Origin of the sequence: Rhodococcus sp. T9N (assembly GCF_024436645.1) — a bacterium.
Taxonomy (GTDB): domain Bacteria; phylum Actinomycetota; class Actinomycetes; order Mycobacteriales; family Mycobacteriaceae; genus Rhodococcus_F; species Rhodococcus_F qingshengii.
In genome coordinates this window covers 57672-114308 of the sequence record NZ_JAMSKS010000002.1, presented here as the reverse complement: position 1 = coordinate 114308, position 56637 = coordinate 57672, and the positions used below count along the sequence as shown (strand labels likewise).

The 56637-nt window shown below is 63.0% G+C and carries 53 protein-coding genes and 1 riboswitch (2 of these 54 running past the window's edge); of the genes, 28 read left to right on the top strand and 25 right to left on the bottom strand.

What is annotated here, in order from left to right:
- Both purS and purQ read left to right on the top strand, forming a co-directional pair.
- Positions 1-202: the 3' portion of a phosphoribosylformylglycinamidine synthase subunit PurS gene (gene purS, locus M1L53_RS04355; protein WP_003945817.1), read on the top strand. It extends 38 nt beyond the left edge of the window; 202 of the gene's 240 nt are visible here — the last part of the coding sequence; its start codon lies off the left edge, out of view; its stop codon occupies positions 200-202.
- Positions 199-876, top strand: coding sequence for a phosphoribosylformylglycinamidine synthase subunit PurQ (gene purQ / locus M1L53_RS04350; RefSeq protein ID WP_003945887.1), 678 nt, complete (start codon positions 199-201; stop codon positions 874-876). Before purS ends, purQ begins: the two co-directional genes overlap by 4 nt.
- A 79-nt stretch (positions 877-955) precedes the next feature.
- Here purQ and M1L53_RS04345 read toward each other — a convergent pair whose 3' ends face one another.
- A complete protein-coding gene (locus M1L53_RS04345; RefSeq protein ID WP_054188011.1) occupies positions 956-2176 on the bottom strand; it encodes a pyridoxal phosphate-dependent aminotransferase in 1221 nt (406 codons plus the stop codon).
- A 138-nt stretch (positions 2177-2314) separates the two neighbouring features.
- On the opposite strand from M1L53_RS04345, the gene M1L53_RS04340 reads away from it, so the two are divergent.
- Together M1L53_RS04340 and M1L53_RS04335 are read left to right on the top strand one after the other, a co-directional pair.
- The gene (locus M1L53_RS04340) at positions 2315-3721 is read left to right on the top strand and encodes a PLP-dependent aminotransferase family protein (RefSeq protein ID WP_054188010.1); all 1407 of its coding nucleotides are present in this window, start codon (positions 2315-2317) and stop codon (positions 3719-3721) included.
- A gap of 57 nt (positions 3722-3778) precedes the next feature.
- On the top strand, positions 3779-4225 hold the full coding sequence (locus tag M1L53_RS04335; RefSeq protein WP_037132303.1) for a MarR family winged helix-turn-helix transcriptional regulator: 447 nt from the start codon (positions 3779-3781) through the stop codon (positions 4223-4225).
- Positions 4226-4231: 6 nt separating this feature from the next.
- Here the strand turns inward: M1L53_RS04335 and M1L53_RS04330 are convergent, their stop codons facing one another.
- Entirely contained in the window at positions 4232-5440 is a 1209-nt protein-coding gene (locus tag M1L53_RS04330; RefSeq protein WP_042920301.1) for a macrolide family glycosyltransferase, read from the bottom strand.
- A 163-nt stretch (positions 5441-5603) separates the two neighbouring features.
- Here M1L53_RS04330 and M1L53_RS04325 point away from each other — a divergent pair, with 163 nt between their 5' ends.
- Positions 5604-5894, top strand: a complete 291-nt coding sequence (locus tag M1L53_RS04325; RefSeq protein WP_003945505.1) for a YiaA/YiaB family inner membrane protein — start codon at positions 5604-5606, stop codon at positions 5892-5894.
- On the opposite strand, the gene M1L53_RS04320 is transcribed toward M1L53_RS04325, so the two are convergent.
- Both M1L53_RS04320 and M1L53_RS04315 read right to left on the bottom strand, forming a co-directional pair.
- Positions 5878-6999 (bottom strand): cell wall metabolism sensor histidine kinase WalK, encoded by a 1122-nt coding sequence (locus tag M1L53_RS04320; protein WP_003945690.1) that lies wholly within the window; start codon positions 6997-6999, stop codon positions 5878-5880. The genes M1L53_RS04325 and M1L53_RS04320 overlap by 17 nt on opposite strands.
- Complete coding sequence (locus tag M1L53_RS04315) at positions 6996-7709, bottom strand: response regulator transcription factor (protein ID WP_003945526.1); 714 nt, start codon at positions 7707-7709, stop codon at positions 6996-6998. The genes M1L53_RS04320 and M1L53_RS04315 overlap by 4 nt, the downstream gene beginning before the upstream one ends.
- A gap of 216 nt (positions 7710-7925) precedes the next feature.
- On the opposite strand from M1L53_RS04315, the gene M1L53_RS04310 reads away from it, so the two are divergent.
- Entirely contained in the window at positions 7926-8576 is a 651-nt protein-coding gene (locus M1L53_RS04310) for a DUF305 domain-containing protein (protein WP_054188009.1), read from the top strand.
- Between the two features lie 142 nt (positions 8577-8718).
- Entirely contained in the window at positions 8719-10767 is a 2049-nt protein-coding gene (locus tag M1L53_RS04305; protein ID WP_231782968.1) for a heavy metal translocating P-type ATPase, read from the top strand.
- 18 nt (positions 10768-10785) lie between these two features.
- Here the strand turns inward: M1L53_RS04305 and M1L53_RS04300 are convergent, their stop codons facing one another.
- The 4 genes from M1L53_RS04300 to M1L53_RS04285 all read right to left on the bottom strand — a co-directional run bounded on the left by M1L53_RS04300 (position 10786) and on the right by M1L53_RS04285 (position 14663).
- On the bottom strand, positions 10786-11556 hold the full coding sequence (locus M1L53_RS04300) for an alpha/beta fold hydrolase (RefSeq protein WP_003945805.1): 771 nt from the start codon (positions 11554-11556) through the stop codon (positions 10786-10788).
- A 142-nt stretch (positions 11557-11698) separates the two neighbouring features.
- A complete protein-coding gene (locus M1L53_RS04295) occupies positions 11699-12280 on the bottom strand; it encodes a hypothetical protein (RefSeq protein ID WP_228232461.1) in 582 nt (193 codons plus the stop codon).
- Between the two features lie 8 nt (positions 12281-12288).
- Complete coding sequence (locus M1L53_RS04290; RefSeq protein WP_054188007.1) at positions 12289-13890, bottom strand: ABC-F family ATP-binding cassette domain-containing protein; 1602 nt, start codon at positions 13888-13890, stop codon at positions 12289-12291.
- A 218-nt stretch (positions 13891-14108) separates the two neighbouring features.
- Positions 14109-14663, bottom strand: a complete 555-nt coding sequence (locus M1L53_RS04285) for a hypothetical protein (protein ID WP_003945732.1) — start codon at positions 14661-14663, stop codon at positions 14109-14111.
- A 96-nt stretch (positions 14664-14759) separates the two neighbouring features.
- Between M1L53_RS04285 and M1L53_RS04280 the strand changes: the two genes are divergently transcribed.
- The 3 genes from M1L53_RS04280 (at position 14760) to M1L53_RS04270 (ending at position 19132) form a co-directional block, all read left to right on the top strand.
- Positions 14760-16577 (top strand): penicillin-binding transpeptidase domain-containing protein, encoded by a 1818-nt coding sequence (locus M1L53_RS04280; protein ID WP_054188006.1) that lies wholly within the window; start codon positions 14760-14762, stop codon positions 16575-16577.
- 107 nt (positions 16578-16684) lie between these two features.
- Complete coding sequence (locus M1L53_RS04275; RefSeq protein ID WP_003945897.1) at positions 16685-18364, top strand: NTF2-like N-terminal transpeptidase domain-containing protein; 1680 nt, start codon at positions 16685-16687, stop codon at positions 18362-18364.
- Positions 18365-18394: 30 nt separating this feature from the next.
- Positions 18395-19132 carry a sulfite exporter TauE/SafE family protein gene (locus M1L53_RS04270; protein WP_003945554.1) on the top strand — a complete coding sequence of 246 codons (738 nt, stop codon included), beginning with the start codon at positions 18395-18397 and terminating at the stop codon, positions 19130-19132.
- Positions 19133-19138: 6 nt separating this feature from the next.
- Here M1L53_RS04270 and M1L53_RS04265 read toward each other — a convergent pair whose 3' ends face one another.
- From M1L53_RS04265 to M1L53_RS04250, 4 genes are all read right to left on the bottom strand, one after another.
- Entirely contained in the window at positions 19139-20611 is a 1473-nt protein-coding gene (locus M1L53_RS04265; RefSeq protein WP_003945468.1) for a peptide MFS transporter, read from the bottom strand.
- A 57-nt stretch (positions 20612-20668) separates the two neighbouring features.
- A complete protein-coding gene (locus M1L53_RS04260; RefSeq protein ID WP_003945710.1) occupies positions 20669-21046 on the bottom strand; it encodes a DUF3054 domain-containing protein in 378 nt (125 codons plus the stop codon).
- Positions 21047-21110: 64 nt separating this feature from the next.
- A complete protein-coding gene (locus tag M1L53_RS04255) occupies positions 21111-21659 on the bottom strand; it encodes a YceI family protein (protein ID WP_003945643.1) in 549 nt (182 codons plus the stop codon).
- Between the two features lie 78 nt (positions 21660-21737).
- Positions 21738-23474: a 2-isopropylmalate synthase gene (locus M1L53_RS04250; protein ID WP_007734475.1), complete on the bottom strand. Its 1737-nt coding sequence runs from the start codon at positions 23472-23474 to the stop codon at positions 21738-21740.
- Positions 23475-23637: 163 nt separating this feature from the next.
- Here M1L53_RS04250 and M1L53_RS04245 point away from each other — a divergent pair, with 163 nt between their 5' ends.
- A complete protein-coding gene (locus M1L53_RS04245; protein ID WP_007734477.1) occupies positions 23638-24318 on the top strand; it encodes a FadR/GntR family transcriptional regulator in 681 nt (226 codons plus the stop codon).
- On the opposite strand, the gene M1L53_RS04240 is transcribed toward M1L53_RS04245, so the two are convergent.
- Complete coding sequence (locus M1L53_RS04240) at positions 24315-25421, bottom strand: YbhN family protein (protein WP_054188005.1); 1107 nt, start codon at positions 25419-25421, stop codon at positions 24315-24317. The genes M1L53_RS04245 and M1L53_RS04240 overlap by 4 nt on opposite strands.
- A gap of 9 nt (positions 25422-25430) precedes the next feature.
- A complete protein-coding gene (locus M1L53_RS04235; protein ID WP_003945952.1) occupies positions 25431-26909 on the bottom strand; it encodes an adenylate/guanylate cyclase domain-containing protein in 1479 nt (492 codons plus the stop codon).
- A 192-nt stretch (positions 26910-27101) separates the two neighbouring features.
- On the opposite strand from M1L53_RS04235, the gene M1L53_RS04230 reads away from it, so the two are divergent.
- The 4 genes from M1L53_RS04230 to M1L53_RS04215 are packed head-to-tail and all read left to right on the top strand — an operon-like array spanning position 27102 to position 30894.
- Positions 27102-28280 carry an AI-2E family transporter gene (locus tag M1L53_RS04230; RefSeq protein ID WP_007734480.1) on the top strand — a complete coding sequence of 393 codons (1179 nt, stop codon included), beginning with the start codon at positions 27102-27104 and terminating at the stop codon, positions 28278-28280.
- Complete coding sequence (macS, locus tag M1L53_RS04225; RefSeq protein WP_054188004.1) at positions 28273-29496, top strand: MacS family sensor histidine kinase; 1224 nt, start codon at positions 28273-28275, stop codon at positions 29494-29496. Before M1L53_RS04230 ends, macS begins: the two co-directional genes overlap by 8 nt.
- A 28-nt stretch (positions 29497-29524) precedes the next feature.
- The gene (locus M1L53_RS04220; RefSeq protein ID WP_047269712.1) at positions 29525-30157 is read left to right on the top strand and encodes a response regulator transcription factor; all 633 of its coding nucleotides are present in this window, start codon (positions 29525-29527) and stop codon (positions 30155-30157) included.
- Positions 30158-30174: 17 nt separating this feature from the next.
- Positions 30175-30894, top strand: a complete 720-nt coding sequence (locus M1L53_RS04215) for a DUF1707 domain-containing protein (RefSeq protein WP_007734485.1) — start codon at positions 30175-30177, stop codon at positions 30892-30894.
- Between the two features lie 4 nt (positions 30895-30898).
- Here the strand turns inward: M1L53_RS04215 and M1L53_RS04210 are convergent, their stop codons facing one another.
- Entirely contained in the window at positions 30899-31351 is a 453-nt protein-coding gene (locus M1L53_RS04210) for a MaoC family dehydratase (protein ID WP_003945664.1), read from the bottom strand.
- Positions 31352-31386: 35 nt separating this feature from the next.
- Positions 31387-31914: a cupin domain-containing protein gene (locus tag M1L53_RS04205; protein ID WP_007734488.1), complete on the bottom strand. Its 528-nt coding sequence runs from the start codon at positions 31912-31914 to the stop codon at positions 31387-31389.
- Between the two features lie 152 nt (positions 31915-32066).
- On the opposite strand from M1L53_RS04205, the gene M1L53_RS04200 reads away from it, so the two are divergent.
- A complete protein-coding gene (locus tag M1L53_RS04200) occupies positions 32067-32639 on the top strand; it encodes a TetR/AcrR family transcriptional regulator (RefSeq protein ID WP_054188003.1) in 573 nt (190 codons plus the stop codon).
- Positions 32640-32776: 137 nt separating this feature from the next.
- Positions 32777-34639, top strand: coding sequence for a DUF2339 domain-containing protein (locus tag M1L53_RS04195; RefSeq protein WP_054188002.1), 1863 nt, complete (start codon positions 32777-32779; stop codon positions 34637-34639).
- On the opposite strand, the gene M1L53_RS04190 is transcribed toward M1L53_RS04195, so the two are convergent.
- Genes M1L53_RS04190 through trmB form a run of 3 tightly spaced genes read right to left on the bottom strand, consistent with a single transcriptional unit; the run spans position 34614 to position 39026 of the window.
- Positions 34614-37553 carry an MMPL family transporter gene (locus M1L53_RS04190; RefSeq protein WP_007734492.1) on the bottom strand — a complete coding sequence of 980 codons (2940 nt, stop codon included), beginning with the start codon at positions 37551-37553 and terminating at the stop codon, positions 34614-34616. The two genes, M1L53_RS04195 and M1L53_RS04190, sit on opposite strands and share 26 nt — an antisense overlap.
- Before the next feature lie 10 nt (positions 37554-37563).
- Complete coding sequence (locus M1L53_RS04185) at positions 37564-38271, bottom strand: NYN domain-containing protein (protein ID WP_003945733.1); 708 nt, start codon at positions 38269-38271, stop codon at positions 37564-37566.
- Entirely contained in the window at positions 38268-39026 is a 759-nt protein-coding gene (gene trmB, locus M1L53_RS04180; protein WP_037132323.1) for a tRNA (guanosine(46)-N7)-methyltransferase TrmB, read from the bottom strand. Before trmB ends, M1L53_RS04185 begins: the two co-directional genes overlap by 4 nt.
- 163 nt (positions 39027-39189) lie before the next feature.
- Between trmB and M1L53_RS04175 the strand changes: the two genes are divergently transcribed.
- The 6 genes from M1L53_RS04175 to epsC all read left to right on the top strand — a co-directional run bounded on the left by M1L53_RS04175 (position 39190) and on the right by epsC (position 45736).
- Entirely contained in the window at positions 39190-40122 is a 933-nt protein-coding gene (locus tag M1L53_RS04175; RefSeq protein WP_232319057.1) for a GTPase domain-containing protein, read from the top strand.
- The gene (locus tag M1L53_RS04170; RefSeq protein ID WP_232319056.1) at positions 40115-41455 is read left to right on the top strand and encodes a hypothetical protein; all 1341 of its coding nucleotides are present in this window, start codon (positions 40115-40117) and stop codon (positions 41453-41455) included. The genes M1L53_RS04175 and M1L53_RS04170 overlap by 8 nt, the downstream gene beginning before the upstream one ends.
- A gap of 134 nt (positions 41456-41589) precedes the next feature.
- Complete coding sequence (locus M1L53_RS04165; protein ID WP_054188000.1) at positions 41590-41928, top strand: DUF6802 family protein; 339 nt, start codon at positions 41590-41592, stop codon at positions 41926-41928.
- 277 nt (positions 41929-42205) lie between these two features.
- Positions 42206-44035, top strand: coding sequence for a phosphoenolpyruvate carboxykinase (GTP) (locus tag M1L53_RS04160; protein WP_003945806.1), 1830 nt, complete (start codon positions 42206-42208; stop codon positions 44033-44035).
- A gap of 181 nt (positions 44036-44216) precedes the next feature.
- Complete coding sequence (cysK, locus tag M1L53_RS04155) at positions 44217-45152, top strand: cysteine synthase A (RefSeq protein ID WP_003945916.1); 936 nt, start codon at positions 44217-44219, stop codon at positions 45150-45152.
- A 5-nt stretch (positions 45153-45157) separates the two neighbouring features.
- Entirely contained in the window at positions 45158-45736 is a 579-nt protein-coding gene (epsC, locus tag M1L53_RS04150; protein ID WP_054187999.1) for a serine O-acetyltransferase EpsC, read from the top strand.
- Between the two features lie 57 nt (positions 45737-45793).
- Here epsC and M1L53_RS04145 read toward each other — a convergent pair whose 3' ends face one another.
- From M1L53_RS04145 to M1L53_RS04135, 3 genes are read right to left on the bottom strand one after another with little or no spacing between them, the layout of a single operon-like run.
- Positions 45794-46099 (bottom strand): hypothetical protein, encoded by a 306-nt coding sequence (locus tag M1L53_RS04145; RefSeq protein WP_042452616.1) that lies wholly within the window; start codon positions 46097-46099, stop codon positions 45794-45796.
- A 28-nt stretch (positions 46100-46127) separates the two neighbouring features.
- Positions 46128-47075 (bottom strand): cation diffusion facilitator family transporter, encoded by a 948-nt coding sequence (locus M1L53_RS04140; RefSeq protein WP_042452614.1) that lies wholly within the window; start codon positions 47073-47075, stop codon positions 46128-46130.
- 10 nt (positions 47076-47085) lie between these two features.
- Complete coding sequence (locus M1L53_RS04135) at positions 47086-48024, bottom strand: alpha/beta hydrolase (protein WP_083471206.1); 939 nt, start codon at positions 48022-48024, stop codon at positions 47086-47088.
- 52 nt (positions 48025-48076) lie between these two features.
- Here M1L53_RS04135 and M1L53_RS04130 point away from each other — a divergent pair, with 52 nt between their 5' ends.
- From M1L53_RS04130 to M1L53_RS04110, 5 genes are all read left to right on the top strand, one after another.
- Positions 48077-48685, top strand: coding sequence for a TetR/AcrR family transcriptional regulator (locus M1L53_RS04130; RefSeq protein ID WP_080726723.1), 609 nt, complete (start codon positions 48077-48079; stop codon positions 48683-48685).
- A 16-nt stretch (positions 48686-48701) separates the two neighbouring features.
- Positions 48702-48839, top strand: a riboswitch (cobalamin riboswitch).
- Between the two features lie 115 nt (positions 48840-48954).
- Positions 48955-49962: an iron ABC transporter permease gene (locus tag M1L53_RS04125; RefSeq protein ID WP_007734507.1), complete on the top strand. Its 1008-nt coding sequence runs from the start codon at positions 48955-48957 to the stop codon at positions 49960-49962.
- Positions 49959-50777 carry an ABC transporter ATP-binding protein gene (locus M1L53_RS04120; RefSeq protein ID WP_054187997.1) on the top strand — a complete coding sequence of 273 codons (819 nt, stop codon included), beginning with the start codon at positions 49959-49961 and terminating at the stop codon, positions 50775-50777. The genes M1L53_RS04125 and M1L53_RS04120 overlap by 4 nt, the downstream gene beginning before the upstream one ends.
- Positions 50774-51835 (top strand): ABC transporter substrate-binding protein, encoded by a 1062-nt coding sequence (locus M1L53_RS04115; protein ID WP_054187996.1) that lies wholly within the window; start codon positions 50774-50776, stop codon positions 51833-51835. Before M1L53_RS04120 ends, M1L53_RS04115 begins: the two co-directional genes overlap by 4 nt.
- Entirely contained in the window at positions 51832-52533 is a 702-nt protein-coding gene (locus M1L53_RS04110) for a (2Fe-2S) ferredoxin domain-containing protein (RefSeq protein WP_054187995.1), read from the top strand. The genes M1L53_RS04115 and M1L53_RS04110 overlap by 4 nt, the downstream gene beginning before the upstream one ends.
- 330 nt (positions 52534-52863) lie before the next feature.
- On the opposite strand, the gene M1L53_RS04105 is transcribed toward M1L53_RS04110, so the two are convergent.
- The 3 genes in view from M1L53_RS04105 to M1L53_RS04095 are tightly spaced (at most 4 nt apart) and all read right to left on the bottom strand, a layout consistent with a single transcriptional unit that may run on beyond the window.
- On the bottom strand, positions 52864-54309 hold the full coding sequence (locus M1L53_RS04105; RefSeq protein ID WP_054187994.1) for an aldehyde dehydrogenase: 1446 nt from the start codon (positions 54307-54309) through the stop codon (positions 52864-52866).
- A 4-nt stretch (positions 54310-54313) separates the two neighbouring features.
- Complete coding sequence (locus M1L53_RS04100; protein ID WP_042452600.1) at positions 54314-55483, bottom strand: hypothetical protein; 1170 nt, start codon at positions 55481-55483, stop codon at positions 54314-54316.
- A 1-nt stretch (position 55484) separates the two neighbouring features.
- On the bottom strand, positions 55485-56637 hold the 3' portion of the coding sequence (locus M1L53_RS04095) for a phosphotransferase family protein (RefSeq protein ID WP_007734522.1). The gene runs 35 nt beyond the window's last position; only the last 1153 of its 1188 coding nucleotides appear in the window; its start codon lies off the right edge, out of view — the gene reads right to left on this strand; the stop codon is at positions 55485-55487.

Genomic DNA, 56637 nt, shown 5'->3' with positions numbered 1-56637 from the left:
GATTCTCGACCCCCAGGGACAGGCAATTGTCGGGGCACTGTCTCGCCTGGGCTTTGCAGGAGTATCCGATGTCCGTCAGGGCAAGCGGTTCGAGTTGGAGATCGACGGCAGTGTCGAAGACGCCGAACTCGAGAAGATCGCCGAAGGCCTGCTGGCCAACACGGTGATCGAGGATTGGACCGTCAGGCGAGTCGAGGCATGAGCGCACGTATCGGAGTAATCACTTTCCCCGGCACGCTCGACGACATCGACGCGGCTCGGGCAGTGAACCTGGCCGGCGGTGAAGCTGTCGAACTCTGGCACGGCGATGCAGACCTCAAGGGTGTCGACGCGGTCATCGTGCCCGGCGGATTCTCGTACGGCGATTACCTTCGTTGCGGCGCGATCGCACGTTTTGCTCCCGCGATGGGCAAGGTTGTGGAAGCAGCCAAGGGCGGCATGCCGGTCCTGGGCATCTGCAACGGTTTCCAGATCCTCTGCGAAGCAGGTTTGCTGCCCGGTGCCCTGACCCGTAACCAGGGTCTGCACTTCATCTGCCGCGACGAGTGGTTGACGGTCGAAGCCAACAACACGGCGTGGTCCTCGCGATACGAGGCCGGCGCGCAGATCCTCATCCCCCTCAAGTCGGGTGAAGGTCGCTTCCAGGCGTCCGAGAAGGTTCTCGACGAACTCGAGGGCGAAGGCCGCGTCGTCTTCCGTTACTCGGAGGAGAACCCCAACGGCTCGCAGCGTCGTATCGCCGGCATCTCCTCGGCCAACGGCCGGGTCGTCGGTTTGATGCCGCACCCCGAGCACGCCACCGAGGCTCTCACCGGTCCCAGTGACGACGGATTGGGCTTGTTCTACTCGGCCCTCGACGCGATCGTCACTGCCTGATCGCCTGCTGATTTTCACCACTGAACGCCGACCGGAAATCCGGTCGGCGTTCAGTCGTATGTGGGCCCGGTACCCAGGGCTACTGGCTGTAGGAACTGAGGAAGTTGCCGAGTCGCTCGAGTGCCGTCGAGAGATCGTCGGTGTTGGGGAGAGTCACCAACCGGAAGTGATCGGGTTCGATCCAATTGAACGCGCGACCGTGGCTGACAAGAATCTTCTCCGATTCCAGTAGATCGAGAACGAACCTCTCGTCGTCGACGATGCCGAACTTGTCGACGTCGAGCTTGGGGAACAGGTACAGCGCCCCGTCGGCCTGTTGGCAACTGATCCCGTCGATGCTGTTGAGCGTGGTGTGTGCGAGATCGCGCTGGGCCGTCAGCCGACCTTGTGGAAGCAACAGGTCCTCGATGGACTGGCGTCCGCCGAGTGCAGTCTGGATAGCGTGCTGCGCCGGCACGTTGGCACACATTCGCATGTTGGCCAGCAATTTGATGCCTTCGATGAAGCTCGACGCCCGCTCGAGTGGTCCGGTGATGGCCAGCCATCCGGCTCGGAATCCGCACACGCGGTAGGCCTTGGACAGTCCCGAATACGTCAGACACAGAACGTCTCGCCCGGTCATCGTCGCAAGGTTTGTCATGGATCGGCCGTCGTAGACGATCTTTTCGTAGATCTCGTCGGCGAAGAGCATCAGATCGTGTTTGCGCGCTAGATCCACGAAGCGTTGCAGCACCTCCGTCGAGTAGACGGCGCCCGTCGGATTGTTGGGATTGATGACGACAATCCCTCGGGTGCGCGGCGTGATCCGAGCTTCCAGATCGTCGAAGTCCGGTGCCCAGCCTTGGCTTTCATCGGTGAGGTAGTGCACGGGCGTGCCGCCGGCAAGTGAAACCGAAGCCGTCCACAAGGGATAATCGGGAGCGGGAATCAGGATCTCGTCCTCTGGATTGCAGAGGGCCTGCATCGTCAGGGTGATCAGTTCGGACACACCGTTTCCGAGATAGATCTCGTCGACGGTGACGTCGGTGATACCCCGCGTCTGGTGGTACTGGACCACCGCAGTGCGCGCCGAATACAGTCCGCGAGAATCGCAATATCCCTGCGCGGTAGGGAGATTGCGGATCATGGCCATCATGATTTCGTCCGGAGCTTCGAACCCGAAGGGGGCCGGATTGCCGACGTTGAGTCGCAGGATCGTGTGTCCCTGATCCTCGAGTTCTTCGGTCTTGTCGAGAATTCGCCCTCTGATGTCGTACCTGACATTCTCGAGCTTGCGGGCCTGATCGATGGGTGTGTTCACGCGGTTACGTACCTCTCCGGTTCGGGTGGGTGAGTTGTGTTTCAGATGAGAAGGGCGCCTCAGGGTTCGGTCTGGAAACGGACATTGATTCGCGATAGCGCTGGCGGCGAAAGAAGAGTAGCGCTACTATGATTCGACATGTCCAATGATAGCAGTTCGAGGATTGTCGCAGCCTTGCGTGAGTGGATCGCGACGGCTCCTCCAGGCGCGAAGCTTCCGTCCACTCGGTCGCTCGTCAGCCTGCACGGGGCGAGTCCGGTCACCGTGCAGAAGGCGCTGCGAACACTGGTATCTCAGGGGGTTGTGGAGGCTCGTCCCGGTGTGGGGACCTTCGTGCGCGCAGCGCGCGTCGTGCGACCCAACGACTACGGGTGGCAGACAGCGGCGCTCGGATCGCCGAACTATCGTCTGCAGTTGCCCATGGCGCTGCAGTCCACCTCCAACGACGTGATCGCGCTGCATTCCGGCTATCCGGCCCGAGAGCTGTTGCCGGAAGGTCTGGTTCGTGCAGCCTTCACCAGGGCGACGCGAACCGACGCCGTGTTCAATCGGCCCCTCGCTGCCGGGCTTCCGGAACTGCAGTCCTGGTTTGCCTCCGAATTGGGTTCCGCCACTCCTGCCGGGATCACTCCGCCGGGGCCGAACGACGTGGTTGTACTTCCCGGCAGTCAGGGTGGGCTTGCGACGTCCTTTCGCGCGTTGGTGGGGGAGGGGCGTCCGTTGCTCATGGAATCGCCGACCTACTGGGGAGCGATCCTGGCCGCCGCGCAGGCTGGAGTCACGGTCATTCCGATTTCCAGCGGCGCCAACGGTCCTGATCCTGAAGAGCTTTCGCGTGCATTCGAACAGACCGGTGCCCGTGCGTTCTACGCACAACCGAGCTTCGCGAGTCCGACCGGAGCGCTGTGGTCGCCGTCGTTGGCTGACAAGGTTCTCGACACCGTCCGTCGGCACGGCGCATTCCTCATCGAGGACAGTTCGGCGCTCGACTTCGGAATCACCGCAGATCCCAGCCCCATCGCTGCACGAGACGACAGCGGTCACGTCGTCTACCTTCGTGCGCTGACCAAGAGCGTGTCCCCATCGGTGCGAGTTGCCGGATTGATCGCTCGGGGTCCGGCGTACGAGCGGATTCTGGCTGATACACAGGCAGATTCGATGTACGTCAGCGGGATGCTGCAAGCGGTAGCGCTCGACGTCGTGACCCAACCGGCCTGGCGAACGCACTTGCGCAGGCTTCGTCACCAACTCGAGGCCAGACGCGACCTCCTCGTCTCGAGTCTGCGCGAGCATGCGCCGGACGCTCACCTCGATGCCGTACCGAAAGGCGGACTCAACCTCTGGCTTCGGCTCCCGGACACCACGAACCTCGAACGTGTAGTGCAGGACTGCCGGTCGGCCGGCGTCATCGTCGGAGCCGGTGACGATTGGTTCCCGGCAGAACCGACTGGAAAGTTCTTGCGGCTCAACTACGCCGGACCGAACCCGGGTGAGTTCCCCGACGCCGCCCGCATTATCGGCAGAGCAATCACGCAACATATGTAGAACTTCACCTCGCTGGTGGTTGACCTTAACTTCCGTTGAGGTTTTATCGTCGTGTGCATGAACAAACAAGCGATGCAGCCACCGGCCAACCAGCCGATCGGATTCTGGACCGCGCGAGCCGGTGAAGCGATTCGCGCGCGCACGCGCGGAGCACTCGAAGCGATCGGCGTCACCCAGCCGGGGTGGTGGGTCCTGCACCAACTTTCGCTGCACCCTGAAGGGGTGGAGCGCGCTGTCCTCTTGCGGACGATCGGTCCGAACGAATCCACCGACGTGATCGATGACGCCGTCGACTCTGCCCTCGAACTGGGGTGGGCGCGCGAAGACGGGTCTGTCCTTCGCCCGACTGATGCGGGCTCCGAGCAGTTCGATCGCGCCGCGCGGGTACAGCAGATGCTGCAGGAAGAGCGGATGCAGGGAATCACCGAAGAGGAGTTTGTCACCACCATCACTGTGCTGCAGCGAACCATCAAGAACGTGGGCGGCGACGCCTGGCACTGGTAGCAGACATTATCTGGGCCCGCTGCCGGGTAGAGCGGCTTCGATCAATTCGACGGCACGGGACACACCGCCCGCCGCTGCGAGTTCTTCTGCCAACTCCGCGCTGCGTCGGCGGAACTCGTCGGCGCTCACCAGAGTCAGCGCCTCACGAAGCTCTACTGCCGTGACGGTAGCGCTGTCGACGCGTACTGCGACACCGGCGTCGACGAGCGAGTCGGCGTTGCCGAACTGATCGACGGCTTGCGGCACTGCGATCATGGGTGTCCCGGTCACCAGTCCCTCGCTGGATCCGCCCATACCCGCGTGGGTCACGAACGCGTCGGCCTGCTGCAGAATCGCGAACTGCGGTACCCAACGGTGTATTTCGACGTTGTCGGGCAATGGTCCGAGATCTGAGATCTGCACCTGCTTTCCGATCTGAAGGACGACGTGCCAGCCGTCCATCTGGCCGAAAGCCTCGACGCAGGTGCGGTAGAAATCCGGATGATCGGTGAATGCTGAACCCAGCGAGATCAACAAGAGCTTGCGTTCGGGATCCGGGTTCACCCAAGGTTGACTGCTCGGTTCGAGTGCGGGGCCGACGAACGTGTAGACGTCGCAGTTCACGCGATCGGCGTTGGGCTGCATCGATTCTGCGATCAGCACGATTGCACGGGGTGGGCGTCCGGTGAACTCACGTGGATCGACCTCGACGCCTTCGGCGCGGAAGAACCGGGTCTCCCGATCGAGCAGGTCGACGCCTCTCGGATCGGAACGAATTTCGTCGTACATCGGTGCGGCGTCGGCTTCGTAACCGTCCCAGGCAACGTACGTCGGCGACAACTGGATGATGGGAACGCCCCACTGCTGAGCCAGTATTCGTGCCGGAATGCCGGCGATGTCGTAGAGAAAGAGGTCAGGGCGATCGTCTTCGTAGATTCGGCGTAGCTGCGGCAGCATCGACTCGTAATCGTCCTGGAAAATCGTCAACTGATCGATCAGATCCCCGTCCCAGCTCTTCTCGGGTTCGGCGCCGTCGGGAGAAGGGACGAGGCTGGGCAGCGTGGAGACGTACGGTGCGAATTCGGCCCCGGTCGCCTCGATGATCTCACGCATCGACTCGTCGTTGGCATAGGTGACGCGGTGACCGGCGGCGACGAGACGCGCGATGATCGCCAGGCTCGGATTGACGTGGCCCGGTGCCGGAATGCTCACCATGGCGATATGTCTGCGGGTCATCGATCACTCCTGCCGTCTGACTGTTCTGGAACAACTCCGGATACCGGACCGAGACTATCCACCAGGATGGGTAACGGCATCTGATTTTTGCCGGGGAAGTACCGTGCGCACTCGAGTAGGACTACGCATCCGAGTGCCGGGATGGGCGAGCAGACTTCGAAGCATGAGCACACCGACAACACCCTCGAAGACCACTGCAGCCTTCTATCTTCAGGCCGGAATAGCCTTTGCCGTCAGTTTTGTCGGCACCCTCCTCGGAATTGCGTATCTTCCGATCGATGCGTGGCAACGCGGATTTCTCGGAATGTCCTTGCTGTTCTTGGTCACCAGTACGTTCACGTTGGCAAAGGTGATTCGTGATCAGCAGGAGGCATCCACAGTCAGGGTTCGAGTGGACGAGGCTCGACTCGAGAAGCTGATCGCCGAGCACGATCCGTTCAAAGCGGCAGCCTGAAACCTGTCGGCAAGGTGAGGATCAGCGTGCTGCCGAGAGGTTGCTCGTTTCGGAGCGCCGACAGATCGCCGCCGTGTGCGAGCGCGAGGCTGCGCGCAATCGTGAGCCCCAAACCGGAACCGTCGGATCGATCACCGCGATGGAAACGGTCGAAGACTGATTCGAGTTGGTCTGCGGGAATTCCGTCACCGGTGTCGGTGACGGACACCGAGAGGTGGTCACCTTCCCGTGCGAGTGTCACCGTCACCGAACCTCCGCTCGGAGTGTGCCGCAACGCGTTTTCGAGCAGATTGGCGAGGATCTGTTCGATTCGTTGGCGATCGACCTCGGCCGTGATCGGTTGCGGAGACAGAGCGGTCGTCAATTCGACTCCACGCTCGGCGAAACGTGGCGCCGCTGCTGCCGTTGCGCTGCAAACGATGTCGTCGATCTTCTCATCTCGGCGATCGAGTTCGAGAGCGTGTTCGTCGGCCGCGGAGACGTCCGCCAGATCGCAAGAGAGCCGACGCAGTCTTTCGAGTTGATCGCGCATGACCGACCATGAAGAGTTGTCCGTGGGGAGGACGCCATCCTCGATGCCGTCCACGTACGCAGCCAAAGTCGATACCGGAGTGCGTAATTCGTGGGCAAGATCGGCAAGCAGGCGTTTGCGGACCCGATCCGAATGATCAAGGCGTGCCGCCATGTCGGCAAAGGCAGTTTCGAGACGCGTGAAATCTGCGTCCACGTCAGACCTGTCGATAGTCACGTCGAAGTTCCCGTCGGCGACGCTTTGCGCCGCCTCCGCGAGCGTTGTGATCGGGGCCGTGATGCGTCGGACGATGTAGACCGCGGCGATGCCTGCACCCACCAATGCGACCGCGATCCCGCACAACAGTGCGATGGTCATGGTCTGAGCGAACGCTTCTTCGGTGTGGGTACGGACATTCGAGTCTTCGATGCCGGCCATCATGAGGTGGTTGTGAAAGAGTGGGGCAGCCACGGCAATGGCAACGGCGGCGATGGCGAGGCAGGAAACGAACAGGACGACAAGCTGTGCGAGCAGCAGTTTTCCGCGTAGCCCGAGTTTCTTCATGACGACCCCGTTCATGACGACCGCGTTCATGACGACCTCAGGGAGTATCCGACGCCCCTGACGGTTCTGATGAACCGAGGATCGGTCGCGTCGTCGCCGAGTTTGCGGCGTAATGCACGGACATGGACGTCGACGATGTGTTGGTCCCCGAACCAGGGCGACCCCCACACCGAGGCGATGATGTCTGCTCGACTCCAGGCGGCGTCAGGTCGGGTAGCGAGGGCGGAGAGCAACGCGAACTCGGTGGGTGTGAGATCGACCGGGCGGTTGTCGACATGCACGGTGCGGGCGAGGACGTCGATGTCGAGACCGGGTGGCGTCGGCAGCGCTTCCGGCAGCATGCTCGACGCACGTGGCCGTCTGAGCAGTGCTTTCACTCGCGCAACCAACTCGCGGGGGCCGAAGGGTTTGACCACGTAGTCATCTGCGCCAGCTGCCAGTCCGGTCACCTTGTCCGACTCGTCACCGCGGGCGGAGAGCATCAGGACGTACGCGTCGGAAAACGTACGGATCCGCCGGCAGACTTCCAGACCGTCGAAGCCCGGGAGCATCAGGTCGAGCACGATCAGCGCGGGCTCGAATTCGCGCACCGAACGTACTGCGCTCGGCCCGTCGTGGGCGAGGCGCACGGTGAATCCTTCGCGTGTCAGATAGTTGGCGACAACCTTGGCGAGGGCAGTCTCGTCGTCGACGACAAGAACGCGCCCCGGTTCCTCGCCAGGTCGTAGTTCGGCGCTCATCAGACCGAGGTTAGTCGACTGCGTGTCTGCATTGCTGGCGCGTGGTGGTTTCCACTCGACTGTGAAGATTCGATGAAGGAAGCCTGTTCGAGCCGGTTATTGGGCTTCGCGGTGGATTTTCGCCGGTAACGTGGCAACTGTGCATTTGCAGCACTCTTGTCAAATCAATTGTGGTGCAGTGCATATCGAACAGAATCAATTCTCGGGAGTGAAAACATGTCTTTGACGGTCAGGAAGAGCGCCGCGCGGTTCGTTCCGGTTGTGGCAGCGGCAGCACTGTTGATTGCCGGATGCTCGGACAACTCCGGGGAGAGCATCAACCATTCTTCCGAAACAACCAGTGTTGCAGCACAGTCGGAGATTCCTGCGGGTGTCAATGCCGCCGACATCGAGTTTCTCGAAGGGATGTACCCGCATCACGCGCAGGCATTGGACATGGCCAGGATGGTCGACGGTCGAACCGACAATGCCGAACTTCTCTCTCTTGCAGCGCAGATAGAGGCAGCGCAAGGCCCGGAGATGGCTCAGATGACCGAATTGTTGACGGAGTGGGGACGCCCCGAGCCTTCGTCGAGTTCGATGGAGGGCATGGATGAGTCGGCGCACGCGGGACACGGCGTCGGGATGGCCGAGATGCCGGGAATGATGTCGGCCGACGACATGACCGCCCTCACCGATGCCAGTGGCGCGGAGTTCGACAAGTTGTGGCTGACGATGATGATCGAGCACCACAAGGGTGCCATCACCATGTCCCAGACCGAACTCGACAACGGGCTCGACCCGTCGGCGGAGAAGATGGCAGAAGCGATCATTGCCGGTCAGCAGGCGGAAATCACTCAGATGGAAGCGATGTTGAAGGGGAGTTGAACAGGAGGCCTTGGCCGCGTGACCTTGCTCGGGTGGCTACCTGGGCATACGTTCGAGGCTGATGGCTTGACCGGTGCTGTGCTGCAATCACACGCGAGGGGATGACCGCCACATGGATCACAGTCAGATGGACCATGGCCAGATGGACCATAGCGAGATGAGCCATGGCCAGATGGAGCATGGGGCACACGGTGGTCACGGGGATCACGTCGCACAGTTCCGGACGTTGTTTGCAGTCATGCTGGTCATCGCGGTTCCGGTCGTTGCGGCAGACGCGATGTTCGCTGATCTGGTCGGGTACACACTGCCGGAAAACTCTCTGGTGGAATGGATCTCACCGGTACTCGGCACGGTGATGTACTTCTGGGGTGGCAAGCCGTTCCTCACCGGCGCTGTTGCCGAAATCCGTTCTCGGCAGCCGGGAATGATGCTGTTGATCGCGCTCGCGATCACCGTGGCCTTCTTCGCGTCATGGGCTGCGAGTCTGCACTGGGTGGATCACACTCTCGATTTCTGGTGGGAGCTCGCGCTTCTGATCGTGATCATGTTGTTGGGCCACTGGATCGAGATGCGTTCGCTCAGTCAGACATCGAGCGCCTTGGATTCACTTGCCGCTTTGCTGCCCGACGAGGCAGAACGGGTGGTGGGGGAATCGGTGGAAACCGTGCCCACCGCAGCTCTGGCGACCGGCGACCTGGTGATAGTTCGTCCCGGCGCCCGTGTTCCCTCGGACGGAACGGTGGTCGAGGGAAGCGCCGACATGGACGAATCCATGATTACAGGCGAGTCGAAGACCGTCCGCCGGACTGTCGGAGATCAGGTGGTGGCCGGCACGGTAGCCACCGACTCGGCACTTCGGCTTCGAGTCACCGCCGTGGGAGAAGACACCGCGCTCGCCGGTATCCGGCGCCTGGTCGAGCAAGCCCAGAACTCGTCGAGTCGCGCGCAGGTGTTGGCGGACAAGGCCGCTGCTCTGCTGTTCTGGTACGCACTCGGCGCGGCAGTGCTGACCGCGATCGCCTGGAGTATCTGGGGCACCCCGGAGAGCGCAGTCACCCGGACGATCACCGTTCTGGTGATCGCCTGCCCGCACGCGCTCGGGTTGGCGATTCCACTGGTCGTCTCGATCGCGACGGAACGGGCGGCTCGGGCTGGGATCTTGATCACCGACCGCATGGCCCTCGAGGCGATGCGTAACGTAGACACCGTTCTCTTCGACAAGACCGGCACTCTCACCAAGGGGGAGCCCGCAGTGGTCGGTGTACGCGGTGTCGACGGGTATTCCGATGACGACGTTCTCAGCGCAGCGGCTGCCGTCGAGTTCGACAGCGAACATCCACTCGGGCGCGCCGTCGTCGCGGCGGCGCGGGAGTTGTCGCTCGAATTCACTTCGGGTTCCGACTTTCAGGCGCACAACGGGATCGGGGTTGCTGCGGACGTCGCCGGTGCACGCGTCGGTGTCGGCGGACCGGGGATGCTGCGATCGGTCGGGGCCACCGCGATCCCGGGGACCGAAGAGTGGCTCAGTGACGGGTCGACCGTCCTGCATGTAGTGCGTGACGAGAAGGTAATCGGCGCATTGGCATTGGCCGACGAGATTCGCCCGGAATCAGCATTGGCCGTCGACGCCCTCCATGCTCGCGGTGTGCGGGTGGCCATGGTCACCGGAGACGCGGAGGCCGTGGCCCATTCGGTGGCTCGCAGGCTCGGGATCGACGAAGTTTTCGCCGAAGTGCTTCCGCAGGACAAGGGAGCGCAGGTATCTCGGCTTCAGGCTGCGGGCCACCGCGTGGCGATGGTCGGTGACGGGGTCAACGATGCGCCGGCACTCGCCCAGGCGGATGTGGGCATCGCGATCGGTGCCGGAACCGACGTGGCGATCGCGTCGGCGGGAGTTGTTCTGGCCAGCGATGATCCGCGTTCGGTGAGCTCGGTCATCGAGCTCTCCCGCGCCACCTACCGCAAGATGGTTCAGAACCTTTGGTGGGCAGCGGGATACAACGCGATCTCGGTTCCCCTCGCTGCGGGAGTACTGGCGCCCGTCGGGTTCGTGCTGCCGATGGAGGTCGGAGCAATCCTGATGTCGGTATCCACTGTGGTCGTTGCCGCGAATGCCCAGTTGTTGAGGCGCTTGGACTTGCGGCAACCACCGGTGACCGCGTTGGAGTCGAGAGTGCTCACATCGCAGTAGCGAGAGGTTGAAGGCGGACTACTGTCGGCTCAGGAACGGAATGAGCGCACGCAGTACAGCATCGGAGTCTGCGACTGCGCTTGCGTGGTCAGCCCCTTCGATCACAGTCAAGGCACTGTCCGGGATCAGCGACGCGAGATGCTCGGTATCCGGCAGGCGCTCGCGATCTCTCGATCCGACGAACAACAACGCCGGTGTGGTGATCCGTTGCAGCACGGCGTCGTCGATGCCGTGCTCCTTCTCTGCGCGGCGCATGTAGGCAGCGAGCGCGAGGGCATCATTGATTCGGAAGGCAGTCGCAGTCTGAGGATCCACCGGTTTGCCGCGCCTCACGCCCCAACCGGTCAGAAATCCCTCGATACCGCCGCTTTCGAGTACGTCGATGCAGCCCGGGAAGAACAATGCGTCGAACGCGCCCGTCATCGGTCGGCTGCTACCGCCCCCGACGGTCAGCGATCGCACCCGTTCGGAGTGCTCGACTGTCAGCGACATCACCGAGCGTCCGCCGAACGAGTATCCGAGGACGTGTGCCGGTTCGAACGGAGACTCCGTGTCGAGGATCTCCAGGAGATCGCCGACCACCAGATCCATTGCATACGAATCGGAGTCGTGTGGTTTGTCACTGCGTCCGTGACCCCGCATGTCGACGAGGATCAGACGATACTGCTCCTGAAGTGCCTTGACGTACCCGAAGCCACGCCAGATGGAGCGCGACAACGCTGTGCCGTGCACCATCAACAGGGGTGGGCCATCGCCCACGATCTGATAGGTGATCCGCGCACCGTCCACCGGATTTCTCACGTCGTGCAACACCCGTCCAGTATGGGTGCCAGTTGCTACGCACGTGAACTCGAGTAGTCGTCCGGACCCATTCGACGGATGGCGTGGGCTCTCACGAACAGTCGGGCCGTCAACTCGGCCTCCCTCAGAGCTACTGGTCACTGCCCGGCTGGGCAGTACCCACTGTTCCAAGCAATGCATCGGTGGAGGGGTCTGCAGTGCTGACGCCTGCGGCTATGCCCCGAATCAGAGCCTCGAAATCAGCGGCGACGATGGTGACCTCCTCGAACTCCGGCTCTCCTCCACGGACAACCTGACCGTCGGGTGCGAGCGCCAAGTACTCGTACCCATTGCGCACCGACAGCAGGACCGGGAGGTGAGTGGACCAGAAGGCGTTGATCGCCGCGCGCTCCGCCGGCCCGGAAGCGACCGCCAGGCTCTCGTGCCGGAACGCATTCCAGGGAAACGCCTCATCGCTGACGCCAACGCCACCGGCATAGTTCTCCGCCGAGAGAAACCACACCTGGTCGTCGGAACTGGCAAGTACGGAGAACGAACTCGCCCACACTACGAGTTGGTCACAACCGCCGACCAGTGGTTGCGGAACTGGGGCAGAGGCCGATCGAGTGGGTTCTTCGCGAACCCAACCTGCGAGCGACAGCGCGGCGGTTGCGTCGAGGTGAAGGCACATCGCCCCACGGTAGGCCAGACCGTCGAGCGCCGACAGCGTCAACCGTCGGCCTACTCGGGATCGATGTCTCGAATACCAGTCTCGTCCATGCTGATCCATCGCGTTATGCCGATGCCGCGAAGGAACGGCAGATCGTGACTCACCACCACCATGGCGCCGCGAAAATCGGAAAGTGCCTGCGTGAGGTGGGCGAGACTCGGTAGGTCCAGGTTGTTGGTCGGCTCGTCGAGAAGAAGCAGCTGGGGCGCGGGTTCGGCCAGCAGGATCGTGGCTAACGCCGCACGCAATCGTTCACCGCCGGAGAGTGCGGATGCCGATACGTCGGAATCCGTTCCCCGGAAAAGGAACCGTGCCAACTGCCCGCGAATTTCCTCGGCTGTCGCGTGTGGCGCGGCCAACGCGACGTTGTCCGCCACCGAGAGGTCCTCGTCGAACACGTCGAGACGTTGGGGGAGCGCACGAGAGGCTACGAACGGAGTCGACGCGGCGAGTGCATCGAGCAACGTCGTCTTGCCGATTCCGTTGCGTCCCACTATCGCAATCCGCTCCGGTCCGGTGATCTGGAGCGATACCACTTGGCCGCTCTGCAACGTCACCTCGTCGAGCCGCGCAACCTGCTGCCCCGGATGAACCTCTGTAGCAGGCAGATCCAGACGAATCTCGCGATCGTCTCGAAGGAGTTCCTCTGCCTCCGACAGGACAGACTTGGCCTCGTCCACCTTCCCGATATGGTTGAGGGCCAGCTTTCCCGCTGAAACTTGGGCCTGACGTTTTCGTGTCTGCGCGATGATCGGCGGCATCCGCTTGTTCTCGAACATCTTCTGCCCATAGCGCTTACGCCGGTCCAGTTTCGTTCGAGCGTCGATCAGCTCGCGGCTCTGCTTTGCCAGATCGGCCTTGGCGTCGCGAACGGTGGCGAGTGCGTTTTCCTGCTCAGCGGTCACGACCTCCTGGTAGTGCGAGTAGTTGCCGCCGAACACGCGTAGATCCCCCCGACGTAGTTCGATCGTGTACTCCGCGGTGTCGAGCAGTTCCCGGTCGTGGCTGACGATCAGCACGGTTCCCGGAAACTGTTGGACTGCAGCATGAACTCGTGATCGAGCGTCGCGATCCAGGTTGTTGGTCGGCTCGTCCAGGAGAAGTACCTGTGGATTCTTCAGCAGCGTTGCGGTCAAGCCGAGTAAGACGGTCTCTCCGCCGGAGAGGGTGCCGACAGTTCGGCTCAATGCTGCGGTATCCGGAACCACCTTCTCGAGGCCGAGTCGATACAAGGTGGAGAGGGCGCTCTCCTCGATATCCCAGTTGTTGTCCACGAGCGCAAAGTCGGATTCGGAGCCGTCGCCGGTTTCGATGCGGTGCAATGCGTTTCGGAGTTCGTGGATACCGAGGATGTCATCCACCCGAACGCTCGGATCGAGTGTGATGTCCTGACGGAGGTAGCCGACCTCGCCGGAAGCGGTCACGGATCCGGATTCCGGTGAGAGCTCTCCTGCGATCAATCGCAGCAGAGTCGACTTTCCCGATCCGTTGAGTCCCACGAGACCGACACGGCCACTGGGGAATACAAAATTGGTGTGGGAAAAGACTGATTCGCCGTCCGGCCAGATGAAGGTGAGATCCGAGAGCGACAGAGAAAGATGGGATTGGGTCATGAGTACTCCAGAGGGTGCTTGGACTGTGCGCCCGGCTCAGCAAGTGCTGATGGGTGCGAGTGCCTTCGCGTGATGAACCTCTAGAGGAGCAACGGCCCGTTTCCTGTTCTGTCGGGAATGATTCGTGTTCCAGGTTAGAACACTCGAACGGTCCCGTGCAATCGAATTATTCTGTGCTGTCGGTCTCGTCAGTGTTCGGTGCTCAGATTTTCGGGCCGTCAGATTTTCGGACCCTCGGATCGGAGGTCGTCGACCTTCGACATCGCTTCGCGGAGTTCGGTGAGCCATTGTTCGCTGTGCTTGCCCGCCAACCGGACTGTCCACATGAGGGCGTCCGCTCGCGAACGAGCAACACCCGCGTCCACCAGAGTGTCGAGAACCTTGCGTTCGGGCTGACGTAGTCGTGTCATCACCGGAACTGCGAGATGTGTGAACAGGACGGTCTTTTCGTCCAGACGTACACCCCAGGCGACCTTGCGCCCGTAGCGAGCCTCGGCCTCGTCGGCGATGCGCATCCGGTCGGCGCGCGTGGTTTCGCGAAAGCGTGAGATCCTTCCGTCCGCGGCGGCCTCGCCACCGTCGACTGCCGGGAGTTCACCGATCACGACGATTTCTTCGCGGTCGACCTGGACGTCGGCGGTCCCGGTGAACCAGTCATCTGGAAGTCGACCGGCAAACCAGTCGGACGCATCACTCGCGTCGGGAACCGACGCCTGTTGCCAACCTCCGGGACGGCCGAACCTGCGGTCGCCGGAGTTTTGTGAGTTCTTCATGGCGTTCTCCTCGGAGAGTTGGTGGAGTGTGTCGTGCGTTTATTGCACTGATTACATGATTACACCGATAGTCGAACTGGCGCCACAAATTCGGGCATGATCGGAGTCGTGCGCCTTTCACACGCTCGTCAGAGCTTCCGAACTTTCCGTCGTCCCGTGGCTGCCGTGGCACTGGGGGTATTGGCCGCAGGATCGGTAGTTGCCTGCAGTTCTGGCCCTGACCAGCCGAAATCAGTGGCAGAGGAGTTCGCCTCCGCGCTCACGTCCGATGACGTGCAAGCGGCGGCAGCCCTGACCACCGATCCGGCGGCGGCGTCGACTGCGATTTCGGCTCTGATCGACGGGCTGGGCAAGGACGAGGGAACATTCACCGTCTCCGACGCCACCGAGTCCGGTGATTCTGCGGGGAAGTTCACACTCGATGCGGCGTGGAAGTTCGGTGAAGGTCAGGACTGGAACTACTCGACGCAGGGAAACGCGTCGAAAAGCGGGGACAACTGGCTGATTCAGTGGGACCCGGCGCTGTTGGCTCCGGATCTGACCTCCTCGACGACCTTGCGCTACACACCCACCACCGGTGCTCCGCCGTCGGTGCTGGACGCGGCGGGCCAGCCGATCATGGAGCAGCAGGTGGTGACGCTGGTCAATCTCGATTCCGCCGCGGTGCCCCCGGTGGACACGGCAGCCGTGGCGACCCTTCTCTCGCCCGTCGCACCGACGATCACGGCGGCATCGCTGAGCGGCGATCTTGCGTCGGCAAGTGGGAAGCCGGTCACCGCAATCACTTTGCGGGCCGAGGATCTTGCACCGATCGAGGAGAGGTTGGCGGCGATTCCCGGAGTGAGCTTGGCGCCGCAGGCTCGGTTGCTCTCGGTGGACAAAACTCTGGCGTCGCCGACTTTCAGTGGGTTGTCCGATCTGTGGCAGGAGGGGCAGGACAAGTCCGCGGGCTGGGCGGTACAGCAGGTGAAGCAGAACGGAACCGTCACCACCGTCGCCGGCCAAGACGGGCCGGTTGCTCCGAACATCGCGACAACGATCGACCGACCGATGCAACTCGCGGCCGAGAATGCGCTCGCCGGGGTGACACAACAGGCGGCGATCGTTGCGCTGCAGCCGTCGACCGGAGCGGTGTTGGCGGTGGCCCAGAACGCCCCCGCCGACGCACAGGGCCCGATCGCTCTGACCGGCCTGTACCCACCGGGTTCGACGTTCAAGACCGTGACGACGTCCGCGGCCCTGCAAGCCGGCGTCGCTACACCGGACACCGTTCTGCCGTGCCCGGGTACCGAGAACATCGAGGGCCGTCAGATTCCCAACGACGACGAGTTCGACCTCGGATCGGTTCCGCTGCACACCGCGTTCGCGAAGTCGTGCAACACCACAATGGCGAGGATGGCCGTCGGTCTGCCCGCCGATGCTTTGCACAAAGCGGCGCTGCAGTTCGGGCTCGGCGTCGACTACGTCACCCCCGGACTCACGACGGTGACGGGCAACGTCCCTGACGCGAACACCCCCGCCGAACGCGTCGAGTCCGCGATCGGACAGGGCACGGTGACCGCCACGCCCTTCGGGATGGCTCTCGTGGCGGCCTCGATCGCCAACGGAACGACACCCGCGCCGATGTTGGTCAAGGGACAGCCCGGCGTGGCAGATCAGACCGTTGCACCGGCTCCCGCGGAGGTGACCGAACAGTTGCGGGTGATGATGCGCGAGACCGTCACCGGCGGTACGGCGACGTCGTTGCAGGACATTCCGGGGCTTCTCGGCAAGACCGGCACGGCCGAAACCGAGGGTGGCCCGGCACATGGGTGGTTTGTCGGAATCAAGGGAGACCTCGCATTTGCGGTATTCATCGCGGGTGCGGACAGCTCTTCGCCTGCAGTGCAGGTAGCGGGCACTTTTCTGCGCTGAAACCTGTTTTCCGTTGCAGTTGGATCACACCGTCGTAGCTCAACCGTGACACGTTCGTAGGCATCCCGTGCTTGTTACTCGTGTGACAGAAGTAAAGAGTTACATGCATGGGGCCCGGAGGACAGCACAACCGTCGTGGAAAATATGTCGTTGCGTCGATAACTGCTGTCGTTCTGACAGTGGCGCTCGCGTCGTGTGTCATCGGTGGGGAGAAGAAATCCGACGCCGCCTCGGTGGTGGAGGACTTCGTCACCGCCCTCAACAACCACGACGCCGAAGCTGCCGCGGCGCTCACGTCGTACCCCAACGCGGCGCGGCCGTCGATCCAGCAGATGTTCGACGGACTGGCCGCCAAGTCCACCGACTTCGACGTCGCTCAGGTCATGGATCTGGGTAGCGACTCCGGACTCTTCACACTCGACGCGTCCTGGAACTTCGGCGAAGGCAAGGACTGGAGCTACCAGTCGCAGGGTGAGGTTCGTGATCTGTCGGTCGGCTGGCGTGTGTCCTGGGACCCGTCGGTCCTCGTCCCCGACCTCGGCAACGGTCGCACCGTTTCGTACACCCGCACGGACGCAGCGCCGCCGAAGGTAGTCGACAGCACCGGCACCCTGCTCATGAACGAGCAGACCATCAACGCGATCACTCTTGACCCGGCCACCATGCCGGACCCCGTCGACACCACTCGTCGCCTCGCCACGGTGCTCGAACCTGTCGCACCGTTGGTCACTTCGGAGTCGATGTTGGCCGACCTCGCCGCAAACCCCGGCAAGCCCGTCACCGCCGTACTGCTCCGCGATCCCGACTACGCCTACCTGGAAAGCGATTTTGCGATCCCCGGTGTCGTCGTGGTCAAGACACCCAAGCTGATCGCCTCCGACCGTCGCATCAACTCGCCGTTGCTGGACCCACTGCGGACCGTGTGGCAGGCCAATCGCGACGCCACCGCCGGCTGGGCGGTCAATCTGGTCGAGCCCAACGGATTCCCGATCAAGCAAGCCGGCTTCCAGGGACCTCCCGGCCCCGACGTCGCCGCGACCCTCGACTCGCACGCTCAACTCGCCGCGATCGAAGCTGTCGTCAGTGCAGGTACTCCTGCGGCCATCGTCGCGATCCGCCCGTCGGACGGCGCCATTCTGGCTGCCGCACAGAACAATCAGGCCATCGAACAGGGCCCGATCGCCTTCACCGGGTTGCGCCCGGCCGGCGGTGCCCTCGATCTGGTCCGTCTCGCATCGTCGATGCAGAACGGCGTCGACCCCGGCGCCGTGTCAGCCGAGCAGTTGGCCGACACCGGGCAGCAACTCGGACTCGGCAACGGCTTCCACATTCAGGGACTCGAACAGCAGACAGCAGTGCTTGCCGCGAACCGCCCCGGCGTGGACCAGGCGATGAACAACGTCATGGCCAACAAGACGTCCAACGACGCGAGCGCGCCGACGGTAACTCCGTTCGGAATGGCGATGCTCGCGGCATCGATCGCCCGCGGCAGTGCCCCGATGCCGATGATGGTCTTCGGACAACCGGCTACCGCCGACGTCACGCCGACGGCATTGCCCGGCGACGTCAACAATCGTCTGCGTGACGCCATGCGAGGCGCCGGCGGACTGGCTGGGTACCCGGACATGATGGCGGCCGGTGCAGCGAGCGGTGACGATCGCTGGTTCTACGGATCACGCGGAGACTTCGCATTCGCAGTGTTCGTCGCAGACGCCGACGGCGGCGATCGAGCAATGCAGATGACGGACAAGCTCTTCCAGGAACTCGGCAAGCCTGCCGACAAGTAGTACCGGGCACCGCGAGTAGATTCCTGGTTCGTGAACCTGCTCGATTTCCTTTTCCTCGTCGTAGCGGGATTCTTCAGCGGTCTAGTCGGTTTTGTCACCGGTCTTGCATCGATCGTTTCGTATCCGGCGCTGCTGAGCGTCGGGCTCTCACCGGTCAGCGCGAACATGACCAATACCGTCGCGTTGGTGGCCGTCGGCGTCGGAGCGTTGGCGAACTCGTCCCGTGAAGTTGCCGATACCGGTCCGAAACTTGTTCGCTGGTCTCTCTATTCGGCGGCCGGTGGCATCATCGGTGCCCTCATCCTGTGGCTGGCACCGGAAGGCTCGTTCGAATCCGTTGTGCCGGCGATGGTCGTGTTCGCCTCGCTCGCGCTGCTGCTGCAACCGAAGATTCGTGAGTTGTCCGGCGGCGGTGACCGCCCCGGAATCTACTCCGCAGCACTGTTCGCCGTCGCGGTATACGGGGGCTATTTCGGTGCCGGTGCCGGCGTCATCTTCCTGGCTGCGACGCTCATCCTCACTTCCGAAACGGTGTGGCGTGCAACGATCCTGAAGAGTTTCTTTCTCGGCATCGCCAATCTTGTGGCTGCACTCATCTTCGCCTTCTCTGGACAGGTGCATTGGGTGGCCGCGTTGGCGATGGCGCTCGGCGCGTTGGCCGGAGGTTGGTGTGGCCCGCCCGTCGTCAAGAAAATCCCGCCATCGGTACTGCGTGTGGCAGTAGCGATAGCGGGATTCGTGTTGGCTCTGTGGTTGTGGGTGAAGTGAGCCCGTCTACTTCACGCCCTGCATCAGCTTCTTGATCCACGGCGAGGCAAGAGCAAGAATCACTCCGATTCCGATCGACGAGAAACCGATGATCAGGAAGAACGGGCGACTGTCGTCGATGTCGAAGTAACCGGCCAAGGTTCCCGCCATCGAAGAACCCAATGCAACGGACAAGAAGAACAACGCCACCATCTGAGTGTGAAAATGCTCGGGCGCGAGTTTGGTTGCAAGGGAAAGGCCGACGGGGGACAGGAAGAGTTCGGCGAAGGTGAAGAGCAGAAGCACACCGGCAAGGCCGAGGAGCGGTGCACTGTTCGGTCCGCCCCCGGTGATCGGGATGAACGCCAGGAACGCCAGACCCATCGTGCCGGTGCCGAGCGCGAACTTGATCGGCGACGACGGCTGACGGTCACCGAGTTTGGTCCACATCGCTGCGAACACACCGGCAAAGATGATGATGAACACCGGATTGATCGACTGCACCCACGTCGGCGGGAAGTCCCAACCAAAGAGATTGCGGTCCAGGAGCTTGTCTGAGATCACCGGCACGGTGGTGAACTGCTGCTGAAACAGCGACCAGAAGGCCGCGCTCGCAATGAACATCGGGATGAATGCAAAGACTCGACTGCGTTCGACCTTGGTGACCTTCTTGCTGGTGAGCATGAGGAGGAAGTAACCGACCGACGCGACGATCGTGAGTCCGACAACGACGTCGGACATGTTGTCCGCCGTGATCAAGCCGGTGACGGAGGCGACCGCGACGACGACGATCGCGGCAATGCCGATCCCGATGTAGAGTGCGCGCTTGTCCGCGGGCAACGGGTTGCCTGGTTCGGCACCGATTCCGTGAAGATGCTTGCGGCCCAGCGTGTACTGGATCAGGCCGAGCGCCATGCCGACGGCAGCGAGAGCAAAACCGGCGTGGAATCCCCAGGCGTCCTGGACGGCTCCGGTGAGCAGCGGACCGACAAGACCGCCGATGTTGATGCCCATGTAGAAGATGGAGAATCCGGCGTCGCGGCGAACATCCTGTTCGGAATAGAGATCTCCGACCAGAGAGGTCGCATTGGCCTTCAAGCCGCCGCTGCCGAAGGCGACCATGACGAGGCCGACGCCGACACCCCACATGCCGGGAAGAACCGACAGTGCGATGTGGCCGGCCATCACCAGCGAAGCACTGTAGAAGAGCGTGCGCTCGGAGCCGAGCAGTCGGTCGGCCACCCACGCCCCGAGAATCGTCGACAGGTAGACGGTGCCGCCGTACGCGCCGACGATGCTGGTCGCTGCCGCCTGGCTGATGCCGAGGCCGCCGTCGCTGACGCTGTAGTACAGGTAATAGATGAGGATGCCTTGCATCCCGTAGAAGGAGAACCTCTCCCACATCTCGACGCCGAACAGGTTCGCCAGCGCAAAGGGTTGGCCGAAGAACCCCCGGTCTTCCTTCTCGCTACGTTCGACGGGCTCCGTAGTGTTGCTCATCCGAAAAGTGTCCTACGTGCTCGGGCATTTCGGGTGGTTCCGAGCCGTGGAGTTTGGTTACGACTTGGTGCGGATTTTCACTACCAGCGGAGCGAGTGCGCGCCAACCGAGAAGGAACGCGCCGAGGACCAGCGTCGCGACGACGATGAAGCTGAACTGGGTGCCCTGGCCACTCAACACTCGCAGGATCATCCCGATGACGACGGCGCCGAGCCAAACGACAACGCCGGTGGGAACAAGGAGAACGGCGTTGAACTTGTCGCGGTAGAGCGCGAACGTGGCAGCCCATCCGATCACCAGGCCGGTCAGGAAGGGCCAGGATGTCTTCGCCAGACCGGCGAGCGCATTGGCTTCTTCGTGGGTACGGCGCCCTATCGCGCAGAAGATTATGACAAGAATGGCGTCGATCAGCAGGAATGGTGCGTACTTCTTCACGCTCACACCATACGACTGTGCGCCTTTATTAACCGCGGGCGGTTAATAAAGGCGCACAGTGCTGTTAGGCCTGGAGGCCGGCTTCGATCTCGAGGGTGATCGTGATCTTGTCGCCGACAACTGCTCCGCCGCCTTCGAGGGGCATCTCGATGGAGATGTCGAAGTCCTTGCGGTTGATGACGGTGGTGGCCTCGAATCCGGCGACGGGGCCCTGGCCCATGCCCGGGTTGACGCCGTTGAACTCGAGGTTCAGCTCGACCTCGCGGGTGACGCCGTGGAGCGTGAAGTCGCCGGCGAGGACGAAGTCGCTGCCCTTGGAGCGCACTGCGGTGGACTTGAAGGTGGCCTTCGGGAACTTCTCGACGTCGAAGAAGTCAGCGGACTTGATGTGGCCGTCGCGCTGCTCGTTCTTGGTGTTGATGGAGTCCACGGAGATCTCGGCCTCGACGGCCGGGGTTCCGTCTTCGGCAACGGTGATCGTTCCGGAGAACTCGTCGAACGTTCCACGAACCTTGGAAACCATGAGGTGGCGAACCGAGAATCCGACAGTGGAGTGGACGGTGTCGATGACCCAGGTTCCGGCGGTCAAAGCGGGCAAGGTTGCGGTGGTCATGGAAGCTCCTGAATAAGTAGTTGAATGTTCAAGTTCTTGTAGCTTCAACTATGGACCCCAGGAAATCCTTCCGCAAGATCATGTGAGCTGCATCACAGTGTTTGTGCTTGCGGCGTAGACCGCGTGAAGCGCCGACGCTGTCACCGACTGATGCACCGCAATGCCCCAGCGCCCTTCGGCGTTCACCACGCACTCTGCAATGGTGACTGCCGAATTCGCACTCCCGGAAGAATTCGGGTTGCGGGGCAGTGAATGCTGGGTGAGCGAGACAACCTCGACGGCCGAGCCCTGTTCGGTCAGGATTTTGCTCAATGCCTCGACCGGCCCGGACGCACTGGCCGCGGCGGTGACCTCGCGCCCGTCGCGATCGATGGCAACGAACAACTGATCACCGTCGGCGGTGTGTTCCAGTGAGTACCGACGCACTCCTCCGTTGTACCCGTATTCGCGCAGCAGCAGTTTCCACAGTTGGTCGGCAGTCATTTCGGTGCCCGAGTCGTCGGTTTCGAGCTGCACCCGCGAGGCGAAGTCGATCTGCAGGCGCCGGGGGAGTTCGACCCCGTACTCGGTCTGCAGCAGATATGCGATTCCGCCCTTGCCCGACTGGCTGTTCACACGAATGACCGCCTGGTAGTCGCGGCCGACGTCGGCGGGGTCGATCGGCAGGTAAGGGACCGCCCAAGGCGCCGATCCCGGATCGACGCCGGCAGCCTCCGCGCTCTCGTAGTGATGCGCGAAGCCCTTCTTGATCGCGTCCTGGTGGGTTCCGGAAAATGCCGTGTACACGAGATCGCCGCCGTACGGGTGGCGTTCGTGGACGGGAATTCTGTTGCAGTACTCCACCGTTCGACGGATCTTGTCGATGTCGGAGAAGTCGATTTCCGGATCGACGCCCTGTGCATGCAGATTCAGCCCCAGTGTGACCAGGTCGACGTTGCCCGTCCGCTCGCCGTTGCCGAACAGGCATCCCTCGACGCGCTGCGCGCCGGCCAGCACTGCCAGTTCGGCGCACGCAACGCCGGTGCCGCGGTCGTTGTGCGGGTGGACCGAGAGGATTACCGAATCGCGTCGGGCCAGATTCTGGTGCATGTATTCGATCTGATCGGCATAGATGTTGGGGGTGGCGATTTCGACTGTGGCAGGGAGGTTGTGGATGACCGGGCGATCGGGGCTGGCGTCCCAGAGTTCGGTGAGACTGTTGCAGACCTGCAGGATGTAGTCGGGTTCGGTGAGGTTGAAGACCTCGGGTGAGAACTCGAATCGCCAGCCGTCGTGGCCTTCGCCGCCACGAGCAACGTCTTGCGCGGCGCGGAAAATCATGTCGTGCAACTCTTCTCGCTCCTTGCCGAGAACGACGTTTCTCCACGTCGGCGCAGTCGCCGTGTACATGTGGACGACCGCGTCAGGCAGCCCCTCGATCGATTGATATGTCCGTTCGATCAAATCCGTACGCGCGGCAGTGAATACGACGATAGTGACGTCGTCGGGAACGAGATCGAAGCGCACCAGGTCGCGAACGAAATCGAAATCGGTCTGACTCGCGGAGGGGTAGCCGACCTCGATTTCCTTGTAGCCGATCGCCACCATCAGTTCGAACATTCGACGCTTGCGTTCGGGGTCCATCGGTTCTGCGAGGGCTTGGTTGCCGTCACGCAGATCGACGGGCACCCACAGGGGCGGCGCGGTGGTGCGATTGGACGGCCACGTCCGCTCGAAAGTCGGAATGTCGACGCGATCCCACGCGGCGCGATAGCGCTCGGACGGCATGGGTGACGGCTTCTGGTTGTTCCAGCGGTTGGCGCGGGTAGTACTCATCTTCGGTTTCTCCTGCGGTCGAGTCGAGAGACCGGCATGGCGAAACCCCGCGGAGGGGTGCCGGTCTTTCAGGCCCCGCCGCGGCAGTCGAGAAGGAGTGCTCCTGTAGCCATGCGGGCTACACTAGAACGAAATTACTTATCAGACAACCTGAGGAGTTCACGTGTCCCCGATCGTCGAGCGTCGGCTGCTCACCGACCAGGCCGCGGAGTTGCTACGCGCGCGGATCGTGAGCGGTGAATGGGAAGTCGGCGCCAAACTTCCAGGTGAAACCACTCTTGCTGCGCAGTTGGGTATCGGGCGGTCCACTATCAGGGAAGCAGTGCGGACTCTCGCGGGCCTCGGCATGCTCGAATCGCGGCAGGGCGCCGGGGTCTTCCTACGGAGTACGACGCCTCCGGATCAGTGGCCCCGAGTGCTCGAAGCCGAGGCGATCCTTCACGTCGTCGAGGTGCGCAACGCGGTCGAGATCGAAGCAGCTCGCCTCGCTGCGCAGCGGCGCGATGCCGTTGACGTCGCGGCTCTGCGGCAAGCGCTCGACGGTAGAACTGCCGCAGCGCACTCTGGCGACGCAGCGTTCGTCGACGCCGACATCGCCGTCCACCGAGCAGTGGTGGACGCGGCACACAATCCCGTGCTGTCGGAACTCTTCGAGACCTTTGTACCGCGTCTGCGGGCTGCGTTGATCGAGTTGATCGCGGTTCTGGACCTGCATCCACACAGCCAGCCCGACGCGGACGAACATCGAATGTTGGTGGACGCCATCGAAGCCGGCGACGCGGAGGCAGCCGTTCGGATCAGCCGGGCACACCTCGACGACATGGCGGCAGCGTTGCGACGCTAGACGCCCGGCTGTTCGCGGCGTTCGAACTCGAGGTCCATCTCGAGGTCTTCGTGGTGGGTTGCACGGAAAGTGATCAAGAAGACGATCCAACCGACGACAGCGACCATGACGAGGCTGACCATCCGATACACGAACACCGACGCGATTGCCTGCGCTCCGCCGGCCCCTGCGATCGTCAGCGCGGTGACCAGAGCAGCGTCGACGTAACCCAGCCCGCCGGGAACCAGCGGAATGCTGCCGACTGCTTTTGCGGCGGCGAAAGCGATCAGGAGCCCAGCAAAAGAGGGCTCCGCGCCAACAGCCCAACATGCGAAACCCAAACAAGCGACATCGGCGACACGATGGATGGCCGACCACCCGAATGCGATGACCGAGTCGGTGCGGCTGAGCTCGACCGTATCCAGTTGCTTCAGGATCTCGGACCAGCGTCGCATCCCGTGGCCGAGCGGATTCTTGCGAATTCGGTTGTAGAGGGCTAGGACTCGATGCCCGATTCGCTCGATACTGCCGGGATTCTGGGCTATGTATCGCAACGCCAGGAACAGTGCCGCCATGCCGATGATCGAGATCGTGAGCGTTATAGGGCTGACCTTGGTGCCGAAGGCAAACGCGCCCGCGGCACCCAACAGCGCCAAAGTCGCCGCAGCGATCACTCCACACACCGCCAACTGCCAAGACGCGACAACTGGTGTAGCGCCCCACTTCCGAGTCTGCTTGTAGGTGAATGCGGTCGAGAAGACCTGGCCGGCTGGCAACGTCAGCGCCATCGCGGTGCTGGCGTAGATGACCGAGAGGTTCTTGAGGTGACCGGCAATCACACCGGCGGCATTGAGAAGACGTTGCTGAACGGACGCGTATCCGCTGAGCGAAATGAGTTGCGCCGCGACGCACGCGGCCACCCAACCCCAATGGATTTCGGTCAAGGCTTGCCAGGACTCACTGAGCTTGGACCACAGAATTGCACCTTCGACGATCAGAAGAGCGATCAGAGCCACCCCGAGCAGCCACTTCAGCCACCAGAAGCGCCCTCTGACCCGACTGGTCTCGGCCACGGGCGAGCGTGGTCGTCTCAGTCGCCGTGGGGTGTTTCCAGGCTGAGCCATCGACTCACCCTAACCAATTTGATCCGGATCGACCTCTGGATACTTTTCCGGCCACGCCAGATGCGTCAGTCGTCGGCGCCCACGCAGTTGGACTTGCTCTCCGAGTTCCCACTCGGCCTGTTCCTCTTCGTCGGCGAAGTACAACGCGCTCGTCGACGCCAGCACCCGGCTGGGCCGAAGTTTCGCGAGCTCGGTGAGCCGTGACGCCTCGTTGACCGGATCACCGATCACGGTGTACTCGAAACGTTCGGCAGCACCGATGTTGCCGGCGACCGCGAGCCCCGCGCTCACACCGATTCCGACGTCGAGGCCGGTGATGTCGTTGAGCTTGAACCGCAGCTCGCGAGCCGCAGCGAGGGCTGCCGTCGGAGCGTCGGGTCGATCGAGTGGTGCACCGAAGATGGCGAGCGCTGCATCACCCATGAACTTGTTGACAAAACCATGGTGACGATCGATGACGTCGACGACCACACGGAAGAACTCGTTGAGCAGTTCGACCACTTCACCCGGCGGGCGCTCGGCCGCGGCACCGGTGGACCCGACCATGTCGACGAACAGAACTGCCACGAATCGAGTTTCGCCGCCCAGCTCGGTACCGAACTTCAACGCGCGCCGGGCCACGTCCTCGCCGACGTGCTGACCGAACAGCTCACGCAGCAGACGACGCTCGTCGGACTCTTTCATCATGCGGTTGAAGCCGACCTGCAGCCGGCCGATCTCACTGCCGTCGAACACCTCGACGCGTACGTCGGTGGCGCCGCGCTGCACCCGCTCGATGGCGCGTCGCAGTTGGCGGATCGGATCGGAGATCTGGGTAGCCGTCAGCATCGACAGCGCAAAGGCCTGCACGATCGCCATGATCGAGATGAGCAGGATCGCCCACGCGAGCGAGTCGGGGGAGAACTCGAGATCGGTCGTGAGCTGCGTCGAGCACAGCAAGATGATGCCTGCGACGGGCATCAGCGTGCCGAGACCCCAGGTCATCGCCAGCCGGGTTCCGACGCCAGGCGCCATGGTCCGATCGAATTCGCCCTCGCTCAAGGCCTGGGCGGCGACCGGACGCAAAATGCGCTCACCGAGCATGTAGGTGAACCCGAAGGTCGTGGTCGCGGCCATGCAGACCGTCACGATCACGGCGATCGCGAGTCCGGGCATCTCGGTGATGGTCAGGAACACGAAGATGATGCCGCCCAGAATCCACAGCACCAGGTGGACGATGGCCTGGCGAAGCGGCGCGTGCAGTGCCGCCATCTGCTCGGACCTCGTCGGTGGACCCCCGCGCAGCCGCCAGCGAATGACCGACTTCAACATCATCGCCGCCGCCGTGAGGCTGACGGCGCCGGCGAATGCCAGGTACACGCCGAAGATCGCGAAGTTGCGGACCCGGTCGGCAACTATCGCGTCGGACTCCTGGATCGGCACGCCGTACCGGACGAAGGCAAAGACCAGTACCGCGCCGATCAGATTGGCTGCGAGCATGGAGAGCATATAGAGGGGCCACCGGCTGCGGATGGTCACCGCTATTGCTCTGTATGAGGCCCGCACAGGGTTCAATTTAGCTGGCAGAGGTCGAAGTGTTGGTACGCGCGTCCGATTATTCGTCCGCTCACCTGTGTCGGCCGGGCCGGTTAGGCTCGCGATGTGAACGCAAACAGGGGGCGTGCGGAGCGAGCATCGAGGATGAACAAACCCATCTCCGCCGACGCTCGGGCGGTGCATCCCGGCGTGCGCATCGCTGCGGAATGGTCGTGGCGCCTCATTGTGATCTTCGCCGGACTGTTGGTTCTCGGGTACGTCGTACTCCGCCTCGAAACCGTGCTCATCCCGGTGGGGCTGGCTCTGCTGGCATCAGCTCTGCTGATCCCGATTGTCGATCGGCTACAGGTGTGGGGTGTTCCCCGCTCGGCAGCCGTCATCGTCGTTCTGCTTGCCTCGATCGGACTGGTCGCGGGAATCATGACGTTTGTCGTCGAGCAGTTCATCGACGGGTTGCCCCAGCTCACCGACCAGTTCACGGCCAGCGTCACGCAAATTCAGAACTGGCTCACCAGCGGTCCGCTGCACTTCAGCGAGGATCAGATCCGCCAGGCAGGTGATTCGGTCGTCAAGTCGGTGCAATCCAATCGTGAGTCCCTGACCAGCGGCGCCTTGACCACGGCGACAGTCATCGGCGAGATCTTCACCGGGGCATTGCTGACGCTGTTCACTCTCATCTTCTTCCTCTACGGCGGCGATCAGATCTGGCAGTTCGTCACCCGGATCGTTCCCACCGACGCGCGTCGTCGCGTACGGATCGCCGGTTCTGCAGGTTTCGGGTCGCTGATCGGCTACGTGCGCGCCACGGTCGCGGTTGCCGCCGCCGACGCGATCGGTATCGGTGCCGGCCTGGCGATCCTCGGGGTGCCGCTCGCCCTGCCGCTGGCGTCGTTGGTGTTCATCGGCGCGTTCATTCCGATCGTCGGTGCATTTCTGACCGGTTTTCTCGCGGTGCTTGTCGCTCTGGTCACGAAGGGTTTCCTGACGGCGCTGATCGTCCTCGGCATCATCATCGGCGTCATGCAGCTCGAAGCGCACGTGATGCAACCGCTGTTGTTGGGTCGCGCTGTTCGCCTGCATCCGCTGGCAGTCGTTCTCGCCATTACAACGGGCATCGTTCTCGCTGGAATCGTCGGCGGGCTCTTGGCTGTTCCGATCGTCGCGGTCCTGAATACCGCTATTCGTTCCCTCCTCGCCGACGACCCGGACATCGCGTACGCCGAACTGCACGTCGAAGATCCGGAAACCCCACTGTTCCCCGCCGAACCCGACGAGCCGCGCGCCGAGCCTCGCATCGTGAACCCCACTCCTCCCGATGACTGAGCCCACCCGCCGTCGTCGGCTGCACTATCAGCCGACCGTTCGCGAGGCGTCGGGTGTCGACACCGACCCTGATGCCCCGCTGTGGCGGGCGGCACAGGCATTTCGGCTCGTCACGCTGGTGTACGCGATCAGCTACCAGTTCGCCTCGGCCTCCGACTACACCAACTCTCGGCTCAGCTGGTTCTTCGTCGCTCTGATGGCCGTGTGGACCGGGGTGTCGGCACTGTTGCTCGGGACATCCGGTGCTTTGTTCGGGAAGAAGCTGCCGCGGTATCAGGTGGTGATCGCCGATCAGGTGGTCGTCATCTTGCTGATGGCGTCGACGAGGCTGGTCTCCGACCACGAGTGGTATCAGAATCACCAGACGCTGCCCACCACGCTGTGGGCCACCAACGCGGTCATCTCCGCGGCAATTCTCGGCGGGCCGTGGCTCGGTATGGCGTCCGGAGTTGTCATCTCGGCGGCCAGCGCGATCATCCGCGACCAGGTCAAACTGGACCTCTGGCGCGATGCGACGGCTCCCGTGCTCGTATCGGTCGGCCTGGCGTTGGGCTTGGCCACCACCACCGCTCGGCGCTCGCATCGACAACTCGAGCAAGCCGTCCGTCTGGCGGCGGCCACCGAAGAGCGCGAGCGTTTGGCACGCGAAGTACACGACGGCGTTCTGCAGGTGCTGGCGATGGTGCGCAGGCGAGGTGCGGCACTCGGCGGCGAGGCAGCTGAACTGGCTGCTCTGGCCGGTGAGCAGGAGGTCGCCTTGAGAATGCTGATCTCCGAGCAGGTTTCGGGCGCCGCGGCAGACGTCGGCGGACAGACAGTGGATCTGTGTCCGCTGCTGACCACGCAGGCAAGCACGTCGGTGTCGGTGTCGACGCCCGCGCACCCCGTCGTGATCGAGCGTGATCGAGCCATCGAACTGGCAGCCATCGTCGACAATGCTCTGTCCAATGTCGGGCTGCACGCCGGGCCCGCGGCGAAGGCATACGTATTGCTCGAAGATTTGCCGGACGAGGTGATCGTCAGCGTCCGCGACGACGGCGTCGGAATCCCCGAGGGTCGCTTGGCGCAGGCCGAAGCCGAAGGCCGCATGGGAGTATCGAAGTCCATTCTCGGCCGAGTGCAGGTGCTCGGCGGCACTGCAGTCCTGCAAACCGGGCCGGGGGAGGGCACCGAATGGGAGATCAACGTTCCGAAGGGGAAAAGTGAGCGTGGCTGACGAACATGGCGAGAATCCGGTGACGGTGATGGTCGTCGACGATCACCCGATGTGGCGCGACGGTGTCTCCCGGGACCTCGAAGCTGCCGGCTTCACCGTGAGCGCCACGGCGGAGGGTGTCGAGAGTGCGCGGCGCCGGGCCGCCGCCGTGCAACCAGCGGTGGTTCTGATGGACATGAACCTTCCGGACGGAAACGGTGCCGACGCCACCACCGCAGTTCTCGAGGTTTCGCCGAAGAGCAAGGTACTGGTGCTTTCGGCCTCTGCCGAACGTGACGACGTCCTCGACGCGGTCAAAGCCGGAGCGTCGGGTTACCTGGTCAAGAGTGCTTCGGTGGCGGAACTGCTCGAGGCCGTGCGAGCGACTTTCGACGGACAAGCCGTCTTCACCCCCGGCCTCGCCGGATTGGTGCTCGGTGAGTACCGCCGGATGTCGACGGCACCGGCCGACGATCGCGCACCCGAGCTGCCTCGGCTCACCGACCGTGAGACCGAAGTGCTCCGTCTTGTCGCCAAGGGGCTGAGCGCAAAACAGATCGCCACGAGGCTCTCGCTCAGCCACCGGACCGTCGAAAACCATGTGCAGGCAACGCTTCGGAAGCTTCAGTTGGCCAATCGCGTCGAGCTCACGCGATACGCGATAGAACAAGGTCTCGAATAACGTTTATCCTGGAAATCATGGAGGCCAGGAATCTACGCGTATCCGATGCCGAACGAGAGCATGTCGGCGAGCTGCTGCAGAAAGCTGTCGGTCAAGGGATGCTCTCGCTCGGTGAGTTCACCGAGCGCATGGACACTGCCTTGGCCGCAAAGACACGAGGTGAGCTCAACTCGGTTCTCGCCGATCTTCCGGGCATCACACTGATCTCCGACTACGACCCACCCGCGTATCCCAACGCGGGTCAGCCGATGTACCAAGGCCAGCCCTACCCGGCGCCGACGTACCAACCCCAACCGCCGCCGGTTCATCCGAGCCCGCCTTACCGCGCTCCCGTCGGGGCTCCGGTTGTAGGTACTTACGGAGCGGCAAATGCTGCCGTGATCCGTGGACGAATGGCGACGGTGACGCGGAACGGTGCCTGGATCGTTCCACCAGCTGTCGTGGTCGACACCAGAATGTCCAGTGTGACTATCGATTTCACGCGCGCGGTGATGCAGACGCAGGTCGTGAACATCTCGATCGACGACTACGCCAGCTCGATTTCACTGATCGTTCCCGAAGAGGCGACGGTGGACATGAACGGTGTCGAGGCAGTCGGGGGAAGCGCGTCGAACAAGGTTCGTTCCGGCCCACAGATGGGCCCGCTGCATCTGGTGGTGCACGGCAAGGTGCGATTCGGCAGTGTCACCGCGAAGCATCCCTTCGGTACCACGATCCGAAAGATGTTCGGCTCCTGACCTTTCAGTGATACGCGCGGGTCAACATCTCGGCGACGCACACGGGCTTGTCACCGTGTTCTCGTTCGAACGTCTGCGTCACCGTGATCTGGACACCGCCGTTGATCGGTTCGACTTTGCTCAACGTCGCGCGCATGCGGACACGAGAGCCGACCGGAAGCGGAGCGGGCAACCTGACCTTGTCGAATCCGCAGTTGAGAGCAAACGCAAAACCTTCGAGCGAGAACATTGCGTACGAGAACTTGGGGCCGAGTGAGAGCGTGTAGTTGCCGTGCGCGATGGTTCCGCCGAACGGCGACTCCTTCGCGCGATCCACATCGACGTGAATCCACTGATCGTCGCCGGTGACCCGGGCGAACTCGTCGATGGACTCCTGGGTGACATCGTGCCAGTCGCTGACGCCCAGCTCTTGGTTCAGGTTGGCGCTGAGGTCTTCTGCTCCGGTGAGTACAAGCATGAATTTTCCTTCGATCGGTAGGTGCTGACAGTCGGTCAGTGACTTTCGATGCCGAATCCCACACCGTGTGTCTGTGCGATCTCGGCGGTGGCAACGAGATCGAATTCGATCCCGAAGTCTGCTTCTACCCGCGCTGCAACCGATTCCGCGGCGGAACCTGCTTCGGCCAGTAGTTTCGGCATCAGTTCGAACAGGTCTTCCATCCCTCCGGGCGTGATGATTTCGAGAATCCGTGCTGGAGCGTCGTCGGGATTCCACACGGCGTGCCACTGGCCACGCGGTTTGAAGATCATGGCGCCGGTCTCCGCGTAGACGACCTCGTCTCCGACCATCGCTGCGACGCGGCCACTTTGAACCACCGTGTACTCGTCTTCCCGGCTGTGGCGATGGACCGGTGAGGTCATCGAATGCGGAGCGATGCGGTGTTGTACAAGAGAGAAACCTCCCTCGGTTTGTTTGTTACGAACCATCATCCGGACGCCGGTGGCCGCGAGGGTCCCGGCGAGGTCTTCGTCCGGTCCGAGGACGGTCGTGGTGGTGTTGTTCGGGGAATTCGGTGACATCGATTCAGTCCTTCGTCGTCGTGAGCGTCGTTGGCCGCGCTCCGGTTTGTTGATTCCCGAATCATGTACCAATCGGTCTAGTGATGCAAGGTTTTGACAATTTATGCACTTCAAGTGTTGTCGATATGTGTACTGATCGGTATATTGAACGTATGTCTACGAGGGATTTGTTGGTCGATGCCGCTGCCGATTTGTTGCAGCGGAAGGGCTACGCCGGAACGGGGGTGTCGGAAGTTCTCTCGGCTAGTGCGACTACCAAAGGTTCCTTGTACTTTCACTTTCCCGGCGGCAAGGAAGAACTCGCAGGCGAGGCTCTGAGGCGACGTGGCGAGGCAATGGCCGATTTCATCCGGCACCTGCTGGAGAGCTCACCCGATGCAGCCACCGCGATCTCGGCATTCGCCGCCGCATTGGCTGCGCGTTTGTCGGATTCGGACTACGAACGTGGATGCGCCCTGGCCACGGCAACACTGGATGCCGCAACCGAATCCGAGGTCATCCGCGGTGCTTGCGCGGACGGGTACAACTCGTGGCTCGCACTGCTGGCTCAGCGCCTCGAGGCAGACGGTTGGTCCCGCGAAGACTCCGAGTCCGAGGCAATTCTCGCTCTGTCCGCACTCGAGGGCGCGCTGGTCCTTGCTCGGGCGCGTCAGGATCCCGCTCCGCTTCACACTTCGGGTCGGCTTCTGTCCGAACGATTGCGGAACGCGGCACCTCGGCGTTAGTGCCCTGTCAGTCGATGATGCAGTCAGTCGAGGGTGCTGTCAGTCGAAGGTGTCCTCAGTTGAGTACGAGAAGTCCCCAGGCTGATCGAGTAGTACTACTCATCTGATCGGTTCGGCCACGCAGCAAGCTCGAAGCCATGACCACACCGAGCTCTTCCGCCGTCGATCCGCGACTGGTGACCGCCCTCTCGGCCGAGTGCGACAGCATCGGCCGGCAGTTGCGTCACATCGGCCAGAACCTGTCGATCCTGCAGACTCAGCTGGCCTCGGCTACTGCGATCCCGCCCATGCCGGTAGTTCCGGCACCCGCAGCTCCGGCGCCACAGGTGCCGCAGTTGCCACCAATGCCTCCTCAGCAGAGCGTGCCCGCGTGGCAGCCGCCGACATATCCGGTTGCCGCACCTCGCCAGCCCTGGTGGCAACGCGACGGTGTCATCAGTCGACTTCTGGCCGCGGCAGGTGTTGCCGTCACACTGATCGGCGTCGTGATGCTGCTGGTACTTGCAGCGCAGGCCGGATTCTTCGGACCTCCGCTGCGGGTGCTCGGCGGTGCGCTCCTTTCCGGCGCCTTGGTGTTTGCCGGGGTGCGGGTCCACGGACGACCAGGGGGCAAAGTGGGGGCAATTGCCCTGGCTGCCACCGGTTTTGCAGGGATGTATCTCGATGTCGTCGCAGCCTCCGTTCTCTACGGTTGGGTGACGACACCGCTCGCGGTGGTGATTGCCTTCGGAATCGCCGCCGCCGGCGTTGCCCTCGCCGTGAAGTGGGATTCCGAATCGCTGGCGCTCATGATCGTTCTGGGAGCAGCGCTGCTGGCTCCCGTGTTGACGTCGGGAATATCGTTGACCCTCATCGGTTTCCTCTTCGCGATCCAATCGGCGACATTCTCCGCCCAGCTCGGTCGTGACTGGAAATACCTGGGCATGGCGCGCACCGCACCGGTGGTTCTCGCACTGCTCGCAGCGATAGCGTCGAAGTCCATCTTCGGCGAATCCGGTAACAGTGCAGTGCAATTGGTGATCAGTGCCGGCATGGTTGCAATCGTGGGGGCCGGCTGCGCGATGGTTATGCAGTGGACGGGTTCGCCCTCGCGTGACGGCATTGCAGGGGCGTGGTCCACCGCTACCTTTGTCGTCTCGTCCCTTCCGCTGATGTGCGTCGGAGCCGTGCTCGGGCGCACCGAATCCGCAGTGCTGTACGGAATTGCTGCGGCACTACTTCTTTCGGCTGCAGCGGCGGCCAAGCCTTTGCCGACGCAACTGCGATTCGGACTGGGCGCAACCGGCGCCCTCGCATTGTTGCTCTGCTGCTTCTCCGGGGCGACTGAATCTCTGGTCGTACCGCTGATCCTCACGGTCGGAATGATCTTCCTCGGAGTCTCGCTGTATGCGGGTTCGCGCTTCGTCTTCGCCCTCGGAACCGTCTTTGCGGCAATCGGATCGATCGGATACCTCACGACGGTTCCGCCGGAGGCGTTGACGACCGCTCGCGCCGCATCCATGCAACTCGGTGCGATCACGGCACTCTCGAGCCTGACGGCGATAGGTGCACTGGTGATGCTGGTCTGGGCGATTCACCGACTGAAGTTGATTGCCGATTCGAATGCAGCGGTTCTATGGGCGGCCGCAGGGTTCGGTGTCCTCTACGCGGTGACGTGCGCGCTCGTCTCATCCGGCGTCGAAATTTTCGACAGTGCAACCGGTTTCGTTGCCGGGCACAGCGTTGCAACCATCGTCTGGATGCTTGCCGCCACGTCAGCGCTGGTGCTCGGATTGAACAACCGCCAGCACGCTCGCGTCTTGCTCGGAGCCGGGCTTGCTCTCACCAGTGCGGCCGTGGCAAAGCTGTTCCTCTTCGACCTGGCCACACTCAGTGGGCTGGTGCGTAGCGTTGCCTTCCTGGTGGTCGGCTTGCTGCTCCTGCTGGTCGGGACACGTTATGCACGAGCCTTCGCCAAGCAGGAGCAGGAGCAGGTCAGCTTCGCTTCTGGCGAGCGATGAGCTCGCTCACGCTGATGGCGCCTGCGTCGTCAGGCCGGTGCCTGCCGGTGGCGTTGTCGTCGCCGTCAGGGGTGGCGTCCGAGACTCGGGGCTCGTTGGTAGGCGAAGGCGAATCCGTGAAAACCCCGTTACGACGCTCCGGAGCGGTCGGTGGAGGCGGCGACTGGGGGGTCGCCTCCACCGAGGTCGGGGCTGAACCGTTTGTTGCAGAGCCGTTGGTAGCACCGTTTGCGGAGCCGTTCCGGCTCGCGCCGTTGGAGCCTGAACTGCTGCTGGCAGCACCGTTGGTCGCCGAACCGTTTGTCCGCGAAGGCGTCCGGACCACCGGCAGTGGACGTGAGGCCGGGGGAGTCTGTTCCCGGGCCCGCAGGTCCGACAACCAACTCTCGATGGGACGCTCGGCCGGCGCAGCGGGCGTGGGGTTTCTGCGCTTGTCGCTGGCATTCGGTTGCGGCCGGTACGAGGGATTGGGTACCGGTGCCTCGATCAGGTTCTGGGGGGCGCTGGCTGCACTCCCGATATCGAGACGACGTCGCGGTGCCGGCTTCTCGGCGGCGGGAGCCTCCGTGTTGGGTGCCTTGATCGCCATTTCGCTGAGCGGAATGGGCTCGGTGAGAGGATCGGGAACGCGAGGTCCGCTTTCCGGCTGTGCAGCCGGGGCAGGCGGCGGCATGACCCGCGAGGCCGCTTCGATCTTGCGCGGCTGACCCGGTCCGGCGATCGCACCGACAGGCGCGATCTGCGGGACGTTCGCGAGTACCAGCTCGTTGTCGAGGATCGGCTCGCCCAGCCCGATCTTCTGCTGGATCCGCTTCATCCAGGCCGGAGCCCACCAGCAGTCGTCGCCGAGCAGTTTCATGGTCGCGGGGACCAGGAACATTCGGATGAGAGTCGCGTCGATGATCAGCGCGGAGATCATGCCGTAGGAGATGTATTTCATCATCACCAGATCGGACAAGCCGAATGCGCCGGTGACCACGATCAGAATCAGTGCGGCAGCGGTGATGATTCGTCCGGTATGTGCCGTGCCGATACGGATGGATTCGGTAGTACTCGCGCCCTGCGCTCGCGCTTCGACCATGCGGGAGAGCAGGAACACTTCGTAGTCGGTCGACAGGCCGTAGACGATCGCGATGATCAACACCAGGACGGGAGACATGATCGGCCCCGGTGTGAAGTTCAACAGACCGGAACCGTGCCCGTCGATGAAGATCCAGGTCAAGATTCCGAGCGTCGAACCCAGTCCGAGCGCGCTCATCAATGCGGCCTTGATGGGCAGGACGAGCGAGCCGAACGTCAAGAACATCAGCAAGGTCGTCAGCAGGATGACGGATACGACCATCAGCGGCAGACGATCGAGCAATGCGTCGACGCTGTCCTGCTCGATGGCCGGAGTACCGCCGACCAGCACAGTTGTGCCCTCGGGCCAGTCCGCGGACCGCAGATAGTCGATGGTGGGACGTGCTTCGTTCCGCTCCGTCAGACCGGCCTTGAGGACGTTGACACCGTCCTTCGTCGCAACCTCCGGGGTGAACTTCTCGACCAGACCCGGCGCAGCATTTGCGGTCTTGGAAATCTGACCGAGAGTGGTGTTGTCGGCTCCCTCGATGACGAGTCGAACGGGCTCGGTGCGATTGCCCGGGAAGAGTTCGTCGAACTGCGCCTGCGCGACACGCGTGGGGCTGTCCGGGGGCAGGTACGTCTCGTTGATACCGCCGAACTTGATGCCCGTCAGCGGAATGATCATCAGCAGTAGAGCCGCGACGATCGGGACCGCGACCTTGAGCGGATGCTGCATGACCCAGCGGGTGAGCTTGCCCCAGAAACCGTTCTCGATTTCCTCGTTGGTCTTGGTCTGGCGCAGCTTCTTGAAGGTCAGCGCGTCGATCCGCTTGCCGAGAATGCCGAGAATCGCGGGAAGAATCGTGATGGACGAGATCGCGGCAAGCATGACGGCAGCAATGGCGCCGTAAGCCACCGATTTGAGGAAGCCCTGCGGGAACAACAGCAGACCGCCGAGGCTGACGGCAACCATGGTCGCCGAGAACATGACCGTTCTACCCGCCGTCATGACCGTTCGGCGTACAGCGGTCGGGGTGTCGTACCCCTCGGCTATCTCTTCTCGGAAACGGCTGACGATGAACAGTCCGTAGTCGATCGCCAGACCCAGGCCGACCAGAGAGACCACGGGCGCAACAAACGCGTTGACCTCGGTGAAGTTGGTGATCAGTCGAATGATGCCGTTGGCGCCGATGACGGTCAGACCGCCGACGATCAACGGGAGGGCAGCAGCGACGACGCCACCGAAGACGAAGAACAGCAGGACACCGACAGCAGGAATCGCGAGCATTTCCATGCGCTTGATGTCGTTGGCCATCGTGTCGTTGAGCGAATTCGCGACAGGTTGCAGGCCGGCGAGTTGCACGTCGACGCCGTCGATGTAGAACTGCGACTCGACGTCGCGGAAGTTGTTGGACACCGCGGTGTCGTTGTCTCCGGCGATCGCGATGCTGGTGACCGCGTGTTGCTTGGTCTTGTCCGCCAGGGCCGCCACCGAGAGACCGTTGTCGACCTTGAAGTACGAGCCGTTGATCTTCATGATCTGGTCGGGGTTGTCGGCGACGAGTCGCTGCAGATTGTCGATGACCTTCGCTTGGAACTCGGGGTCGTCGACGGTCTTGCCCTCCGGCGCCGTGTACAGCGCCAGAACGTCACCCGTCGTGCTGCGTCCGAACGTGCCGTCAGCGAGTTTGGCAGCCTCTACCGATTCCGACCCCGGATCGTCCCAGCCGCTCTGGCTGAGATGATCCTGCAGGCTCAGGCCGTACGCAGCGAGCCCGAGGAGCCCCGCCACCATGACAGCGATGACGGTGAAGCGGGCTCGATAGACGATGCTTCCCCAGCTGGCGAACACTGATCAACTCCTACTCGGCAACACTTTTTCGCCCGATGAGCAGGGCAGAAAGCGGTCGGAACGGCTGCAACCAGGCGCCCTCGTCGGGCAGGGTGTCCAGGCTTACCCGTGGCAGAGGCTCACGGAAGACACCTGGGATGTCCTCGAGATCGACGAAGTCCAAGATATCGGACGACACAGCCCAGCTGGCGTGTTCACGGAACCCGAGAACCTGGACCGGGATACCGGTTGCTGCGATGTCCTCGAGAGGTTCGCGGAACGCTTGGCCGTCGGCGGAGGCGACCATGATTCCGGCGAGGCCCTCGCCGTACCGGAGCGCGATGTGCTCGAGCATGTCCGAATCGACATCGCTGTCTTCATCGACCTTCGGCTTGGCGAACACCGCGAAACCCACGTTACGCAAGGCTTCGACCCAAGGACGAACGACGTCGGCGCTGCCGGACGCGATGTTGGTGAAGACGGTCGCTTCAGGCTCGAGCGTGCCGCTGTTCTGTGCGGACAGTTCGGCGGTGCGAGAGAGCAGCCAACGACCCAAAGCGTCGAATCGTGGCCGGTAGGCGGCGGTAGGCCGGCCACCGAGGATGGCGCCGAGGCCCATGTCGAGGTTAGGGGCGTCCCAGACCAGAAGCACCCGCTTGGGGTGGCGGGAGTCACGACCGAAGTCGAGAGGAGATTCCGACGACGTCACGTCGTCGGATAGCTGTTCGCTGACGCTCATGCTCTGATCTTCCCCCATATAAGCTCGGTGATTGCACTTCCGACCTTATGGGCTTTGTCCTCGAACTTGGTGACCGGACGCTCGTGGGTCATCGGAGACTCCCAGTCGAGTGCGGTCAGCAGCGGCTCGGCATTGCCGGCTTCTTCGATCCATTCGGCGTACTCGGCGTGATCGGTTGCCACGTGCAGCACTCCGCCAGGCTTGAGACGGTTGGCGATCAGCGCGAACGTCGGCCCCTGCAGGAGGCGACGCTTGTGATGTCGGGCTTTGGGCCACGGATCCGGGAAGAACACCCGGACGCCCGTCAGCGATTCGGGGGCGACCATGTTCTCGAGTACGTCCATCGCGTCACCGCGCAGTACGCGGACGTTGGGAATTTCTTCGCGTTCGACCTGCTGGAGAAGCTGCGCCAGCCCGGGGCGGTACACCTCGATCGCGATCAGGTTCACGTGCGGTTCCGCCTTGGCCATTGCGGCCGTCGCGGTGCCGGTACCCGAACCGATCTCGATGATCAGGGGTGCTTCACGTCCGAACCAGGCGTTCGCGTCGAGCGGTGTGTCCGAGACGTCGGCGCCGATGAGCGGCCACTGACGGTCCCAAGCCTGCTGCTGTGCGTCGGTCAGCGCACCCCGGCGAGAGCGAAAGCTGGTCACTCTCGGATGGAGACGGGACCCCTTGGTGTGGTCCGTCTGCCCCGTGTCAGGGGTCTGCGGTGCATGCTGATCGGCTTCGTTCACGAACCCATTGTCACGCATGACCCCCGTTTAGCGCAGACGGGTCTGAAGTTTGAGTTGAGACTTTCCACGGAAAGTCCTGAAACCGTCGACTTCGGACTGTCGGCGAAAGGGTGGTGTCACCTGCCGTCCTTGCCGAGAACCTGACAGAATCTCACCGACACGGTGGGGACGTGGGGTGGGGATGAACACAGGATTTGCATGCAGTAATTGGTCACGAATGTTGCCCGCAGAATCGATCGACGACGCCTGCTCGGAGCCGATCGATCAGCTGCGCGCTCTGGCATATCGGCTGACGTCGATCGATTCGGGAGCCGCAGAGGCGGTTCACTCGGTGCTCGGATCGCTGACAGCGCCGCTCGAATTGGTGGTCGCCGGGCGAGCCGGGGTGGGGCGGTCGTCTTTGGCGCGGATCCTGGGGCGCGACGACCGGTTCTCGCGCAGAGTTGTCGGCGCACCGGTTGTGGTGACCGAGTCGAGGGCATTCGATGTCCCTGGAACGTCGAACCCCGATCTGGGTCCTCGTTGCGTTGTCTACGTGGTGGTCGACGCGGTCCGCGACGTCGACGGCCGAGCCATTGCTCGAGTTTCCGATCGTGTGGTCGTCGCTGCGAACAAGGCTGACTTGTTCGGTCCGCGCTGGGACGAGGCGCTGGGACGGGCGGCGGAAATCTCGGAGAACGTCGGCGTGCCCACGGTTCCGGTGGAGACACTGACCGGGCGCGGCGTCGAAGAGTTGTTCGCGGCTCTCGGACCTGTTCTGGAGGCGCAGTGGTGGGGCCGGGTCGAGCAGATCGGCCCGGCGCTGAGGCGATCTGCCTCGCGCAGCGCTGCGGGCAGGGACGAGATCGAGTTGTATCTGAGTTCGGACTCCGCGGTGTTGTTCGGCGCTGCGGCGGCGATGATGAGCCCCGAAATTCGAGCCCTGCGTCAAGGCGAGCCTCCCGATCCTCGTACCGCTGACGACGCGGGCACGTGCAGCCGGTGGTGGGGCGAGCTCGTGGACGAGTCGGAACAGTTTCCGCAACAAAGGGTCTCACTGATTCGACGCGGGTATGTGCGTCGGTGGGCGCAGCTCGGAGGCGATCGCTCTGCCCCGGCGGTGACCGATGAATAGCGTTTCGGTACTTCCGGATTCGGTGCTGCGCGTGGTGCAGCGATGGAATCCGGCATCCGATCCGGGTCGCCGGGTCGCCGCCGAAACATCCAGTGACACTCGCATTTACGTTGTCGGTCCACCAAGGTGTGGACGGGAAGACGTCGCGCAGATGTTCGATGCTTCGGATGACTGTTCGACAGTGACACGCGAGGTGGACGCCGACGTCGTACTTCTGGTCGTCGACGCCGCCAGTGTGATCGGACGCGAGGATCTCCTTCTCCTCGGCGACGCTGCGGCGAGCGGAACCCCGGTGGTGGTGGCGCTGACCCGCGTCGACGTCTATCGAGACTGGCAGGCGGTGCGCCGGCGTGATGCCGAGATTCTCGCTTTGCACTGCACCGCTTTTGCTCAGGCTCCGGTGGTCCCGATTGCGCCTGGTCAGGAGCAGTCACTCGTTGCGGTCGTGAGCCGGGCGGCACGGGAGAGGGAAGCAGGTGGTTCGGATTCCGGAGTCATCGCACAGACGCGCCGGATGATCGAGATGGAGATCCGGAATCTACGTGACAGTGTTCCTGGTGCCGAACTGCGGGCCGAGCGATCGCAGCTGCTCGCAGACCGTGACGGCCGGCGAGGCGAACGCCTGGTGCAGGTGCGAAGCCGACTGCAACGAGCGCGCGGGGATCTGTCACAACAAATCGCCGAAGCAACCCGGGCGACGGTCGCCGGGGCACGTGCCTGGGTCGATGCGGCCTCGCGAGCCGAATTGGGCAGCGTGCCGACGCGACTGCAGCACGAGGTCGACCATCACACCCGGGTGTTCGACGCCGCGATGGCGGCAGCGGTGGAAGTGGCGGGCACGAACGGATACATGCCTTCCCCGCAGATTCCGGAGGGCCTGCCGGGCCGTCAGCGCGGAAACGAGGACCGGGTGACAATTCTTGTCGGCGCGTCCGCGGGTCTCGGCCTCGGCCGTATCGCAGTGACTCCGCTGGAAATGATTCCGGCCTTGGAGTTCGCAAGTATCCCCGTGACGTTGATTCTGGGTGGCGCCGCGGCGTGGTGGTTGGCGCGAACTCGCGGGCTGACGGCCGATCGTGCCCACTCCAGGTCGTGGATCGTCGAATCGATGTCGGCGGTTCGCGCTCAGTGGGAGCAGCGAGTGCAGAGCGTGCTGCTCGAGGCCGAGGCGGATCTGGGAGCGGCGATCATGGCGGAGAGTCGCGAGCAGTTGGCGTCGGCGCAGGCTCGAATCGTGGAGATCGACGGTGAACTTCGTGAGCTCGCCGCGGCCAGATCGGGTCAGCTCGCGTCGTGCGAGCGCGACCTCGCCGTTTTGAACACCGCCTACTGATCATTCCGCGAGTGCAGAGTTCTCCACAGTGCGGCAATTTCGGCCACGACTGATCGTCGGGGTCTGGTAATACTGAGCGGACGGTTTCGGTAGGGGTTGCCGAAGCAGTAGGTCACCATCCAGTAGGGGGAGTAATGGACGCACTTCTGATCACGGCCGGACACATCGACGGGCACGAAGCCGAAGCGCTCGATCCTGGGCGTATCGAGCCCGAGACCTTCGGGCCCGCGTCGGGACCGGTCGATGCCGGCGACCTGAACTTCGACGCCTTCGACTTGGACGGTGACGGAACGGTCGACAGCCGTGTCGTCCACTCCGACGACGCCGTCGTGATCGTGTCCGATTTCGATCGCGACGGTAGCGCCGATCGCCTCACGATGATCGAGTCGGACGGCGACTACTCGGCCTGGGAATGCAGTCGAGACGACGAAGGCGCCCTCGTGTGGCAGAAAATCGATGCCGGAGCGCTCTGAAAAGCTTCCGTTTATGTGCTCTGAGCGCCGGGTAGGCACCTGAACACACCAACTGAATCGTTTCTGTGACATTTCTGACCGCACCCGATTACCTGCAGGTGAACAGCCAGCGTTAACCTCAATACATAGGACACCCGGCGTCCGTGAAATCCACGTGAGTGGATGACGCGGCTGGACCCCGTCGAGAGGGGGACACCGGGATCGACTGGTATCGGGGCGCTGCAGTTCGCATCCGGTGTCACGAGAACCCGGTTCCGGCTCACCCCAGGAGAGTTTGATGACCTCAGCGACCATTCCCGGTCTCAATGGAACTGACGGCACGCCCCCCACGCAGCACAAGGAACTGCTTGCATGGGTGCAAGAGGTTGCCGAACTCACCCAGCCGGATCGCGTCGTCTTCGCAGACGGCTCGGACGAAGAATGGGACCGACTGACAACGAAGTTGGTCGAGGCAGGAACCTTCACCCGCCTCAACGACGAGAAGAAGCCGAACTCTTTCCTCGGCAACTCCGATCCGTCCGATGTCGCGCGAGTCGAATCGCGTACGTACATCTGCTCGAAGGAAGAAATCGACGCAGGTCCCACCAACAACTGGATGGACCCGGCGGAGATGCGCACCCTCATGGGTGACCTGTACCGCGGTTGCATGCGTGGACGCACCATGTACGTCGTGCCGTTCTGCATGGGCCCCCTCGACGCCGAGGACCCGAAGCTGGGCGTCGAGCTCACCGATTCCGAGTACGTCGTCGTATCCATGCGCGTCATGACCCGCATGGGCAGCAAGGTTCTCGACAAGCTCGGCACCGACGGATTCTTCGTCAAGGCGCTGCACTCGCTGGGCGCTCCGCTGGCCGAAGGCCAGGAAGACGTCGCGTGGCCGTGCAACGACACCAAGTACATCACCCACTTCCCCGAGGATCGTGAGATCTGGAGCTTCGGTTCCGGCTACGGCGGAAACGCTCTCCTGGGCAAGAAGTGCTACTCGCTGCGTATCGCCTCGGCAATGGCGCACGACGAGGGCTGGCTGGCCGAGCACATGCTCATCCTCAAGCTCATCTCGCCCGAGGACAAGGCCTACTACATCGCGGCGGCATTCCCCTCCGCTTGTGGCAAGACCAACCTCGCGATGATCCAGCCGACCATCCCCGGGTGGCGCGCCGAGACCCTCGGTGACGACATCGCCTGGATGCGTTTCGGTGAGGACGGACAGCTGTACGCCGTCAACCCGGAATTCGGTTTCTTCGGCGTGGCTCCCGGCACCAACTGGTCCTCGAACCCCAACGCCATGCGCACCATCGACCAGGGCAACACGGTCTTCACCAACGTCGCTCTGACTGACGACGGTGACGTCTGGTGGGAAGGCCTCGAAGGCGACCCGCAGCACCTGATCGACTGGAAGGGCAACGAGTGGACGCCCGAGTCGGGCACCCATGCGGCTCATCCCAACTCGCGTTACTGCACCCCGATGTCGCAGTGCCCGATCATGGCTCCCGAGTGGGACGACCCGAAGGGCGTGCCGATCTCGGCAATCCTGTTCGGCGGACGCCGCAAGACGACGGTTCCGCTGGTCACCGAGGCTCGCGACTGGCAGCACGGCGTCTTCATGGGTGCAACGGTCGGCTCCGAGCAGACCGCAGCAGCCGAAGGCCAGGTCGGTACGGTTCGCCGCGATCCGATGGCAATGCTGCCGTTCCTCGGCTACAACGTCGGTGACTACTTCCAGCACTGGATCGACCTCGGCAAGTCCGCGGACGCGTCCAAGCTCCCCAAGGTCTTCTACGTCAACTGGTTCCGCCGCGGCGACGACGGACGCTTCCTGTGGCCAGGCTTCGGCGAGAACTCCCGCGTCCTGAAGTGGATCGTCGAGCGTATCGAGCACAAGGCTGCCGGTATCGACACCCCGATCGGCGTCGTTCCCACCGGATCGGCACTCGACATCGAAGGACTGGACGTGTCGGACGCCGACATCACCGAGGCCCTCGCGGTCAACATCGACGAGTGGAAGGCCGAGATCCCGCTCATCGAAGAGTGGTTCGACTTCGTCGGCGAGAAGCTGCCGACCGGCATTCGCGACGAGTTCGAAGCTCTGAAGCAGCGGTTGGCCTGATAAACCGCCCCCGTATGTAGTGGCCTGATGCCGCATTGGTTCAATTTGATGAACCGATGCGGCATCGGTCGTCTGTATGCCCTTGCCTGTAGCCGTTAAGCAGTTCAGCCGTTATGCAGTTCAGCCGTAAAGCAGTGATCAGCGAGCGGGTCGACACACTCGATCCTCAGGAGGACCAGATATGAGCGGGATCTACAACAACGTGACCGAATTGGTCGGGCGCACCCCGATCGTGCGGCTCAACCGTCTGACCGAGGGCCTGGACGCACAGGTCGCCGTCAAGCTCGAGTTCTACAACCCGGCCAACAGCGTCAAGGACCGGATCGGCGTGGCGATCATCGACGCCGCCGAGAAGTCCGGAGCACTCAAGCCCGGTGGCACGATCGTCGAGGGAACCAGCGGTAACACGGGTATCGCACTCGCCATGGTCGGTGCTGCTCGTGGCTACAAGGTCATCCTGACCATGCCCGAGACCATGTCCACCGAGCGTCGCGTGATGCTGCGTGCTTACGGCGCCGAGATCGTGCTGACCCCGGGATCCGAGGGCATGGCCGGTGCGGTCGCCAAGGCCAAGGAAATCGTCGAGCAGACCGAGAACGCCGTCTCGGCCAGCCAGTTCGCGAACCCGGCCAACCCGGCCATCCACGAGGCAACGACGGGCGAAGAGGTCTGGGCCGACACCGACGGCGCCGTCGACATCTTCGTGTCCGGCATCGGCACCGGCGGCACCATCACCGGCGTCGGACGCACCCTTCGCAAGTACAAGCCCGAGGTCAAGATCGTGGGCGTCGAGCCCATCGACTCGCCGATCCTCAACGGTGGCCAGCCCGGCCCCCACAAGATCCAGGGAATCGGCGCGAACTTCGTGCCCGACGTCCTCGATCGCGAGATCTACGACGAGATCATCGACGTCTCGTTCCCCGATTCCATCGAGGTCGCTCGCGCACTCGGCACCAAGGAAGGCATCCTGGGCGGCATCTCGTCCGGCGCCATCGTCTGGGCAGCACTCGAGTTGGCGAAGCGTCCGGAAAACGCCGGCAAGCTGATCGTGGCTGTCGTGTGTGACTTCGGCGAGCGTTACATCTCCACCCCGCTGTTCGAACACATCCGGGACTGAGACTTGTGAGTATCCTCGGGACAATTCGCGAGGACCTGCAGGCTGCGCGCGGTCAGGATCCTGCCGCGCGCAGCAATGCGGAGAACGCGCTCGTTTATTCAGGGCTGCATGCTATTTGGGCGCATCGGGTTGCACATCGCATGTGGGCCGTCCCTGCGCTACGCGGCCCGGCGCGAGTGCTCTCGCAGCTGACACGCTTCGTCACCGGCATCGAGATTCATCCCGGTGCCACCATCGGTCGACGGTTCTTCATCGACCACGGCATGGGCGTCGTGATCGGGGAGACGGCCGAGGTCGGTAACGACGTGATGCTCTATCACGGCGTCACTCTCGGTGGTCGCTCGCTCGAACAGGTCAAACGTCACCCGACGCTGGGTGATCGGGTAACCGTCGGCGCTGGTGCCAAGATCCTCGGACCTGTCGTCATCGGTGAAGGTAGCGCTATCGGCGCCAATGCCGTTGTCACCAGAGATGTTCCGGCCGAATCCATCGCGACGGGTATCCCGGCGGTGGCGCGGCCACGGACCACCAAGGAAAAACTGGTGGACCCGAACAGTTACATCGACCCTGCGATGTACATCTGAACGTATTCCTCGGATGGCCACCCCTCGTGTAGACGGCGGGTGGCCATCGGCGTCTGTTCAGGCTCGCGTCAGGTGCCACCCGCGACGTCCCAGTACGACGGCAGTCAGAGCGCCCAGTGCTGCTCCGATCAGGGGATAGCAGGCCAGGACGAGCCAGCGTGGATTGTCCGATCGGGCGTCGAAAGCGATGTTCAACGACGACTCGTAGTCCCGAGCCATCTGTACGCCGCGCAGTGGTACGTAGGAACCCTGATAGACGATGGTCTCGTCAGGACTGGTCATCACGTCGATCAGACTGCCCACCAGGGGAATTCCCCCGACGACAAATCCCAGAACCGCCAGAATCACGATCAGTGCGCGCATCGGACGAGCCTATCGCCCGGCCGGAAGTTCAGACTGTGATCGACGGTTCTTCGGGGGTCGAGAGGGTCAGGATCGCCCGCACGACACGTGGGCTCTGCTCGAGTGAGCGCTCGAGTTCGCGCAACGTGTGGGCAACTCGGGATTCCGCGTAGTCACCGACCAGGTCGACGCTGGCCACCAGGTAGACCTGTCGCGGCCCGAGGTATTCCATACGCAGGAACGTGATTCGGTTGATCTCGGGCAGTTGGGTGAGAGCTTCGACGGCTGCTGCCCGCAGCGTCGGTGAGGCCTCTTCGCCGACCAGGAAGCGGCGGTTCCGATCTATCAGGATGATTGCGATGACCCCGAGGAGAATGCCGACGAAGATGGAGCCGAGGGCGTCGGGGATGGGTGAACCGGTGACCTGGTGCAACAGGACACCGACGAACGCGATGACCAAACCGATAAGTGCCGCAGCATCTTCGGCGAACACGGCCCGAGTCGTCGGGTCGGATGTGTTGAGTGCCTGGGTCATGACGTCGCGGTTCACGGCGGACGCTTCGTTTCGGAGTTGTTTGTACGCCTGCCGGAACGAGATGCCTTCGAGGATGAACGAGACGCCGAGGACGGCGTAGGCGACACCGAAGTCGGACGCCGGTTCGGAATGGAACAGTTCCTGGATGCCATGAGTGATCGAGACACCCGCGCCGAGTGCAAACAGTCCGAGAGCGGCGAACATCGACCAGATGTATGCCTCCCGGCCGTAGCCGAGTGGCTGGTCTCGGTCGGGAACCCTTTTCGAGCGGCGGTTCGCGATCAGCAGCAGCACTTCGTTGCCGGTATCGGCCCAGGAGTGGGTGGCCTCTGCGACCATCGATGCAGATCCGGTGACGATGGCGGCCGCCGTCTTGGCACCGGCGATCAGCGCGTTCGCCGCAAACGCCAGTACGACCGTCGTGGTGCTCTCGTCGGCCGATGCTTCCGTTTCGGTGCTCACGATTCTCAGGCTAGGCGGGTGACGACGGTTTCGTGCGGTGACGCTCGGCGACGGAGTGCAGCAGTGTGGCGACGGCGTCGTGGAACTGCGTCAGGCCCGGCTCTTCGACGGGAAAGTGCCCGCACCCGTCCAGCATCACGAATTCGGTGGGTGCGTTGATGCGGCGGAGGAACTGCAGGCTCAGTTCGGGTGGCGTCCATCGGTCGTCGGCCGGGTGGGTGAGCAGAACGGGCGTCGTCCGAAATGCTTCGGGTGCGGTGTGGTCGAACGAGAAGTAGCTGCTGAGGAATCCGAGTGGCACCCGAACACCGCCACCGCGCGGATCGGTTGCGCACAGCGTTGCGAGCTCCCGATTGCTGCTCATGTTCGCCACGTCGGCGACCCAACGGATGGGCACGCGGATACGGCCCACCAGTCGTTCGGTGCGCCGCATCAGGGGAGCGCCGTAGACACCCATCGGGCCGAACCGCGCCGCGGCAGCTCTGGCCGATGGATCCGAGGGATCGAGCAGGCAGGTAGCGACGACGGCGTCGGCCAGACCGGTCCGCGCGGCTACCTCGTAGGCCAGCAGACCGCCGATGCTGGCTCCCAACAACACCAGCGGCCGATCGTCGGCTGCCTTCTCGGCCCGGACGAGATCGCAGAGGAGATCGACCCACTGCTCGTACCGGACGCCGGCGGGATCGGCTACGACGGTGTCGCCGTACAGCGGAAGGTCAGGGAAGAGGACTTCGGCGCCGAGTTTCACGCCGATCCCGGCGAACGGCCACAACGCGCCCGAGTAGCCGCCGGCGCCGTGGATGCCGAGAACACGAACCGGCGCGTCTGGAACCACGGCCCGTGCGACGTGGACGGTGTTGCCGTTCCACTCCCACCACGTCGGGGTCGGCGCCGGCATGTGTTCGGTGTACCGGTCGGGCATAAACTTCGAGTAATCGGCGCTGGTCACCTACACAATTCTCGGTATCGGCGTCGCGGCTGACAACTCGCATCGGAGGACCGTGTCGACTCGGCGGAAAAGGCCCTCCCAGCAGCGCTCGAGGGCTACCTACGACGCGATCCTGGAGGCAGCTACTCGCGTTTTCGCTTCGGAAGCCATGGCAGCGACCACCAACCGGATCGCTGACGAAGCAGGGGTGTCGGTGGGCTCGCTCTACCAGTATTTCGGCGACAAGTACGAGATCCTCTCGGAGTTGGCGAACCGTCACGTGAGTGCTGCGCGGGAGAGTTTTGCGCTCTGCCTTGCCGACATCGTCGAGCGTGAGCTCACCCCGGACGAGGCCGTGAGGATGTTGGTGGAGTGCGCGGTCGAAGTGAACAGTAAGCCGCGAGAGTTCTTTCACCTGCTCTACGATCAGGTTCCGCGTACGCGTGAGCTCATCGAGCAGGTCGAAGGAATGAATCGTCAACTGGTACTCGGCTTTTCGGAGTACCTCCAGAGCTACGGTTTCAGTGCGGAGGATGCGTTGTTGACGTCGCGGCTGACCGTGACTGCCGTGGACAGTCAGGTGCATCGGGTTGTGCTGGAATCGGATTCACCCGAAGAACTTCGAGTGCGAACGGAAGCCGTCGTACGGCACGCGAGATCGATGATCGGGTCGCAACCTTGATCCGGTGTCGAGAATGGTGACCACAGTCCGTTATGGTTCTGACGTCATCATCGAGGTAATGGGAAGTCGGTGCAATTCCGGCGCGGTCCCGCCACTGTGAGGTCGTCCATGCGTCGACCGTAGCCAGATACCACCCTCGTTGACGTTGTGTCATGCCACGAGGATGGATCGGTCACACCATGAATGCTGTTGGCGGAGCTCTGTCTCCACCTACCCACCTGCCTTCGCCGAAGGCTGGTGCGCCTCGAGGACGGCTCAGTCCGGGTATCGTGCTGCCCGCTCTGCTGGTCGTCGCCGTGCTCTCTGCTGTGTGCGCGTTGGCATTCGGATCCGAGATGCTCCCCGTGTCCACTGTGGTGGACGTGGTGCACTCGCGCTTCGGAGGCCCACCCGTCACGCGTTCCGAACTTGCGATCGTGTGGGGGATCAGAGCACCTCGGGTACTGCTCGGTCTGGCCGTCGGCGCTGGTCTTGCCGTCGCCGGCGCGGTGGTGCAAACCCTCGTCCGTAACGCTCTTGCCGATCCCCACCTGCTGGGAGTGTCGTCCGGCGCGAGTGTCGGTGCCACCGCCGTCATCACCACCGGACTGTTCGCCGGCGCGGGAGTGTGGGCGCTCAGTTTCGGCGCGATGATCGGGGCGTTGGGAGCTGCGATTCTCGTCTTCACCATCGCGACGCTGCAAGGCGGTATCACTCCACTGCGATTGGTTCTGACCGGCACCGTTACCGCATCCGCCCTGTCGGCGATCGCGAGTTTTCTGGTGCTGCGTACCAATGATTCCCAGGCCGCGCAGTCCGTATTGTTCTGGCTCCTGGGAAGTTTGGCCGGGGCATCCTGGGACAAGTTGTGGGCGCCGGTCATCGTTGTGTTCCTGCTGACGGCAGCGGTGTTCGCGCTGCACGGTTGGCTGGACGCGCTGGCGGCCGGACCGGACGTCGCGGCTTCGCTCGGTATTCCCATCCGAACCCTGCGAAACGTGCTGTTCGGCGTGCTGGCAGCGTTGGTCGGCACGATGGTTGCGGTGTCCGGCGCGATTGCCTTCGTAGGCCTGGTCATACCGCACGTCACACGCATGCTTGTCGGAGCCAGACATCGAGTGGTGTTGCCGGCGGCAGCGCTGATCGGCGCGTCGTTCCTGGTGTGGGTCGACGTCGTGGCGCGGACCTCGTTGCGGCCGACCGAGATCCCGCTGAGCGTGGTGACCGGGGTGATCGGTGCACCGCTGTTTCTCCTGCTTCTCGGCCGTCGGCGCTACCGATTCGGTGGCAGTTCGTGAGCGCCCGAGCCCTGGCGCTGACCGCGTCCGGAGTCGTTGTCCGCATCGACCGTCGAACCATCGTCAAAGGCGTCGACATCGCGGCCGACGCCGGCGCAGTGGTCGGCGTGGTTGGTCCGAACGGCTCGGGCAAGTCGACGTTCTTGCGTGCTCTCGCCGGTCTCGGGCCGATCGCCGGCGGTGACATTCGTGTCGGCGGCGAGTCCGTGCACGCGATGTCCGCGCGGTCGAGGGCCAAAGCCATTTCCTTTGTGGCGCAGGAAGAGCAGAGTCCCGCCGATTTGTTGGTTCACGAGTACGTGAGTCTGGGCCGCACACCACATGCAAAGCCCTGGAGCGTCGGTGGAAAGCACGAGAATGCCGTCGTCGATCGTGCTCTGGGCGAGGTCGGAATGATCGAGCACCGGTTCTCTTCGATGGACACGCTTTCCGGCGGTGAGCGTCGGCGGGTGTTTCTCGCCCGAGGTCTCGCGCAGGACGCCGGTGTGCTCATCCTCGACGAGCCGACCAATCATCTCGACATCCGGCATCAACTCGAACTGCTCGATCTGGTCCGGTCGTTGGACCGGACGGTGATCATGGCACTGCACGACCTCGATTTGGCTGCGGCAGTGTGCGATCGGGTGCTCGTGCTCGCGGATGGAGTGGCCAGGGCGTTCGGACATCCATCCGACGTACTCACCACCTCGGTGGTGGCAACTGTTTTCGGCGTCGAGACTTTCGAACTCGTGAACCCCGCGACAGGCCGTTCACACCTCGTATTCGAATCACGAAATTCTCAACCACAACAATCATTTTCGGAGAGTGCACTTTGATACAGGTCAAGACCCGCGCGTCGTTCGGTGCGGTTGTAGCCGCGACAGCGTTGTTGACAGTTGCCGGCTGCTCGGCAACTGCACCGGTGGACGAAGCTGCAGACAAGACTTCGGTGACATTGGAGAACTGCGGGACCGAAAGCACTTTCCAGCTTCCGATCGAGAACGTCGTTGCGACAAGCAATGCGGCCAATATCGGCACCATTCTTCGAGTCGGCGGTTTGGATCGTCTCGCTGCCGTCGTGTTGAACACGAACAACGACGCGGTCATGGAGTCGATGTTCGGCCCTGGAATTGCGGACGTCCCACACCTGGACGGAACGATCACGATGGAGACGATTCTGGGTAAGCAGGCGGACCTGGTGGTCGGCTCCTACAGTGGCTTGTTCAAGGGCGCCTCCGGTGTGACGCCGGAATCGCTGCAGAGCAACAACATCGATGCATATGTGATCTCCGACAGTTGTCGGCAGAGTGCCGCAGCGGATTCCGCGCTCGGCACGATGGGTCCGTGGGATGCCCTTCGTGCGGACGTGACCAATTACGGAAAGCTGTTCGGAACCGAGGACACCGCCGCCGAGGCATTGACCGAATTGGATTCACGTTTGGCACGTCTGGAGTCCGCGCCAGATGCCGCCGACAAGCCGAAGGTGCTGATCTACGACAGCGGTGAAGAAGATCTGTACACCAGCGGAGGCAACGGAGCCCCCAACGGAATCATCGACGTCGCCGGGGGAACCAATGTGTTCGCCGACGTCGACAACACCTGGTTCAAAGCGAGCTGGGAGACCGTCGCGAAGTCAGAACCCGACATCATCGTGATCATGGACTACAAGAAGAGTGCCGACGAAGTACAGGGCAAGATCGACGCGATCAAGAGCCGAGAAGGCCTGCGTGACCTCGACGCCGTCAAGCAGAACCGTTTCGTCGTACTCCCGCTCGCCATGTTCACCAGTGGGTTCCCCAATATCTACGGCGCGGAAGAGTTGCGCGCGAAGATCGAAGAGTTCGGGCTTGCTCCGTCGAGCGGGATCGACTGGACAACCGCGCCGTCGGCATGAGCAACAACCGGTGCTCGCGTCGGGTGATTGTCGTACTGCGGCCGACCGTCAGCGGCCTCGACGAGTCGGCCGCGCGACGGATGTTCGACGCTGTTCAGGCGGGCACCGACGCCGACGTTCGCGTTGCGTACCTCGATGTCGCTTCGCCGAGCCTTCACGAGGAACTCGATCGAGCCCATGTCGATGACGTCGACAAGGTCGTGTTGATTCCAGTTGCGGTCCCGAGGGATCGGTACCTGCTCACGTGGACCAGCAAGGCGGTTGCGAACTGGCGCGAAACCCGGATCGACGCCGAACTGGAAGTGACGCTCCATGAAACGGAAACGCTCGAAGGTGCGGTGGCCGGGCAGGTGATCGACGAACTCGACTCGGCGGGAAAGCCGATCACTGCCAGTCCGGCGTCGTATCGCAGTCCGGCGTGGTCCGTGATCGAGCAGCACGATAGGCATCTGTTGGTGTGCAAGGGCCCTCGCTGTATGGCGTACGGAGCAGGACCGTTGCACCGGGCGATGAGCGCGGCGGCCAAAGGTACCTCGTCGAAGGTGACCGGAACCGGTTGTCTGAGCCCGTGCAACCTGGGGCCGTTGGTGATCGCGAACCCCGGCGGTACCTGGTTCGGGCACGTGGACGCCGGTGATGCCGAGGCCTTGGTCTCCGGTCACGAGAATCAATTGGTGGATCACGTTCTGGACCGGTAGATATAGGTCGGCGAAACAGAGAACCCGCTGAGCGCGAAGTGCGCTCAGCGGGTTCTGTTGTCCTGTCTCAGGAACCGAAGGGAAGGGTTCCCGGCGGGATCTGGTATCCACTGCTGCCGACGGAGGCGCTGCCCCAGAGTGCGAGGAAAGCGTTGATGGCGTTGGTGAGCATATGAATGTCCTTTGTGAGATGACTGATTCGTTTTCGACGGTACCGGGTGGATCTGTGGATTCGCTGGGAGTTGGCACCCATTTCATGGGGCTGGCACCCGTTCCGGCAGGTCGGAACGGGTGCCAACTGTCAGCAAAGGGTGCCAACTCCCGGGTGGGTCAGCCCACGTAGCCGGGCGGCATGAGTACGGACTTGGTCTCGCAGAAGGCTTCGAGGCCCTCAGGTCCGTTCTCGCGCCCGATACCGGAGTTCTTGTAACCACCGAACGGCGATCCGGGATCGAAGGCGTACCAGTTGATCGCGTAGGTACCCGTGCGGATCTGCGCAGCAACTTCGAGTCCGTGATCGATGTCGGTGGTCCACACCGATCCGGCGAGGCCGTAATCCGAATCGTTGGCGATCTTGATGGCCTCGTCCTCGGAGTCGTACGGAATCACCGAGAGAACGGGTCCGAAGATCTCCTCGCGTGCGATGGTCATCGAGTTGTCCACGTCGGCGAAGATCGTCGGCTCGACGTACCAGCCCTTGTCCAGGCCGGCGGGGCGTCCACCACCGAGTACGACGCGCGCGCCTTCTTCCTTACCCTTGGCGATGTAACCCTCGACGCGCTCGCGCTGCTTCTCGGAGATCAGCGGGCCGAGTTGTGCTGCGGGATCGGACGGATCGCCGACGGTCATGAAGCCTGCGGCGGTCTTCATTCCCTCGATGACCTCGTCGTAACGCGAACGGGGAGCGAGGATTCGGGTCTGAGCGACACAGGCCTGACCGGTGTTCATCAGGCCGGACATGACGAGCATCGGCATTCCGGCGGCGATGTCGGCGTCCTCGAGGATGATCGCGGCGGACTTGCCACCCAGTTCGAGGGAGCAGCGCTTGAGGTTCTGTGCGGCGATGGCACCGATCTTGCGGCCGACGGCACTGGATCCGGTGAACGTGATCTTGTCGATGCCCGCATGAGAGACCAGATATTCGCCGGTCTCGGCTCCGCCGGGGAGCACGCAGATGACGCCTTCGGGAACACCTGCCTCGGTGAAGATCTCGGCGATCACGTGGACAGAGAGAGGGGATTCGGGTGCGGGCTTGAGCAGTACGGTGCAGCCGGCGAGCAGTGCGGGGGCCAGCTTGTTGATCGCCAGGAACAGCGGGACGTTCCAGGCCAGCACGGCGGCGACGACGCCGACGGGCTCACGGGTCACCTTGGTCTGCCCGAATGCGCCGGTGCGCTTCTCTTCCCACGCGAACTTGTCGGCCAGCTCGGCGTAGTAGCCCAGCGTCGCCATCGACGGGGTCTGCTGCATCATGCCGACCATGGCGGGCGGCTGGCCCATCTCGTTGGAGATGAGCTGGTTGATCTCCGCGCTGCGCTCTTCGATCAGCTTGGCGGCCTTGGCGAGGATCGCGCCGCGCTCGGCGGGGGTGGTGCGTGACCACGGTCCCTCGAACGCCGCGCGGGCTGCGGACACGGCCGCGTCGATGTCTGCCGGTGCTGCGATGGGACAGCTGCCGACGCGCTCCTCCGTTGCGGGAGAGAACACTTCGAGTACCTGGTCGGTGGCCGGGGCCACCCATGCTCCACCGATGTAGAGCTTGTCGTAGTCAGTCATCAATTCATTCCTCGGTGTTGTCGGTCGCCGCGAGGGCATACGCGTCGTCTGCCTGTGCGGTGTCGGTGAAACTGGTGAATCCGTATTTCTCGTGCGGTCCGATGGCGGCTACCTCGAAAAGACCGGTGCCGGTGTTGGTGTTCGTGCCTTCGGTGAGCGTGAAGGACGCGAGGTTGTCGACGGGGGAGAACATGCGTTGGAACGGTTCGATCTCGTGGACCTTGTGGCGGAGCCCTTGTACGACGAGTTCGCCCTGCCACATTCCGTGACGCCAGTCCTGTTCGAGCCCGTAGCCGGTGCCGATTCCGATGTAGTTGGCCAGCAGCAGTTCGCAGGCGACGGTGAGGACTTCACCGCCTGGCCGGTGGAAGGTGATGGTCGCTCCGGTGACGTCGCGGGTGTCGGGGCAGAACGTCAGTTCGTGTTCGGGTCGGCCGAGCCATTCGTTGTCCCTGGCTTCGTCCGGCCACACTCGCATGGCTTCTTCGACGATGCGCCTGCCTTGCTCGTCTTCCTGCATGATCACCGAGATCGTGAACTCGTCGAACTGCATGACCGCGTAGATCCAGAAGAAGTTCTGGATTCCGTCGACGGCGCGTCTGCCTTGCGGTTCGGCTTCACCGACCGGACGCACACCCCACGAGCGGTCGCGGTTACCTCGCCACGTCTTCGGGTCGATCGCGAAGTCCTCCCCGTCGACGGTGAGCGATCCGGTCCACGTGCCGGTCTGCAGGAAGCGTGAGGTGTCGAACGTGACTCGTTCGAGTTGACGGCGAAAGTGCTTGGGCTCGAGCGCCGCGGGGATGGTGGCATCGAAGGTGATGTCGAAGGAGAGATCGTATTCGCTGCCCGGTTCGAGGACGACGCGGAGCTTCTGCAGCCCTTCGAGCACTTCGATGCGCAAAGGCCCGACGGTGGTGTCGGTGCGGTCGGCGCCCAGAGCCTTCGACATACGAGCAACGATGTGGTCGTCACCGCGGCGCAGTACCGCGAAGGCGTCCATGACGCCGAGGTTGGGGTACTGGCCGAGTCCGACGATGAGGAACACGTCGGGGGATTCCGTGGGGTAGCAGTTGAAGTAGTAGCGGTCGTAGAAGTTTCGATCCGAGGTGGCTACGTGACGGATCGGTTCGGCGATCTGGTGAACGGGATAGTCGTCCATCGGTGAGAGCATGTCAGGCCAACCTCTCCCAGTAGGTACCGTCGAGCATCGCGGCGAGCGAAGCGCGGTGCATGATCATGTCGTCGGGGTCTTCGGGTCGCTGTGACTGGCCGAAAGCTATGGCGCGAGCCTGGATTCGCCACATGATGACCGCCTGACGCAGTGCGGCATAGGTAACGTAGAACTCCAGATCGTGTGGGGTGTGGCCGGTGATCTCGGCGTAGGTCTGCGCGAGATCCGGCAGTCGAAGGAAGTCGGGAAGACCGGGTAGGTTCGCCAGTCCGGCGATGTCCTCGAAGAACCTGTGCAGGAATGCCATCCAGCCCAGATCCATCTCCCGCGGGCCGAGAGTTGCCATTTCCCAGTCCAGTACGGCTACCGGCGCGAAGTCCTGGTACATGACGTTGCCGATGCGCGAGTCGCCCCAACAGAGCACTGCCGGCGAATCGTCCGCGGGATTGTTCTCCTCGATCCAGTCGAGGGCACGTTCGATGAGCGGTGATCTGATCCCGTCGGAGACCACCCACTCGTAGTACGCGCGCTGCTCGGCGATGTGCGCCGTGAATGCTTCTCGTGCAGTCGTTCCCGAATTCGGGAGTCGGAGGAAGTCGAAACGCTCACCAGGTTTGTCGATGGCATGCAACTGAGCCAGGACGTCGACCGAGCTGCGCTGCAGGGTCTTTCGCTGCTCGGGTGACGCTTCGGTGACCCACGATCCGAAGTTGTACGGCATGACGTCCGGTGGCACGTCGCCGGAGATGCGTTCCATCACGAAGAACGGCGCACCCAACGCGTCCGGGTCGGATTCTGACCAGTACACCGCGGGTACGGGCACTGCCGAGTGCTCGCGCACCTGAGCCATGGTGCGGAACTGGGATTCGAGGTCGTAGGCAGGAAAGACCGGCATGGTCGATTCCGTCGGCGCCACCCGAGCGACCAAGGGATGATGTTCGCCGTCCCAGGTGGCGTCGAAGAGGATGGTTTCGCTGGACATGCCGTTGGCTGCGGGCAAGGTGACGTCGGCGACGGTCACAGTGGATCCGCTCGGCACCTTGCCGGCCATCCACCGTTCCAGGCGCTCACGGAGGTCTTCGGTGTCGCGGAGGGAATCGCTTGGTCGGGCGACCTGGGCGTGATGCTCGGTTTCATCGGTCGAAGAAGCGGTC

Excerpts from the sequence above, each read along its gene's own strand:
- M1L53_RS04145 (WP_042452616.1), bottom strand. The coding sequence starts at position 46,099 with ATGCGCGCACTGATCGTGATTCTGGCGGTTCTGGGATTTGTCGTCGGG.
- M1L53_RS04110 (WP_054187995.1), top strand. The coding sequence starts at position 51,832 with ATGAGCAACAACCGGTGCTCGCGTCGGGTGATTGTCGTACTGCGGCCG.
- M1L53_RS04275 (WP_003945897.1), top strand. The coding sequence starts at position 16,685 with ATGGGGCCCGGAGGACAGCACAACCGTCGTGGAAAATATGTCGTTGCG.
- M1L53_RS04305 (WP_231782968.1), top strand. The coding sequence starts at position 8,719 with ATGGACCATAGCGAGATGAGCCATGGCCAGATGGAGCATGGGGCACAC.
- M1L53_RS04320 (WP_003945690.1), bottom strand. The coding sequence starts at position 6,999 with ATGAACGCGGTCGTCATGAACGGGGTCGTCATGAAGAAACTCGGGCTA.
- M1L53_RS04175 (WP_232319057.1), top strand. The coding sequence starts at position 39,190 with ATGAACACAGGATTTGCATGCAGTAATTGGTCACGAATGTTGCCCGCA.
- M1L53_RS04235 (WP_003945952.1), bottom strand. The coding sequence starts at position 26,909 with ATGCTCTCCATGCTCGCAGCCAATCTGATCGGCGCGGTACTGGTCTTT.
- M1L53_RS04325 (WP_003945505.1), top strand. The coding sequence starts at position 5,604 with ATGAGCACACCGACAACACCCTCGAAGACCACTGCAGCCTTCTATCTT.
- M1L53_RS04250 (WP_007734475.1), bottom strand. The coding sequence starts at position 23,474 with ATGAGTACTACCCGCGCCAACCGCTGGAACAACCAGAAGCCGTCACCC.
- M1L53_RS04255 (WP_003945643.1), bottom strand. The coding sequence starts at position 21,659 with ATGACCACCGCAACCTTGCCCGCTTTGACCGCCGGAACCTGGGTCATC.
- M1L53_RS04285 (WP_003945732.1), bottom strand. The coding sequence starts at position 14,663 with ATGAAGAACTCACAAAACTCCGGCGACCGCAGGTTCGGCCGTCCCGGA.
- M1L53_RS04210 (WP_003945664.1), bottom strand. The coding sequence starts at position 31,351 with ATGCTTGTACTCACCGGAGCAGAAGACCTCAGCGCCAACCTGAACCAA.
- M1L53_RS04330 (WP_042920301.1), bottom strand. The coding sequence starts at position 5,440 with ATGACCCGCAGACATATCGCCATGGTGAGCATTCCGGCACCGGGCCAC.
- M1L53_RS04280 (WP_054188006.1), top strand. The coding sequence starts at position 14,760 with ATGATCGGAGTCGTGCGCCTTTCACACGCTCGTCAGAGCTTCCGAACT.
- M1L53_RS04340 (WP_054188010.1), top strand. The coding sequence starts at position 2,315 with ATGTCCAATGATAGCAGTTCGAGGATTGTCGCAGCCTTGCGTGAGTGG.
- M1L53_RS04200 (WP_054188003.1), top strand. The coding sequence starts at position 32,067 with ATGTCTACGAGGGATTTGTTGGTCGATGCCGCTGCCGATTTGTTGCAG.
- cysK (WP_003945916.1), top strand. The coding sequence starts at position 44,217 with ATGAGCGGGATCTACAACAACGTGACCGAATTGGTCGGGCGCACCCCG.
- M1L53_RS04165 (WP_054188000.1), top strand. The coding sequence starts at position 41,590 with ATGGACGCACTTCTGATCACGGCCGGACACATCGACGGGCACGAAGCC.
- M1L53_RS04335 (WP_037132303.1), top strand. The coding sequence starts at position 3,779 with ATGAACAAACAAGCGATGCAGCCACCGGCCAACCAGCCGATCGGATTC.
- M1L53_RS04100 (WP_042452600.1), bottom strand. The coding sequence starts at position 55,483 with ATGCTCTCACCGATGGACGACTATCCCGTTCACCAGATCGCCGAACCG.
- macS (WP_054188004.1), top strand. The coding sequence starts at position 28,273 with ATGACTGAGCCCACCCGCCGTCGTCGGCTGCACTATCAGCCGACCGTT.
- M1L53_RS04220 (WP_047269712.1), top strand. The coding sequence starts at position 29,525 with ATGGTCGTCGACGATCACCCGATGTGGCGCGACGGTGTCTCCCGGGAC.
- M1L53_RS04265 (WP_003945468.1), bottom strand. The coding sequence starts at position 20,611 with ATGAGCAACACTACGGAGCCCGTCGAACGTAGCGAGAAGGAAGACCGG.
- M1L53_RS04170 (WP_232319056.1), top strand. The coding sequence starts at position 40,115 with ATGAATAGCGTTTCGGTACTTCCGGATTCGGTGCTGCGCGTGGTGCAG.
- M1L53_RS04195 (WP_054188002.1), top strand. The coding sequence starts at position 32,777 with ATGACCACACCGAGCTCTTCCGCCGTCGATCCGCGACTGGTGACCGCC.
- M1L53_RS04185 (WP_003945733.1), bottom strand. The coding sequence starts at position 38,271 with ATGAGCGTCAGCGAACAGCTATCCGACGACGTGACGTCGTCGGAATCT.
- trmB (WP_037132323.1), bottom strand. The coding sequence starts at position 39,026 with ATGCGTGACAATGGGTTCGTGAACGAAGCCGATCAGCATGCACCGCAG.
- M1L53_RS04240 (WP_054188005.1), bottom strand. The coding sequence starts at position 25,421 with ATGGCTCAGCCTGGAAACACCCCACGGCGACTGAGACGACCACGCTCG.
- M1L53_RS04315 (WP_003945526.1), bottom strand. The coding sequence starts at position 7,709 with ATGAGCGCCGAACTACGACCTGGCGAGGAACCGGGGCGCGTTCTTGTC.
- M1L53_RS04160 (WP_003945806.1), top strand. The coding sequence starts at position 42,206 with ATGACCTCAGCGACCATTCCCGGTCTCAATGGAACTGACGGCACGCCC.
- M1L53_RS04205 (WP_007734488.1), bottom strand. The coding sequence starts at position 31,914 with ATGTCACCGAATTCCCCGAACAACACCACCACGACCGTCCTCGGACCG.
- M1L53_RS04215 (WP_007734485.1), top strand. The coding sequence starts at position 30,175 with ATGGAGGCCAGGAATCTACGCGTATCCGATGCCGAACGAGAGCATGTC.
- purQ (WP_003945887.1), top strand. The coding sequence starts at position 199 with ATGAGCGCACGTATCGGAGTAATCACTTTCCCCGGCACGCTCGACGAC.
- M1L53_RS04310 (WP_054188009.1), top strand. The coding sequence starts at position 7,926 with ATGTCTTTGACGGTCAGGAAGAGCGCCGCGCGGTTCGTTCCGGTTGTG.
- M1L53_RS04105 (WP_054187994.1), bottom strand. The coding sequence starts at position 54,309 with ATGACTGACTACGACAAGCTCTACATCGGTGGAGCATGGGTGGCCCCG.
- M1L53_RS04290 (WP_054188007.1), bottom strand. The coding sequence starts at position 13,890 with ATGACCCAATCCCATCTTTCTCTGTCGCTCTCGGATCTCACCTTCATC.
- M1L53_RS04230 (WP_007734480.1), top strand. The coding sequence starts at position 27,102 with ATGAACAAACCCATCTCCGCCGACGCTCGGGCGGTGCATCCCGGCGTG.